The organism is Pedobacter kyonggii (genome assembly GCF_004310665.1).
GTDB classification, from domain to species: Bacteria; Bacteroidota; Bacteroidia; order Sphingobacteriales; family Sphingobacteriaceae; genus Pedobacter; species Pedobacter kyonggii.
This window is the reverse complement of record NZ_SIXF01000020.1, coordinates 56864-98316: the sequence shown is the minus strand read 5'-3', so window position 1 is coordinate 98316 and position 41453 is coordinate 56864. Positions and strand designations below refer to the sequence as shown.

The 41453-nt window shown below is 36.9% G+C and carries 29 protein-coding genes (1 of these 29 cut by a window edge); 17 read left to right on the top strand and 12 right to left on the bottom strand.

Annotation, left to right across the window (positions count from 1 at the left end; genetic code table 11):
• Positions 1-357: 357 nt before the first annotated feature.
• From EYS08_RS18050 to EYS08_RS18015, 8 genes are all read right to left on the bottom strand, one after another.
• Entirely contained in the window at positions 358-1191 is an 834-nt protein-coding gene (locus EYS08_RS18050) for a M57 family metalloprotease (protein WP_131031414.1), read from the bottom strand.
• Between the two features lie 161 nt (positions 1192-1352).
• On the bottom strand, positions 1353-1754 hold the full coding sequence (locus tag EYS08_RS18045; protein ID WP_131031413.1) for a cupin domain-containing protein: 402 nt from the start codon (positions 1752-1754) through the stop codon (positions 1353-1355).
• Between the two features lie 208 nt (positions 1755-1962).
• The gene (locus EYS08_RS18040; protein ID WP_131031412.1) at positions 1963-2394 is read right to left on the bottom strand and encodes an organic hydroperoxide resistance protein; all 432 of its coding nucleotides are present in this window, start codon (positions 2392-2394) and stop codon (positions 1963-1965) included.
• 518 nt (positions 2395-2912) lie between these two features.
• A complete protein-coding gene (locus tag EYS08_RS18035; RefSeq protein ID WP_131031411.1) occupies positions 2913-4082 on the bottom strand; it encodes a CehA/McbA family metallohydrolase in 1170 nt (389 codons plus the stop codon).
• A 47-nt stretch (positions 4083-4129) separates the two neighbouring features.
• Positions 4130-5533 carry an alkaline phosphatase gene (locus EYS08_RS18030; protein ID WP_131031410.1) on the bottom strand — a complete coding sequence of 468 codons (1404 nt, stop codon included), beginning with the start codon at positions 5531-5533 and terminating at the stop codon, positions 4130-4132.
• 3 nt (positions 5534-5536) lie between these two features.
• Complete coding sequence (locus EYS08_RS18025; RefSeq protein WP_131031409.1) at positions 5537-6604, bottom strand: phosphatidylinositol-specific phospholipase C1-like protein; 1068 nt, start codon at positions 6602-6604, stop codon at positions 5537-5539.
• 14 nt (positions 6605-6618) lie between these two features.
• Positions 6619-8214: a RagB/SusD family nutrient uptake outer membrane protein gene (locus EYS08_RS18020; protein ID WP_131031408.1), complete on the bottom strand. Its 1596-nt coding sequence runs from the start codon at positions 8212-8214 to the stop codon at positions 6619-6621.
• Between the two features lie 10 nt (positions 8215-8224).
• Positions 8225-11212: a SusC/RagA family TonB-linked outer membrane protein gene (locus tag EYS08_RS18015; RefSeq protein ID WP_131031407.1), complete on the bottom strand. Its 2988-nt coding sequence runs from the start codon at positions 11210-11212 to the stop codon at positions 8225-8227.
• Between the two features lie 635 nt (positions 11213-11847).
• Here EYS08_RS18015 and EYS08_RS18010 point away from each other — a divergent pair.
• The 6 genes from EYS08_RS18010 to EYS08_RS17985 all read left to right on the top strand — a co-directional run bounded on the left by EYS08_RS18010 (position 11848) and on the right by EYS08_RS17985 (position 18035).
• On the top strand, positions 11848-12411 hold the full coding sequence (locus EYS08_RS18010; protein WP_165456499.1) for a porin family protein: 564 nt from the start codon (positions 11848-11850) through the stop codon (positions 12409-12411).
• A gap of 273 nt (positions 12412-12684) precedes the next feature.
• Positions 12685-13392, top strand: coding sequence for an RNA ligase family protein (locus tag EYS08_RS18005; RefSeq protein ID WP_131031405.1), 708 nt, complete (start codon positions 12685-12687; stop codon positions 13390-13392).
• A complete protein-coding gene (locus EYS08_RS18000) occupies positions 13364-14485 on the top strand; it encodes an AAA family ATPase (RefSeq protein ID WP_244215991.1) in 1122 nt (373 codons plus the stop codon). The genes EYS08_RS18005 and EYS08_RS18000 overlap by 29 nt, the downstream gene beginning before the upstream one ends.
• A 222-nt stretch (positions 14486-14707) precedes the next feature.
• The gene (locus tag EYS08_RS17995; protein WP_131031404.1) at positions 14708-15634 is read left to right on the top strand and encodes a sugar phosphate isomerase/epimerase family protein; all 927 of its coding nucleotides are present in this window, start codon (positions 14708-14710) and stop codon (positions 15632-15634) included.
• Between the two features lie 159 nt (positions 15635-15793).
• Entirely contained in the window at positions 15794-16714 is a 921-nt protein-coding gene (locus EYS08_RS17990; RefSeq protein WP_208745895.1) for an alkaline phosphatase family protein, read from the top strand.
• Positions 16715-17069: 355 nt separating this feature from the next.
• On the top strand, positions 17070-18035 hold the full coding sequence (locus EYS08_RS17985) for an ROK family protein (RefSeq protein ID WP_244215990.1): 966 nt from the start codon (positions 17070-17072) through the stop codon (positions 18033-18035).
• 286 nt (positions 18036-18321) lie between these two features.
• On the opposite strand, the gene EYS08_RS17980 is transcribed toward EYS08_RS17985, so the two are convergent.
• The gene (locus EYS08_RS17980; RefSeq protein WP_131031403.1) at positions 18322-20508 is read right to left on the bottom strand and encodes an alpha-galactosidase; all 2187 of its coding nucleotides are present in this window, start codon (positions 20506-20508) and stop codon (positions 18322-18324) included.
• Between the two features lie 340 nt (positions 20509-20848).
• Between EYS08_RS17980 and EYS08_RS17975 the strand changes: the two genes are divergently transcribed.
• From EYS08_RS17975 to EYS08_RS17955, 5 genes are all read left to right on the top strand, one after another.
• Positions 20849-22063, top strand: coding sequence for a Pycsar system effector family protein (locus EYS08_RS17975; protein WP_131031402.1), 1215 nt, complete (start codon positions 20849-20851; stop codon positions 22061-22063).
• Entirely contained in the window at positions 22063-24102 is a 2040-nt protein-coding gene (gene ppk1, locus EYS08_RS17970) for a polyphosphate kinase 1 (protein WP_165456498.1), read from the top strand. Before EYS08_RS17975 ends, ppk1 begins: the two co-directional genes overlap by 1 nt.
• Before the next feature lie 126 nt (positions 24103-24228).
• Positions 24229-25134 carry an SdiA-regulated domain-containing protein gene (locus tag EYS08_RS17965; protein ID WP_131031401.1) on the top strand — a complete coding sequence of 302 codons (906 nt, stop codon included), beginning with the start codon at positions 24229-24231 and terminating at the stop codon, positions 25132-25134.
• A gap of 286 nt (positions 25135-25420) precedes the next feature.
• A complete protein-coding gene (locus EYS08_RS17960) occupies positions 25421-29023 on the top strand; it encodes a BamA/TamA family outer membrane protein (RefSeq protein ID WP_131031400.1) in 3603 nt (1200 codons plus the stop codon).
• A gap of 141 nt (positions 29024-29164) precedes the next feature.
• Entirely contained in the window at positions 29165-31591 is a 2427-nt protein-coding gene (locus EYS08_RS17955; protein WP_131031399.1) for a GAF domain-containing protein, read from the top strand.
• A 318-nt stretch (positions 31592-31909) separates the two neighbouring features.
• Here EYS08_RS17955 and EYS08_RS17950 read toward each other — a convergent pair whose 3' ends face one another.
• Positions 31910-32512, bottom strand: coding sequence for a GIN domain-containing protein (locus EYS08_RS17950; RefSeq protein ID WP_131031398.1), 603 nt, complete (start codon positions 32510-32512; stop codon positions 31910-31912).
• Between the two features lie 270 nt (positions 32513-32782).
• Between EYS08_RS17950 and EYS08_RS17945 the strand changes: the two genes are divergently transcribed.
• Positions 32783-33139: a response regulator gene (locus EYS08_RS17945; protein ID WP_165456497.1), complete on the top strand. Its 357-nt coding sequence runs from the start codon at positions 32783-32785 to the stop codon at positions 33137-33139.
• Positions 33140-33366: 227 nt separating this feature from the next.
• On the opposite strand, the gene EYS08_RS17940 is transcribed toward EYS08_RS17945, so the two are convergent.
• On the bottom strand, positions 33367-34671 hold the full coding sequence (locus EYS08_RS17940) for an ABC1 kinase family protein (protein WP_131031396.1): 1305 nt from the start codon (positions 34669-34671) through the stop codon (positions 33367-33369).
• 7 nt (positions 34672-34678) lie between these two features.
• Complete coding sequence (locus EYS08_RS17935) at positions 34679-35332, bottom strand: TetR family transcriptional regulator C-terminal domain-containing protein (protein ID WP_131031395.1); 654 nt, start codon at positions 35330-35332, stop codon at positions 34679-34681.
• 225 nt (positions 35333-35557) lie between these two features.
• On the opposite strand from EYS08_RS17935, the gene EYS08_RS17930 reads away from it, so the two are divergent.
• The 5 genes from EYS08_RS17930 to EYS08_RS17910 all read left to right on the top strand — a co-directional run.
• Complete coding sequence (locus EYS08_RS17930) at positions 35558-36412, top strand: HD domain-containing protein (RefSeq protein ID WP_131031394.1); 855 nt, start codon at positions 35558-35560, stop codon at positions 36410-36412.
• A 302-nt stretch (positions 36413-36714) separates the two neighbouring features.
• Positions 36715-36855, top strand: coding sequence for a Sec-independent protein translocase subunit TatA/TatB (locus tag EYS08_RS17925; RefSeq protein WP_083505447.1), 141 nt, complete (start codon positions 36715-36717; stop codon positions 36853-36855).
• A 58-nt stretch (positions 36856-36913) separates the two neighbouring features.
• The gene (locus EYS08_RS17920; protein ID WP_131031393.1) at positions 36914-37126 is read left to right on the top strand and encodes a hypothetical protein; all 213 of its coding nucleotides are present in this window, start codon (positions 36914-36916) and stop codon (positions 37124-37126) included.
• A 279-nt stretch (positions 37127-37405) separates the two neighbouring features.
• Positions 37406-40963, top strand: a complete 3558-nt coding sequence (locus EYS08_RS17915; protein WP_131031392.1) for a PKD domain-containing protein — start codon at positions 37406-37408, stop codon at positions 40961-40963.
• A gap of 1 nt (position 40964) precedes the next feature.
• Positions 40965-41453, top strand: the beginning of a protein-coding gene (locus EYS08_RS17910; RefSeq protein WP_131031391.1) for a PorP/SprF family type IX secretion system membrane protein. Its footprint extends 522 nt past the window's final position; only the first 489 of its 1011 coding nucleotides appear in the window; the start codon lies at positions 40965-40967; its stop codon lies off the right edge, out of view.

Genomic DNA, 41453 nt, shown 5'->3' with positions numbered 1-41453 from the left:
AAAAAACGTTCACGGATATGGACGGGCAATAGCCTATGGAATAGATGGTATGGAAATGCAGGGTGCACTTGCTATTTTCACTGTAAACCTGAAAAGAATCATCAAATTAGCTATCTAGAAGCCAAAATAGCGTCAAATAAAGACCCAAAACTTCATATTCCCATATCAGCACACAGAAGCAAACTTCCAGACTAGAAAATAAAAACCCTTAAATAAAAAATCGATCAAGTGAAAACATGTTTCACCTGATCGATTTTCAAAGTTAACCCACTAAAGGAGGTAACTTTTTCAGTGCCCTCCCAAAAAGGCACCCTCTTTTTTATCTGATCTGTATTTTATATCTGATCTGTATTTGGTTTATTTATAAAGGTAATTCACTGCAATCACGTCATTTGCATTAAAGGTGCGGTTACCACCATTTGAGCAAGCTAGCATGAACGATTCTGCATCGGCTTTTGATGGTGTGCCTGGTATTTGGATAGCACCAACTCCTGCTGATCCTTCGTTAGAACGTCTTCCTCCACAGCTATATGCTCTGTTCATATAGTCAGTATGGCGGAATCCTATACAATGTCCAACTTCATGTTGCAAAACAGAAGCCAGATACAATAAATCAGGATTTGTTCCATAAGCATTAACATTTGTATTCATTTTAACCTGATTAAATGGTTCGCCTGTTGAGGTAGGAAAACCAGCTGAACCTAAAGTGATATAGCCACCACTTGGTCCTTCGTTAAATCCAAATACATCAATGTTACCTGTAGCACCCGTACTTGTCCTTTGAAAAGTTATACGCAGGCCCAGTGAATTGTATCTTGAAATCATCAGGTCAACAGCATCACTATATACTTGTGGTAAGTTTGTAACAGAAATCGTAATCACGCGTGGCAATGATTTAACGAGATTTGTTGTTCGGTACTGCTCGGTTTCGGCAATGTTTAAATTCGGACTTAAAGATTTTTCACTTAAGTTGGCATCTGTTAAAAGGATGTCGCCTTCAACCAGGTAACCGTTATCTACTTTTCGCACGTCGTCGGTGCTAAATCCCAGGTTTTTGATTTGTTGTAATGTGCTTGCTGATATTTCGACTTTGTTATCAGTTTGTTCAGAAGTGTTGTTCTTTTTACAAGAGGATATGCAGAGAAATAAAGTGCATACCACGGCTAATGATAAAAAATTTGTGTTTTTCATGTTTAAGTTAGTTTAGGTTAATAGTACTGATCAGATAAATCTAATATATAAACAAAATATATGTAATCAAATAGTTACAATATTTTTTTGTTAAAATCTCTTCAAGCATTGTTCGAAATCTTAGATGACTGCGCTTAAACTAACTGATGCGATTTGTATGCTTATTGTTTTACCAAAATGGGTTTTCCTTTTTCAACAATATATGTTGCGAGTTCAATTGCCTTATTTTTTCCGATATTTTTTGCAGCATGAGCCACACCGGCAGGAATAAAGAGTGTATCACCTGCTTTAAGTTTTACTTGTCCCTTTCCCTCAACTTCATAAATAAATGTGCCTTTTAGTACATAAATAACTTCTTCGCCAGGATGGGTATGCATACCGAAAGCTGCCCCTTTGTCGAAATCTATTCTCACTTGTACGGCTTCCCAGCCAGGAATGCTGAGGTCGTGCCGCTGTAACGGTATGCGTGAGATACCTTGTTGTGCAAAGGCAGTGTCTGGTAAAAAAAATGCAGATAGGCTTAGTACTACTGCTATTGCAAGTATGCTGAAATTCGTTTTCATTTTGTTGTTCTCTTTAATTATGTTTTAATTTTTTATTATTCTGACAGGTGTTTTTCCTGATGAAAAGCTTGTTCATTACCTACCCTAAGCTCATGTACAGGTGATGCTGGCCTGCGGTCAATCTGAGTACATTATTAAAGTGCATTGGCTGATTAAAAAATAGCTTAGGTCTTTATTCAACTGGTCACTCCCTGATTGCCCTGTTTTTTTATAGAATTATAGTCTCAACTTTGATATTGCCCTTAATCGCTTTTGAATAAGGACACAAAGTATGTGCGTGTTCTGCAATGGCTAGCGCATCTTCACGATCGATACCTGGGAGACTGATGTTTAAGCGAACCTGTAATGAATATCCTTCGGTATCTGATAGTACCAGATCTACCTCTGCATCAATACGTGAGTCGGCCGGAAGTTTAATGTTTTTGATTGCTGCTGATTTACCCATGGCACCTAAAAAACAAGCTGACCAACCTGCTGCAAATAATTGCTCAGGGTTAGTGCCTTCGCCTCTTCCTCCTGGAGGGGTAAGGGTAATGTCTAGGCGACCATCTGAACTTTTAGAAGCGCCTTGGCGGCCACCAGTAGTTGTTGTTGTTCCTGTGTACACCACTTTGGATGTACTGTTGTTTGAATTTTCCATTTTTTGTTATTTTAAATTGTTTATTGTTCTGCGATGAAACTGTTTTTGTTTTATGCAGTAAAGGTATTGTGGTAATGGCTGGAGAACTATGACAGCGTAGTTGAAGTAGACAAAGTAGGGGATAGAATAGACAGAATTGGTTATGATCTTGTCTGGCTGGTTCGGAAGTTAATCTTGTAGAGCTCCGGAAACCTTTGGCTAGTTAATAAATTTGCCTTTTATTCTTTTTATAAATCAATCAAATGCCTGTACAATAGTGTATACAAAATACTGTGCTTATTAAACACTGTTTTTAAGGAGCCATCTCATTCTTTTGAATGTAGCGCAATGCCGATCGGAAATGAAAATTTATCAAAGTGTGAGTTCGATTTTGGATCTCGACCATCACTATCCGATTGAAACAGGAGATTAGATCAAGCTAGTCTAATATTCCCTATTGGAAAATAAAAAGCAGGGATTGAAAAATCCCTGCTTTTGACAGATTTTATATTACCTTTTTTAATGATTTTGAAGAAAATCTAAAATTTTGGGTCGAAGTTGAAATAAATCGGATTTGATAAAGCAACCTTATTTTCACTTAAAGCCATAGATTTAGGCACTTGTGGATAAGGTGTATTTATTCCTTCAACAGTTACCCGATAATAGGTTCTGCCTTTTGTTTCTGGTGCATCTTCAAATTGAACCATGGGCATTTCGCCTTTAGCATGGTAACTATTTAATTTCTTTCCGTTTTTAATGATGGTAATGGTGTAATCTACATCTGGCAAAGTATTACCACTTAACTGAACCAAAAATTTCACTGGTTTACCTTTAGAAATTGCATTATCGCCCATCATCATTTCAAATTTACCATCTTTATTTGCATCAGCATAAAATTCTATCCTTGGCGCAAAGGGGTTTGAACTCACTGAAACCTTTCCATGGGTTAGCGCATCAACAATTGCAGTTAAACTTTTTTCCTTTGCAAAAACCCATGTTGTTGGCGTACCAATATAATTATATTCAGCTTGGTAGGTGTTTGCACTTGGTTTTTCAGATCCTGTAGGTACTCCGTGATGCGCATCACTTCCTCCTCTTCCCGTCATCATCCTTCCTGATGAAAGCATATCATCCCAAATCATAATTGCATTTGCATTTTTTGGCCAAACTGACGAATTCCAAACTTCAATCGATTGAACCAAATCATAAGAAAAACCAAAATTGTCTTTTCCGCTTGGATGGTTGGCAGATAAGTGAATATTAAGAGATTTCTTCACTTTGCCAATATTAACATCACGTCCGTCGCGAATATCAAATAAGTGCTTATGATGATAGGGTTTATCAGAAAATACATTTCCATGCCCTCTGGTTGTCGTCCATTCTGCACCATATAACAATAGGAGCGAGTCTGATTTAAATTCTGGATCTGCCCAGGTATGGTGTTCCACATCACCATCTACATGATTATCGTGATCTGTAATACACACATAATCCATTTTAACAGATTTAGAAAAATTAATAATTTTTGCTATCGAATTATTCGATGATTCTGTGCTATGCCGTGAATGCACATGCAAGTCGCCTTTTAACCAAAATCCATGTGAGGGTAAAACAGGTTTAGCTGTATTTTGTTGAGCTTTTACAACACTTACATTCAAAAGTATAGCGATACATATAATCGGAATTCTTGTTTTACACTTTACTTTCATTTTTCATTTTTTTTAAAAAAAGTACCTGCATTGCTGTTTGAAATTATTTATGTCTTAACTAAAAATGATTCTGGCATTTCAGCCGCCTTTAACATAAAATTATGCAGCTCGTAGTTTTTAATGAAAGGCTTTAAGTTTTCTGAACCTGGGCCAAACATGGTTAGTTCCACGTAGTCACCGGTATGGTTCATACCAGCCCATTGCACATCGGTATATTTGCCCAATATTTTGCCATACTCGTAAAATGGTAGGTTCGATTCGTTATAGAGCTGACCTGGAACAATATCCTTGAAATGCACTAATAAAGATTTTACGTCTTCCGATTTCATTTCGAAACCTTGATTTTCTTTTATCAAATCAATTATTTTTTGTTCACTGAACGATTGATTTAACTGCGCTAAAAGCCAGGTATTGCTGTGTTTAAAATTTTGAAGGCTATCGAACTTTTTGTTGGCTTCATCAGCATAGAACAAACCGGGGTTAGAATTACCATGATCTGTGGTAATGATAACCAATGTTTCTCCGTCTTTTTCGGCAAATTCCAGTGCTTTTCCAACAGCTTCATCAAAAGCAAGCTGATCGAAAATTAAACCGCTTAGGTCATTCGAATGCGCAGCCCAATCCACTTTACCGCCTTCAACCTGTAATGCAAAACCATCTTTATGATCTTTCATCAGTTCGATTGCTTTCATGGTCATCTCTGCCAGCGTCGGCGTTGATTTTATGAGTTCCTGATCATGCAGTCTGTCGACCTCGTAAGGCATTCCATCCTCTGCAAATAAACCTAAAACTGGATTATACCTATTCAAAGCCAGCATTTCGTCTCTATTTTCAGCTACTTTATAACCTTGGGTTAAATATTTTGGAATCAGGTTTCCACCCTGCCGTTTCTCCCCGAAATATTTATGCCCGCCACCCATCATCACATCGAATTTCAGGCCTAAATACATTTCTGCAATAAGATCCTGTCCGCCACGGTTATCAATATTTACACAAAATCCTGCCGGCGTTGCATGTGTAATCGGCACCGTGGTTACGCAACCCACTTTTTTACCTTTTTCTTTAAATTTTTGAAGAATTGGCTGAGGTTTTTCACCATTCATTCCTACGTTTAATGAACCATTTCTAACACGGATACCGCCTCCCCACGATGAACTTGCCGCGGCAGAATCGGTAACCAATGAGCTTGCCGAAGCGGTGTCCATCAGTGCTCTTACCGCTTTGTTATCTCTGTAAAGCCCTAACCATTTACTGCTTCGGCCAAGTATGCGGTTTGAATATAAATCAGCCATATTCAGCGTTCCGATGCTCATACCATCACTTACCATCATAATGATGTTTTTAGCTTTCTTTGAACCGCCAATAGGTTTAGCGATAACATCACTTATACCTGTAAATGGAATAGCTAAACCTGCCAACAATCCACCTTTTAATAATGACCTTCTATTCATATTCTATTTGCTTTTAAATAAGGGATTAGCTCTGTAGTATTTGCCACCAGCAAAGCTGACAGCGTAATCGGAGTTAAAATGTGTACTTTTTAGATAATAATCTGTTGTGATAACCTGTGCGCCAGAATTACAAGCTGCATCGAAATCACCCTTGTCGTTTTTACGGGCCTGTTGAGTATCGTTATCGGCCCTGGTTCTAATGATGTAACCTTTTTTTACCATTTCGGGGATCTGTTTGTCTTTCGGATTATTTCTAATCATAAAAGCAGCTTCGGGTGTACCCGGGTCTGAATTCGTGAACATTACACGACCTTTTAGTGATGGATGATTTAGAATATAAACCGCTCTTTTTTTGCCGATAGCATCAAGCACAAAAATAAATTTGCCTTTCGTCTGGCTCAATTTTGGCCAATTCTGATGAAGTGCTGCATCTTGAAGCGAACTGTATTTACCTCTTACTTCATCAGGAAGAATGATATGTTCTTTACCTAAATTCTCTAAGATCACTTTATCCAATTCATCAAAAACCTTTGGCGTAAATAATTCTGGTGATGTGAATCCAGGTCTTTTTATCGAATCATCTTTAGCCTCAAGCGTAATAAAAACCGGTGTATGATCTGCATGTGTTTCTGACCAGGTACGCAACACTTTTAAAGCCCCTGCAAAAGTTGGTACAGAACTTCTAAAATCAAGTTCGGGGATGTGTAAAACCTTAAAACCAGGTTTTTTCATTTCTCCTGAAGCATCAAAAGCAGGCTGATCTTTCGCCCAATCTAAACCTTTTGGATGCGCATAACGACCACCAGCAGAATCAGCATAAACATCGATCTCCAGGTTTCTTAAGCCCAAATTCAACTGCGCTGGTAGAGGAATATGCTCATAATCAATCTTACTGGCAGATACTGAATCCGTTTTCTTGAATATGCTAAATAATGCCGGATCGATGGCTTGTTTGTAGCTGTTATGGGAACCTATAACCTGAATTTGATTTATAGGTAGATCTGGTTTTTTAGAATTTAAGTCTATTGCCGGCAGAGCTAGCAACAGACTTAAACAGGTAATGAGTTTCATATTTTTAGCTTATATTATTGAGGATAACCAGGGTTCTGCTTTAAATTTGTATTTAATTTTAACTCATTAGCAGGAATAGGATAAATTCTTCTGGTTACATCCTTATTCATTGTCAATACATCATTTGGTAGCGGATATTCAGTTTCAAATTGTCCAAAACGGATTAAATCGTTTCTTCTCCATGCTTCCCAGCTAAATTCACGTGCTCTTTCATCAAGTAAAGTGCTCAAATCTACCGAACTGGCTAAACTAGCACCAGCACGGGCTCTTATTTTATTTACAAGTACCAGTGGTGTTTGTAACTCGCCATTAACTGTAGTAGCAGTTGCTCCTCTTAATATCGCTTCTGCTTTCATGAGCATTACATCTGCCAAACGGAATAGGGGCATATCGTTGCCATTTAAACGTGTCGCCTGAATTGCGTTTATGTCTGGCCAGTATTTCACTGAACGAACACCTTTTGCCTGATCTGCAACAGTATTACCCAAATCCATCGGCTTACCTGGTTTCAGAATTAAATCTGGTGTAATTTCGATTTGTGTAGTTGTTCCTGCAACAAAAACAGGTTTAGTTAAATCAGGTTTGCGATTAGCATCTGGCGCATATTGTTTGCCAATTAACCAGAAACTGTTACGGATATCATTGTTTAAATTAAAACGGTTATAATATTCTGGCGTTGTGCTCATTGCAATACTAAAACCCACATTAATGCCATATGCTGCTGCTAGTGCAGGATAAAAACCAAATCTTGTCATCTGGTTGCCTGGAATCTGCTGATCGTAAGGAATAGCAAATATAGTTTCATTAATCTGAGGGCCATTGTTTACATCAAAAATATCTGAATATTTGTTATCCAAAGCGTAGTTGGTGTTTTTCAGGATATTATCAGCCATAATTACGGCATCTGCATATCTCGGTTTGCCAGTATATACCTCTGCATTAAGATACATTTTTTCTAATAAAGCATAAGCCATTGCCTGGGTTGGTCGGCCATAAACCAATACGCGGTTGTTATTATCTTTTATTGGTAATTGCGGAATAACGGCTAAAAGTTCTTTCTCAATAAATTCAAATACTTTATCTCTGGTTTGGTTTCCAGGAAGCGAACTTACCGGGAAAGTATCGATAATCGGCACATTACCATATAAATCCATCATAAAGTAATAATATAAGGCCCTCATTGCTTTTACTTCAGCTAAACTGCTGCTTTTCTGCGTAGCGGAAACTGATGATTCATTAGTCAGGTTGATTAAACGGTTGCAGTTATTGATACCGCCAAATCCCCACTGCCAGATATCTCTCACATTCGGATGATCAATTGTCCAGGTATGGTAATGAAGCTGGCGGTACTGACCGCCATCATCAAAGTTTCCATCGCGTGCCGGAATAATTGCTGCATCTGTAGAAAGCTCTTGCATTCTCCAATATGGAACGCCATATTGAGAAGAAAGGTTAGAATACATGGTGCCAAAAAGTGCCGCGTAATCTGAATTGGTAAAAGGAAAATTATCTTTAACGTATTGCGATTCTACATCGACATCTAACTTGCTGCATGATGCTAATACCATCAGGCAAGCAAGGATATTAAATAGGATTATAATCTTTTTCATCGTTATTTTTTTAAAATGATGCACTTGCACCGAAACTGAAGGTTCTTGTTTTTGGATAATAATTATTGTTATCAATTCCTGGCGTTAATCCACCGATGTTGATTTCTGGGTCTAAACCGCTATACTTTGTGATTACAAAAAGGTTATTTGCTGTAACATATAATCTAATGTTTTTGATAGCTGGTGTTTTAGGTTTTAGCGTATAGCCAAACGTAGCGTTATCCATGCGCATGTATGAGCCACTTTCAAGGAAACGGTCTGAAATCAGATAAGCATTAATATCATTGAAAGATTCGCCCAAGGTAAATGTTGGAATGTTTTGAAGTTTTGCATCGGCAGGATTATTTAAAGATGCCTTTGTAGCATTCAAAATCTTGTTACCCAAAACTCCTCTAACTAAAAAATTAAAATCCCAGTTTTTATAGCTGAAACTATTTCCCCATCCGTAAATTAATTTAGGCTGGGCGTTACCAGCAATTTTCGCATCAGTGGTTAAAGGCTGTGTAGCAATAGTTTGACCAGCAGCATTGATGTATGTACTTACACCTGCAGCATTTTTACCAGCATAATTCCAAAGATTAAAAGTACCCAATGCATAACCTGGCTGAACTAGCTGACTGAAATTGCCTGACTGACCTTTGCCACCAAGCTGAGCCGTTTGAATGGCTGCAATTTTATAGAAATCATCAGATAATGTTTCTACTACGTTTTTATTGTGCGCAATATTTGGGGACGTTGTCCATCTGAAACTATCTGTTTGGAAAACTGTAGCGTTTAATGAAAACTCCACACCTGTATTTTTTATTTTACCAACGTTGGCTGTAATGGTTGGTAAGAAAAACTGTGTTGTAGAAACTTCGTAACGGTCGTAAATCAAATCTGAAGTTTGTTTGACGTAAAAATCTAACGAACCCGTAATCCTGTTTTTAAATAAACCAAAATCTAAACCGATGTTGGTTGTTGCTGTACTTTCCCACTTTAAATCTGGGTTTTCGTTTCTAACTGGGCCAATCGCATTACTGATAGAGCCGTTGTTTAAAAATTTATTACTTCCAGAAAGTGTTCCATAAATCAATAACGAAGAGAAGGCATCAAAACCTAAACTGTTACCAGATACGCCGTAACCAGCACGAAGTTTTAAATCACTAATAACCGGAACCGACTGCATAAAGTCTTCACCAATAATTCTCCATCCAGCAGAAATAGCCGGGAATAAACCCCATCGATTATTTTTTCCGAAAGCTGAAGAACCATCGTTTCTTAACGATGCCTGGAATAAATATTTCTCATTGTAATTGTACTGAACCCTGCCGTAATATGAAATTAGCCTTAAAGTAGATATTGGCGCATTATTAAAGGCTATTTGAGAGAGTAAACTTGGATTAGACAAAAACAGGTTGTTATAACCTAAATTATCATTTGAAAAATTTTGTGTAGTTACGCCAAAACCATCATTCGTTCTATCTTCTTGCCATGAATAACCACCTAGCAATTTTAAACTATGTTTTCCAAAAGTTTTATCATAGTTAAAGTAGCCCTCTAAAACCTGGCTTTTGTTTAGAACATCAATTTTTTGCGCTTGTCCGTTTACGCCTCTTGCTAATCCCGATTGACTGTTTAAATAAGTGCTGTAGTTATTCTGGTCTCTCTGAGAAGAAACGCTGGCTGTAAACCTCAACCCATCAATGATATTTACCTGAGCCATACCATTAATCAACGTTTTATTATTCAGATTATCGATAACATTATTATCAACAATTGATAATGGATTTCTTGTTCCACTCCCGGTGCGGTTGTAGTTTTCTTTATATGTGCCATCTGTATTAAAAGGATTTACTGTTGGCAAATAGAAAAGCATATTGGGAAGCGCTTGTGATTGATATACATCAGAACTTTTTGAATTGCTATTGGTTATGGTTAAACCCAGTTTAAGCCTATCATTAAAAAACTTTTCGTTAAGGAAAGCACGTACAATTGTTCTTTTTAGCGATGTATTTTTAAGAATACCTTTATTATCGAGGTAATTCACACTTGCACCATAATCTGACGTTTGACCAGCGCCACCGTAAGAAAGATTGTGATTTTGAGAATAACCTGTTCTTTCCAAAAGTGATTGCCAGTTTGTATCCGAACCATCATCATCTACCGGGTTTAAAGTTTGCTTATTATCTGCAAGGTATTGTCTCAACTCAGGAGCTGAAAGCATATCATATTTTTTAGAAACTTTCTCTACGGCAGCATAACCGCTATAATTTAGGCGAGATTGGCCGCTTTTAGAACGTTTTGTGGTGACAATGATTACGCCGTTTGCGGCCCTTGAACCATAAATGGCAGTTGAAGATGCATCTTTTAAAATGTCGATATTCTCTATATCAGCCGGAGCTAATAAATCAATTGAAGCTCCAGGAACACCGTCGATAACGTAAAACGGCTCTTGCGCAGCACCTTCACGTAAAGTAGATGGACCACGTAAAATAGTAGATGGTTTAGCATTCGGATCGCCACTTTTAGTAACATTGAGACCAGCAACTTTACCTTGTAAAAGTTGTGCTGGGTTAACCAAAACGCCCTGATTAAATTCTTCTGACTTTACAGAAGTGACTGCACCTGTTAAATCTTTTTTATTAGCTGTACCATAACCAATAACCACAACATCTTTCAGGTTTTGATTATCCGAAACAAGGGTTATATTTATTTTAGCCTGGTTATTAACCGGAATTTCTTTGGTTAAACTTCCAAGTAGTGAAAATGTTAGTATATCAGATGGTTTTGCCTGAATGGTATAAATGCCATTTGTATCGGTTGATGTTCCTAAATTGCTGCCTTTTATTTTAACTGTTACGCCTGGTAATGGTTGATTAGTCTCATCAATAACTTTACCCGTTATTGTTTTACTGCCCTGAGCATGGATGTTTAATGAAAAGAAAAGCAGCATTGCAACAAGATATTGCCATCTGCCAATCAAAGACAAGGAGGTCTTTTTGTAGTTTTGTTTCATGAATGATTGGTTATGATTTTTGGATTATTCACAGAAACAAACGATTGTTCTATGCCCTGTGAATTTCCCACAAAGATGCCTTAACCCGATTAGGGATTTTGTCAGTTAGAATTAAGAAATTATTAAGAATTATAAGGTTAATTGAAAATAATGTTAAGGATTTTCAGGTTATTGATTCAGGATTAAGGGTTAAATTTAACACGATGACGTAAAAACAGGATTTTTTCTTTTTTTTTAGCGCTGCCTGTGTAACTTTTTTGCCCATTAACGAGAAGTCGGTAGAATATGTGGTAATGTTTCCGTCTATAAGTTCTTTTAGAACATCGTTATTAGGTGAGAGGTGCCCATATCTTTGATCTGTGAAGATAGATTATGCAATTATTAAGGCAAAAAGTTGCTTGTTTTCGTTAAAACCACCAAATGTTGTATTCGATTTTTTTCAAATCCAAAAATAAATTTTGCAATTCTAAAAGGTCTTAACTGTTTAATTAAGACTATTATTTAACCGTTAAGATATTTTTCACTACAAGTTCAATTCATATTTTTTAATGGCGTAGGGGTAAATCCAAATGTTGTTGTCATACTTTCAAAAACACAATAAATATTCAATTATTTAAAAAACAAAAAGTATGAAAATGAACAAGTTTTATTTATTAGTTGCTGTTATGGTAATTACCGCTGGAGTGGTAAAAGCACAAGATTCTGATCTGGTATTTGGTGTAAAAGCTGGTGTAAACTATGGAACATTGCCAACAAGTTTAAAGGCCATTACAGATAAAAAGGGAAAGGTAGGTTATAATTTTGGGGTATTTGCACGGGTTGGTACATCATTATATTTTCAACCAGAGTTGAACTATGTTAGCTTTAAGAGTTCATATGTTTATGCTGCTAACACTTATACACCAAAATTTAATCAACTTAATTTGCCCCTTATGGTGGGTTATAAGCTGATTGATACCGAAGCCTTAAATTTCAGGGTTTCTGCTGGGCTCGATGTTAATTATACCCTTAACGAAGCAAAAGGGCCAGTTGGCTTTGATTATAAAAAGCTTAATTTCGGTGGAGTGATCAATGCTGGGGTAGATATTGGCAATATCAGTATTGATGCCAGATACAGCAGGGGCCTTACAAAAATTAATAAAGGACTAGGTGAAAAAAGCGGTTTATTTAATCTATCTGTTGGATTTAAACTGTTTTAGGTACGTCTAAACTTCTTTATTCTTCTTACAGGTAAGCTTGAATACCGCAAAAACATAAATCCATTTTCCTTTAAAGAAAAATGGATTTTTTTTGTTAACTTCTTAAATAACATTCCGTTAATTGAAGAAATTAAATTAGTTTCATTACTTTTGTTGCTAAACGAACTATCAAGTCTTGTGTCATGTAATATCATTTGCATATAAATGTTGAATGACCTTTCCCACCCGGGGAGGGAGTAATTACTATTTATCTTTTATTTTACTTATTATAATATGGCTATTTCACAAAAATATGGTCGTACTTATCACTACCCGTTTTCGCCTGGAACAACTAGCGATGACAGAATACAGCACGACTATTGGGGATATTTACAAAAAATTCCGACACTTATACACACCGAAAAACTCGATGGCGAGAATAATTGCCTATCTAAATACGGTGTGTTTGCCCGCTCGCATGCGGCACCAACAACATCCCCATGGACAGAAAGTCTTAGGCGTTTTTGGCAACTTGCGAAACATGATTTAGGAGACTTGGAGATCTTCGTGGAAAATTTATACGCTATCCATTCTATTGAATACCGTAAGCTCGAACATCATTTTTATGTATTCGGTATCCGCGAATGCGGCCATTGGTTAAGCTGGGAAGAAACAGCGTTTTATGCAAATATGTTAGATCTGCCAACTGTTCCTGTAATTAAAATAGAACAAAAACCAGAAAATCAACTGCAATTCGAAAAAGAAATACTTGAGTTGGTGAAGGATCCAGGGAAATTTGATACTTATGATGTTTACGATAAAATCCAGGTCACTATGGAGGGAATCGTTAGCAGGAATGCCGATGGGTATACCGTTGATAATTTCGCTCAAAATGTGTTCAAATACGTACGTAAGGGGCATGTTAAAACTGATGAGCATTGGACAAGAAGCTGGAAACGTGCATCACTAATAAATGAAGGAGGGAAACATGTGGACCTTTAGTGAAAATAAGCAATGGGCAGATCTTGAAATTCGCTTTGACTGGGTAAAACGTATGGGAGATGTTGAACAAGACACACGCTATCATGCAGAAGGCAATGTGGCCATACATACGCAAATGGTTTTAACAGCCTTACAAAATGAACCTGCTTTTAAAGATTTATCTGAACAAGACCAGGAAATTTTATGGGCAGCTGCTTTATTGCATGATGTTGAAAAACACAGTACAACTGTTTTTGAAACAGATGGAAGCATTACCTCAAAAGGACATGCGCGTAAAGGAGCTCAATTTGCAAGACAATTACTATATCAGGATGAACCAGCGCCTTTTGCCATTCGTGAACAAATTGTAGGGTTGGTCAGGCATCATGGTTTGCCCATTTGGTTATTCGAAAAAGCTGATCCTGTTAAAGTTTTAGTTAAAGCAAGCATGGAAGTTAATTTGCAGTGGCTATGTTTATTGGCAAAAGCAGATATGTTTGGACGTATTTGTGATGATCAGGAAGAGATGTTATATCGTATAGCATGTTTTGAAGAATTTTGTAAGGAAAATGAATGTTGGGGAAATCCTTATCAATTTAAATCAGATGCTGCAAAAATGTATTTTATGCAGCATGAAGATGCTTATTTAGATTACATCCCATTTGATGAACCAGTAACAGAAGTTATTTTGATGAGTGGTTTGCCAGGTGCTGGAAAAGACACCTATATTAAAGCACATTATTCAGATTGGCCGATAATATCTTTAGATAGCATCCGTAAGGAAAAGGGAATATCTCCAACGGATAAGGCCGGCAATGGAAGGGTAATACAAGAAGCAAAAGAGCAAGCTAGAGTCTATTTGCGAAAACAGCAACCATTTGTTTGGAATGCGACTAATACGACGAGCCAGATGCGCATGCAATTAATTGATCTGTTTAGTATTTATAAGGCAAAAGTAAGTGTTGTTTATATTGAAGTGCCTTACCAACATTTGCATCTTCAGAATAAGAATAGATCTGCTATTGTACCTGCAGGAATACTTAATAAATTAGCGCGTAAACTCGAAGCACCTGCACAATGGGAAGCCCATCAAGTAGTTTATCAGATTCGATAACAGGTATTTTTAAGTTCTTAATTAAGCGAGCTAGACTAGAAATCATTGGAAACATCCTGTTATTAACACAGCCCTGCAGCGCATACTGAAGGGCTTTTTTGTACCGCTAACAGTATTTTGGATTTTTATTCCATTAATTTATAAATGAAATCACCTTTTAATATCAACTAAATTCTTTAAAAACTAAAAATGTGTAACTTGAATCCGTAATATTTATATCATATGAAATATAACCGACGCGATTTTATTGGCGGTAGCCTAGCACTCACATCTACTTTCTTTTTAACACCAATGGAAACATACAGTACAACTTCTTCCAGATCTGAAAAATGGACAAATGGTTTCGCACTAAAAATTATGGCGCCTTATTGGGGCTTTAATGGCTCAGTAACCGATTTTTGCAAAAAAGCAAAAGATTCAGGTTATGATGGAATAGAAATCCTATGGTCGCCAGAAATTGCTGAAGAGTTATTTAAAGCGTTAAAAAAATATCAATTAGACGTTGGTTTTCTTTGCCGCGGAGATGAAGCCCTTCCGGTACCACACTTTGCAACTTTTAAAAAGGTACTTAAAGAAGCTATTGAACATCGATATCAAAAACCTTTGTATATAAATGTTCACTCCGGGAAGGATTTTTTTCAATACCAAGACAACAAAAAATTCATTGATTTTACTGTTCAGTATGCTAAAGAAACAGGCGTTCCAATTTATCATGAAACCCATCGGTCGCGTATGCTTTATTCAGCTCCTGCATCATTACAATATTTAGCGGAAAACCCCGATTTAAGGCTAACCCTCGATATTTCACATTGGTGCAATGTGAGCGAAAGTTTACTCGAAGATCAATCAGAAACTGTGGCACTTGCCATTTCACGTACCGATCATGTTCACTCCAGGGTTGGCCATGCAGAAGGGCCACAAGTAAGCGATCCGAGAGCTCCGGAATGGAAGCAAGCAGTTGAAGCTCATTTTGCCTGGTGGGATAAAGTAGTTGCCATAAAAAAGCAACAAGGTGAAATCCTGACCATGTTAACCGAATTTGGGCCGCCCAGTTATATGCCAACCATTCCGTTTACCAACCTTCCAGTTGCCGATCAATGGGAAATAAATGTATACATGATGCAGGTTTGGAGAAAAAGATATTTGTAATTCATTGAAAATTAAAAAAAGCTGGTTCTCATAATTTCAAGTAAATTCATCGATAGGATATGTAACAATTATTTTACTTAATGTTTAATTTAGTTAAACAATTGTTTAGTAATTATGTGCTTTTATTTTAGTTTGAACTTTATACCAAGCGATTTATTTATGAGAAAAGTTTTTTTTAACATGATGGTGTTATCCCTGCTGTCTTTTTCAGTCATGGCTCAGCGTAAAGCTGTACACGTTTTAATTATTGGCCTTGATGGTTTAAGTGCCGAAGGATTTAAAACAGCAAAACACCCAAACTTGGATAAGCTATTTGCTGACGGTGTACTTTCTTTAACCACCAGGCCTGTAATGCCTTCTGTTACACTACCAAACTGGACCAGCCATATGACGGGTTCCGGACCAGAAGAACATGGCATTACGGCTAACGACTGGACATTACAAAAGCACGCCCTACAGTCTGTAGAAATAGATCAGGATGGCTACTATCCATCGATATTTAAAGTGTTGAAAGAAGCTGTACCAAATGTTAAAACCAGTTATTACTATAACTGGAAAGAACTGATTAATCCGATTAATCAAAAATACCTGGATGAGGTATCTTTTGAAGAAAAAGATCAATATAAAGATAACTACCAGAAAGCTTACGATTTCATGGTAAAAAACAAACTGAATCCTACACTTACCTTTTTATATAGCGTACATACTGATCATGCTGGCCATGGTTTTGGCTGGATGACACCCGAATATATTACAGCTATAGAGCAGGCAGATGTTGCAATAGGTGCTTTACTTGAGAAATTAAAGACTGCTGGTATTTACAAAGACACCCACTTTTTACTGATTACCGATCACGGAGGTATAAATAAAGGTCATGGCGGTGTCTCAATGGCAGAAATGCAGGTGCCTTGGGGCATTACTGGCCCGCAGATTAAAAAAAGTGGCCTAATTACTTCTTTTAACAGCAATAAAAATACTGGGGTAGTATTGGCTAAAATTTTTGGGGTGACGAAACTGCCTGGATCTTGGACAGGAACAGTACCAAAAAATGTATTTAAGAAGGTTTCTTTAACCAACTAAGATATTAAAGTGTTTATGTGTATTGCTTCATAGTTTAAATTTGATTGTTGATTTTTGGGGCGTGCCCCAAGCTGCGCAAGGGTCGGGCTATTCGCTGCAAGTCCAACGCTGTGGGCTTTGCGCTACTATCCCTCACGCTTAAAAGCATTATTTTTATGGCTGCCTTGCTTAAAAATGATAACTGTTAAATATTTATTTTCTTTTTTAATTAATATTGAAAGGTTTTTGGCTGAAATATAACGGTAGAGGATTATCGAATTCTATTTTTAGCCTATATTAGATTCGAATAATAAAATGATATTGAAAAATAGGTCCAATAAAGCAATGCAAATGAGATTTAAACTAGGTTCGGTATATGATTACTTTAAATAACTTCAACATGGAACAATCGTATGCTATCGGAATTGATGTTGGTGGGTCCGCACTCAAATGTGGAGTAGTAAACCAGAATGGCGAAATTTTATATTCCATTATTGTATCGCTAAAAAATGCGAAAACTCAGGGTGCAATTATTGCGCTTATTGTAGAAGCGATCCATACCTGTGCTAAAAAAATTAAAAAGCCTATTCTCGGGGTCGGTATTGGTTTTCCAGGGATTATTTACAACAACAAGATTATTGCCGGTGCCGATAATTTACCTGGCTTTAAACAATTGGCTTTAGGTGAAATCCTGCAAGATGTAACACGTTATAATATCGTAATGGATAATGATGCCAATTTAATGGGGCTAGGAGAAATGACTTATGGTGCGGCCAAAGATTGTAGCGACGTGGTTTTTCTTACCGTTGGCACGGGAATAGGTGGTGCTGTGATGATTGATAACAAGCTTTACGGAGGATTTAGAAATAGAGGTACGGAGTTAGGACACATCGTTGTACAACACAAAGGGGTTGCCTGTGCCTGCGGAGGTCGCGGTTGTTTAGAAGCTTACGCCTCAGTATCGGCCCTGCTTAACCATTATCAGTCTATTCACCCTAATCCACCAGAGGAGATTGATGGTAAATATATGGTCGAAAAATACCTGGCTAGAGAAGAATATGCAGTTGAAGCTATGGAATCGCATTTCGACTATCTGGCTACTGGCATTATTAGTTTTATAAATATATTTAGTCCGCAAAAGATCGTAATTGGTGGAGGTATAAGCGAGTCTGGCGCTTTCTATGTTCGGGAGGTAGAAAGAAGGATAAAAACTTTAGCTGTACCTATTGCACCCGGTAATGAGTTGGTGGTTGCTGCCAAGTTGGGCAACAAGGCCGGTTTGCTTGGCTGTGCAGCAAATGTTTTTCAAAAATTTAAGGCATTTGATTATGCAGTGAAATAATTCTTCAGGAAAATAACAGGTGACAGTTTAAACCTGCATCCTTTTCGGTAAATAAGCAAGAACAAAAAGTATTTAATTTTAAAAAAGAGGTTGTGTCATAAATATAGATTTGTCATCCTGTCCAAAGGACTCCTACGGAGAGCCTGTTGAAGGGCCCGTTTAAAAAATGCCCTTGAAGGTGTTTCGACAGGCTCAACATGACTGCATCTGAGTTGAAATCGACTTTTAATTAAAAAAAGGAGGCGAAAAGCCGCCCTTAATATCTTGAAGTTAAATTTTAAACAGTCTATATCGCCTGTATCTTTAAAACCACACTTGTTCTGTAAGCATTTGCTTCCGGGTTAAAGCCTACCTTCATTAAAAAGTCGCCAGAGTAAACTTTAGTACTGTCAATTGGCGATTTGGTGCCAGGGTACAGATTAATTTCTTCTATTTTATACTTTTTGGCGGGATTCAATCCTTTTAGTTTAATCGGTAATATTACACCATTGGTGAAAAGGGTGGCCACATAATAATTAAAAACGATAGCCTGGTCTTTTTCTTCGTTTACATAAGCAATTGAAGCTATTTTATTCCCGTACGGATCCTGTAAACGGTATTGCTGGCCATGCCAGATAATATCCTTAAAGCTATTGTATGTCTTAACGGCATTTTGGCTAAAAAGCAAATCATTTTTACTTAACTCATTTACACGTACATCATAACCGAGTTTTCCCATCATGGCTACATCTGTTTTAAATTTAATGGGTTGTTTACCCATATCGGTAATGTGGTTATCTACAGCAATTGAAGGGAAATAATATGAATATTCCCATTGAATAAAGATGCGGTCATAGGGATTGGTATTATCGCTAGGCCAGAATTCGGTGAAATGTTGTAACGCAGCATAATCTACCCTCGAACCACCTCCAGCACACAGCATCATTGGTGTTTTAGGATATTTCTTCCTGATCCGTTCTAAAACGCTATTTAATCCCCTGATGTATTCAAGATAAAAATGATCTTGATTTTTTAAGGTAGGAGAGTTTGCATTGTATATTAAGGAGTTACAATCCCATTTAATGAAAGCAACTTCCGGCACTTCCTTAAAAATATCATCTACGGTTTTGTAAATAAAATCCTGAACCTTAGGGTTGGTTAAATCCAGCACCAACTGGTTACGCATATAATATTCTTTTCTTTCAGGTTGTCTGATAATCCAATCGGGATGGTTTTCGTATAGTTCGCTTTTAGGATTAACCATTTCAGGTTCTATCCAGATACCAAATTTTACACCGCTTGCTGTGGCTTCTTTACCCAAAGCACTGATACCATTTTTTAATTTTTGTTTGTTATACTGCCAATCTCCCAGGCCAGAAGTAGATCCATTGCGTGGGTATTTATTTCCAAACCAGCCATCATCCAATAAAAAAACATCAACCCCTAATTTTTTGGTATCCTTGGTTAATTCGTTTAATTTTTCATCATTAAAATCGAAATAAGTAGTTTCCCAATTGTTTAATATGGTAGATCTTTCTCCCTTTCCATCTAATATCTGATAGTTTCTGGCCCAATCATGCAAATTTCTGCTGGCTAAACCCTTTCCTGCTGATGAATAAGTATAAATAAAGCGGGGGGTAACGAAATTTTCGCCAGCCTTTAAAGTATAATTTGACGAAAAATTATTAATCCCGGCAGTTACGCGGAGATAGTATTCGTCAAAAGTTTCAAAATCCAGCTTAAAGTTTCCTGTCCATGCTAACGATCCGGCAATTACTTCGCCCATATCCTCAGTTGCAGGCTGATCTATCGAAACCATAAACGAAGAAGAATGAAGCAGGTTTGTTCTGGTTCCTAATTTAGAATCGATAGTTTTTATGCCATGCAGCAATTGCTGTTCTTCCGATCGCATTTCGCGTGTAGCTCCACTATATTGGTTTTTAAGGAAGAATTTTTTTCCACTTAGGGTAAGATTTGCTGAAGCATATTTGTTTAGTACTACTGTACCTTTTTCTTTATGTTCAATTTCGGCCCATTGCTCAATTACATTTTCATTAAAATAGGCCAGGTATTTTAAAATAACCTGAAAATTGTATTTTAAATCTTTAAGGATAATACTGGTTAATTTTCTGTTCTGATCAAGTTGTTCGGTTTTTACATCCGAAAATGTTAAAACGGTAGATTTGTTTCCATCGGCATGGGTTACGGTTAATGCCGGTTCTAATAAATTGAGCGAGCCAGAGGCAATATAAGCTTCACGTTTATTTAAAAGATCATCAGAGCCAGGCTTGTATTTGTCTAATGCCTGTATGCCTGGGTATTCGCCTGCATTGTCTAGTTTTTTGCCAAGATAAGTCGATAATAAAGTGTTATCACGATCTGTTTCTAAGATCAGTACATTACTTTTTGTAGTAATTTCTATCGTTTTCTGCGCAAAGCTGTTTAAACCTATTGTCATATACAGTAAAAAACAAAGTGTGTTTTTTCTTCTCATTATTTATTCAGGTAAAAAGTTTAGGTGGTATTTCAACCATAAGCTAATAAGTGAAATTAGAACTTTATGGGGCTAATGAATGTGCTATTTATACCAGATTATTATCTTTTTTTAACAAGAATTAGTGCAATTGCATGAGATTATAGTGCTAAACCCTCACATTTCTAAATCTAATTGTAAAATAAACAAGGCATTATTATTGTTAAGGGGAGATCAGCGTTGTTTTTAAAAAATTAGCGTAATTTTATAATCATAAAAATAATACAGTTTTCAGCTTTAAACATTTTCAAGAAATGCATTTCCTTCGTCATAATAAATTACCGCAACCCCGAATACACTCATGAACTATAAACAATTGCAGGAAGATGTAGAAAAGCACGTTGGCGATTACTTCCATACCCACAATGATCCTCGCCTGGTTTATCATAACCTCGAACATACGCAAGAAGTGGTAAATGCTGCACAGCAAATTGCCAATCATTACCAGCTTAATGAGCAGGATTTTTTCTCCGTAACCGTTGCGGCCTATTTTCACGATACGGGATATTTTGAAGATGCACTAAATCACGAAGCAAAAGGAGCAGAACTGGCTGATGATTTTTTAGCGAAACATCAGGTCAATCAGGAAATCCGTGATCATGTTAAAAGCGCAATATTGGCCACTAAAATTCCTCAGAGCCCTAAAAATGAAATTGATAAAATCCTTTGCGATGCAGATCTGTTCCATTTAGGTTTGCCCGATTTCCGCGCAAAAGGTAAATTAATGCATAAGGAAAATGAACTCATCTATAAAAAAGATATCAGTAAGCTTGATTGGCGTAAAAAAGATATCCAGTTTATGGAATCTCATCACTATCATACCGATTATGCCAGTTTACTGCTGAGCGATCAGAAACAAAAAAATATCAGTAAACTGAAAAGTAAATTAACAACACAAGAGGAAATTAGTATCGAGCTGGATGAAGCTAAAAACTTCGCACCTAACGTGATACAGAACAAAAACAAAAAAGATAAAGACGATAGGCCAGATAAAGGGATCGAAACGATGTTTAGGATCACTTCTGCCAATAACCAACGTTTGAGCGATATGGCCGATAACAAAGCGCACATCCTGATCACCGTAAATTCGATCATGCTTTCCTTGATCGTGAGTTTGTTGTTAAGGCGATTGGAAGACCATGGCAACCTGATTATCCCTACATTTATTCTGTTAATAGTGAGTTTAACCTGTGTAGTGGTTTCCATTTTATCAACCCGTCCATCTATCCCAAAAGGAGAGTTTACGCAGGAAGATATGGATAAGAAAAAAGTAAACTTATTGTTTTTTGGTAACTTTTATAAAATGAGCTTACCCAGTTATACCGATGGTATGATTAAAGTGATGAATGATAAAGATTTTTTATATGGAACTCTAATTACTGATGTGTACTCGCAAGGCGTAGTTTTAGGCAGAAAGTATAAACTGATCCGCCTGGCTTACAATATTTTCATGTTTGGTTTAATTGCAGCAGTATTGGCATTTGTAATTGCTTATGCAGCTTACGGTAAACTTTAATGGAACAGATAGTAGAAACCTCTTTTTTTAATAGAGATTTAAGCTGGTTAAAGTTTAACGAGCGTATTTTAATGGAAGCCGAGCGAAGTACAGTTCCACTTTTAGAACGTATTAAGTTTTTGTCGATATTCTCTTCCAACCTCGACGAGTTTTATCGTGTAAGGATGCCGGTGTTACTCGCTTTAGAGAAATTGAGCAATAAGGAAGATAACGATATCCAGATTGACGATAATTTGCTGGATACTGCTAATCAACTTATTTCAGAACAGCAGCAGCGTTATGGTAAGGTACTTAAATCAGACCTTATTCCCTTGCTTAAAGAGAATAAGATAAACGTAATTTATGGGCAGCCATTCCCAGTAGAAATTCAGAAAAATATAACCCGATATTTTTTGGGTCAGGTAATGGCCTTTTTGCAGCCTGTTTACATTAATGCTGATACCAACTTCTTTCCTTCAAATAATGAACTTTACTTTCTGATTACGCTAAAAAAGAAAGAAGATGCTGAAGTTGTTATTTTAAATATCCCTTCCAACCAGTTACCCCGTTTTTATAAGGTAGAATCAGGTGATGAAACCTTTATTGTTTTTCTGGATGATATCGTTCGTTTTCATTTAGACCGTATTTTTCCCGAAGGGGAAATTACAGGCTGTTATAGTTTCAAGATTACAAGGGATGCTGAAATTGACCTGAAAGACGAATATTCGGGCAGTTTATCCGAACAATTAGAGAAGCAGTTGCTCAAACGCGATTCTGGTTTGGCTACACGTTTTCTTCACCAGCCTGGCATACCGGCCAACGTTTTCGAATTGCTCAAAAAGCTTTTCAACCTTAAAAAGGCCAATAGGATGGAAGGTGGACAATACCATAACCTGAAAGATTTTATGAGTTTCCCGGTTAATTCGCCAAAATTATCCAATCAAAACTGGCCAAAACTTTGTAATACCGATTTGATTGATGGATCTTTAACCGAAGCCATTTATAAAAACGATATTATAGTACATACGCCTTACCAGAGTTACGATAGTGTATTGCGGTTTTTTAACGAAGCGGCTATTGATGAAGATGTAAGGGAAATCTATGTTACGCTTTATCGTGTAGCCAGCGATTCGAAAATTGTTAATGCTTTAATCAGCGCGGCAAAAAATGGTAAAAAAGTTACCGTTTTGGTAGAGCTTAAAGCCCGTTTTGATGAGGCCAATAACATCAAATGGGCCAAGAAAATGAAGGAGGTTGGTGTTGATATTATTTACAGTGTAACCGCTTTAAAAGTTCATGCCAAAGTGGCCTTGGTAAAACGCCAGATAGGTAACCGCATGCGTTATTCTGGTTTGTTTTCTACCGGAAACTTTAACGAAAGTACAGCAGCTTTTTATACCGATCATATTTTAATGACGGCCAATAAAGAAATGCTTCGTGAGGTAGAGCTGCTTTTTATCTTTCTGGCCAAAAGGGTTAAACCTACTTCTGCAGATCTGATTAAATTTAACCATTTATTGGTAGCACAGTTTAATTTACAGCAGGTTTTTCTTAACTTGATAGATCGCGAAATTGAACATGCCAAACAGGGTAAGCCATCGGGTATTACCATTAAAATGAATAATCTCGAAGAAAAAGTATTGATCAATAAACTTTACGAGGCTTCGCAGGCAGGGGTAAAGATCGAACTGATTGTCCGGAGTATTTGTCGCTTAATTCCAGGTGTGCACGGAATGAGCGAAAATATTAAGGTTACCCGCATTGTTGATCGTTATTTAGAGCACGGACGTGTTTTTATTTTTCACAATTTAGGTAAGAACGATGTATACCTCGGCTCTGCCGATTGGATGAACCGGAATATTTATAGAAGAATTGAAGTTTGCTTCCCGATTTATAATGAGCAGATTAAGCAGGAAATGATAGCTATTATCGAAATCCAAAAACAAGATAACGTACAGGCGGTTTGTATAGATGAAAACATGAACAATATTCCTGTTAAAAGTAGCAGGACTCCTGTCGAGTCTCAACGCGATATTTATCAATTGTTAAAAAAAGATTAATTATGGCTTAGTACGGTCGTCATTCAACTTGAGTGGGAATCTTAAGCCTATTGCATTACGATTCCCGCCTGCGTGGGAATGACGGCCGATAAATAAAAACAGTTATTAAAGATTAAATTTTACCTTATGAAATACAATAAAACTTTCCTCGCCTCTAGCTTGCTAATTTCAGTTGCCTTTTTGGGCATTTCATGCGTAAATGGTAATCGCGATGATAAAAAGAACGATTCAACAGAAACTGTTTCCAATAGCGGAGCAGAAAAATCAAACCTTCCTTACGATTTAGCAAACCCGGTAAAATATAACATGCCACAAAATCTCTTCGAAATTTCTGGAATTGTATTTCATAATGGCGATCCTAAAGAAGTATTTGCAATTCAGGACGAAGACGGCGATTTGTTTCATTTGGGTTTAACCGATAAAGAATCGAAGTTCACCAAATTTGGTGGTAAAGGCGATTATGAAGATCTGGCTATCTTAAATAACACCGTAATTGTGTTAAAAAGTAATGGCGAACTGCATAGCTTTCCCATTAGCGAGATCAATAAACCTGAAGTTGCTGATGTGGTTAAAACTAAGGATCTGGTTCCCAAAGCCGAATACGAAGGACTAGCTGCTGACGAAAAAACAGGCCAGGTGTATGTTTTAACTAAAGAAATTAAGAAAAATAAAAGTGATCAGACGGATATTTATGCCTTTAAATATGCTGATGGTAAATTTACTGCAAGCGGAACCTTTGCTTTGTCTCATCAAGAAATAGCTGACTTATCTGGCGAAGCCAAAATTAAGTTCCGTCCTTCTGCTCTAGCTAAAAATCCATCAACCAACGAGTGGTATGTGCTTTCATCAGTGAATAAACTATTGGTCGTTACTGATGCAAACTTCAAAATTAAAGCAAGCTATCCGCTAAAAGGAGATTTCTTTAACCAACCAGAAGGTATCGCATTCGATCGAGATCAGAACCTTTATATTTCTAATGAGGGCGGTGCTTTATCGGCAGGGAACATTTTGATGTTTAAATTGAAAAAATAGGTTTTGGTAGTAGTGTTTTAATGCGATCGTCCTTCAATAAATTAATCGTCATCTCGACTGAAGCGTAGCGAAATGGAGAGATCTATAATAAATTTCTCAACTGTGTTGCACTCCGTTCGAAATGACGACTTATTATGATAAAAACTTAATGTCCTTAACTTCTTAAGTATTAGTTTACTATTAAGGAGTTAAGGATGTAACGCTTAACGATAAGAGATTCTTAACTGGATAACACGCAAGAATAAAATAAATTTTAAAATAACTATATTTATACAAACGCTGGAATATGATTAAAAGATTTACCCTTTTTACCATCTTATTTTTAATCAACCTCATTGCCTTTGCGCAAGATGATGTAAAATATCGTGTAATTCTTTTTGGCGATGCAGGCGAGATGAATCCAGCGCAGATGCAGGATTTAAAAAACGCAGCCAAACAAATACTTCCTAAAAAAACAACCGTGGTATATCTGGGCGATAATATTTACCCCACCGGAATGGGGCTGCCGGGTAGTGTAGAAGAGGAAGAAACGAAGAGGATCCTGCGTTCACAGTTCGAGCCTATGCGTAAAATGGGTGCTGCAGTTTATTTTGTTCCCGGCAACCACGATTGGGATAAATCTGGCCCCAAAGGTTTAGCCAAAATCAAGGCACAAGATGACTTTCTTAAAGCTCAGAACGATCCATTGTTGAAATTAATACCAGAAAACGGATGTCCTGATCCTGTCGCCATTAAATTAACTGATAAATTAACCATTATTGCTTACGATAGCGAATGGTGGGTCTTTCCATACAATAAATCGAACCCCAACGGCGAATGCGAATGCCGTACCAAAGATGAGATTTTAGTGAAAATGGAACAGTTACTTGAAGAGAACAAAGACAAGGTTATTCTACTAGCTTCCCACCATCCATTTCAGAGTTACGGGCCACATGGCGGTTATTTTAATTTAAGAAACCATCTTTTTCCATTAACATCTTTAAATAAAAATCTATATATCCCTTTGCCTGTTTTGGGCTCGGTATATCCCTTACTCCGTTCCACTTTGTTAAGTCCTGAAGATTTAAACCATCCGGCCTATAAGGATATGATTAAATCAGTAACCGGCGTATTCGGCGATTATCCTAATGTAACTTATGTTGCAGGGCATGAACACGGCCTTCAGTTAATTAAAGGAAAACAATTGCAGATTATTAGTGGTTCAGGATCAAAAGTATCGCCAAATAAGGAAGGCAAAACTTCTTTGTTTCACGAAATGCAGCAGGGCTATGTGATTGCCGATCAGTTGAAAAACAATGATATGCGTTACGAATATTATGTTTATTCGGATACGAGCGTTAAAAGAGTTTACAGTTACATTAAAAAGTTCGAAAGCATCCCTCAAAAAGTAAGGAAAAGAGATAAACCAATTACCGCGGATAGTATTTTTGTACGTATTAAGCCCGAATATGATAGTGTTGGCCATTTTCACCGCACTATTTTTGGCGAAAACTACCGTAAGGAATATGCTGCAAGAACAAAAGTTCCTGTGTTACGGGTTTCTCAAATGATGGGTGGTTTAAAAGCAACTCAGCGAGGTGGTGGCAATCAATCGCGTTCTTTACGATTAGAAGATAAAAACGGTAAAGAATATGTACTGCGTAGTGTAGAGAAATACCCTGAAGTGCTTTTGCCTGCCGCACTGCGCGAAACTTTTGCCAAAGATATTATAAAGGATAACATGTCTGCGCAGCATCCGTTTTCAGCACTGGTAGTTCCCGAACTTGCTAAGGCTGGCGGTATCCCGCATAGCAACCCGATTATTGGCTGGGTTTCTCCTGACGATAATCTTGGGGAATTTGAATCAGTTTTTGCCAATACCCTGTGTTTGTTTGAAGAAAGAGAACCCACAGGAGAATCAGACAGTTCTCCGAAAATGGATAAAAAACTAACCGATGATAACGATAATAGATTAGATGGACCAGCTTGGGTAAAAGCCAGGGCATTTGATGTGTTATTGGGTGATTGGGACAGGCATGAAGACCAATGGCGTTGGAAAGAAACCAAAACTAAAGATGGTTCGCTTTATTCGCCGGTACCAAGAGATCGCGATCAGGTATTTTTTAGATCTGATGGTCTTTTACAGCGTTACACACAATCTTCGTCATTATTACCTATGATGCAGGGGTATGAACGCGGTATAAAAGATATCAATTGGTTTTTATGGGAAGGAAGAGAAATAAGCAGCCGTTGGACCGCCAATATTGATGAAAAGGAGTTTGATAAAATTGTGAAAGATTTCTGCGCAAACTATGACGATGCCGTTTTCGAAAAAGCACTAAAAAAACTCCCAGAACCAGGTTACTCATTACATCACGATGTCTTTTTGGCACAGATGCGCAACAGGATAGCCACTTTGCCAAAGTTAATGAACCAGTATTATCATTTCTTTAACAGGATTGTAGATATCGAGGTGACCAATAAAAATGAACTGATTCAGATTACCGATGCTGAAAACGATGGGTTACGTGTAAAAATCAATAAAATTTCTAAAGAGGGTAATATCAAAGACGAACTTTTCGATCGGAAATTCGATCCCAAAGTAACCAAAGAAATCAGGGTTTACATGCACAACGGTAACGACAGCTTGATCCTGAACAATAAAAATTCGAATATTAAATTGCGGATTATCGGTGGCAAGGGCACTAAAGTTTACGATTTTGCAAACAGCAACGGATCTGTAAAGTTATATGGTAGAACCGATAAAGCAACTTACAATGGAGAGGATGCCAATAAAATCAGGAAAATTGTTTCTAATGATACCTCGAATTTCAGTTACATACCAAAAGATATGTACCGCCGTAATTCGTGGCTATTAAATGCAGGTTACAATCAGGATGATGGCCTTTTATTAGGGTTGATATATAAACAAACTAATCCAGGTTTCAGGAAACAGCCTTATGGCAATTCGCAGACCATTTCTTTTTTACATTCATTCTCCACAAAAGCTTTTAGGTTTAACTATAAAGGCGAATGGTTAAAAGCTTTAGGCAAGGGCGATTTTGTTTTAAAAGCCGATGCTTTCGCGCCAAATAACACACAGAATTTCTTTGGCCTGGGCAACGAAACACCTTTCAATGATGGAGACAATATTAGGTACTACCGTGCACGTTTCAACCTTTATCAGGTTGATGCTTCAATCAGGTGGCGCCGTCCAAAATCTACCTTCAGCGTTGGTCCGTCATATCAGTATTATAAATATAATCAGGAAGATAATGATGGTCGTTTTATCGAAAATCCATCACGCTTACATTCATCTGATTCAATAACGGTACGCAACGAAAAGATGTTTGCAGGTGCATTTGTAAATTTCACCAATAATACCCGCGATAATGATCTGTTACCAACCTTGGGCAGTTATGTTGATTTTAAACTTTTAGGTTACAAAGGCGCTAACCAATATTCTAACTCTTACGGACAGTTTACGGCCAGTATAGCTCTTTACAAAAACCTCGATGGCAGGAAAAACTTCATTTTGGCAGATCGTTTTGGTGGAGGGGTAACCATTGGTAAACCAGCTTTTTATCAGGCTTTATATCTGGGCGGGCAAGGAAATCTCTTAGGTTACCGCCAGTTTAGGTTTGCCGGCGAACATACTTTTTATAACAACTTAGAGCTTAGGGCCAAACTTGGTGATCTGGTTAGTTACGTTTTACCCGGACAAATTGGCTTATTGGGCTTTTATGATGTAGGAAGGGTTTGGAAACGTGACGAAACTTCTACATTGTGGCACCACGGTGTAGGAGGGGGTGTTTACTTCGCTCCGGCATCACTTACAGTTGTGCGTTTTGTAATGGGGCACTCGTCTGATGGCTGGTATCCCTATGTATCGCTTAATTTTAGGTACTAAATTTGTGTAACATATTTATAGATGTAATATCCAACTATTACGTTCAGCAGACGAACATTGCTTTTAGGAGTATGTATCTTTGCAATGAATTAGTAATTAAATAGATAACTATAATTTTTACACTATAGCAAAACTTATACAATGAATACCAATGTAATACAACTACATAAAAACGAATGTATACATTGCCAGGTAGAATCATCTCTGTCTTTCCGCCCACTTGTGGAATATTTAAAAGGCAGATTGAAAACAGAAAAATCGGTGAAATCTGAATTTTACAGGTTTTTACTCCAAAAAATTGAAAAAGACGATGTGCTGCTTGGCAACATCAGTGCCGAAGATTTATCCCAATATAAAGATACTCTAGAATTAATTTTCACTATTCTAACGCCTTTAATGGATAATGAAGATGATTTGTTTTGGGCATTAAGCACCCCAATTCCAGATCAGATTTTTTTTAGCACCAATGCATTCTATAAATTTTTTAAGGATCATGATCCAAAAAATAAGGTAACTAAAGACAACGAGTCTATTGAGAAAAAACAGCTCAAGTTTATTTACAATATTATTTTAGGTCGTTTTTATAATTTTACTTCGGTACTGAAAAATGAGATCATTTATGCTCATATTAATCAGGAAACAAAACTGACACAATACTATAATATCCAAACAGATACGAAGTTTGTAGATATTATGCATAAGGGCGATTTGCCTGAGCTTAATTTTGAAGAACTGGGCAAGCATTTTCAAGACGAAACCGAACTGGAATACCTGGTAAACCACCTGCCTTTACAAGATTTTCACTTTGAAGGATTCAGCATCATCTCGATTACAGATGTGACCTTGCAACATGCTATAGATGGTATCCGCGATGCACTTGTTAATCACAATTATCAAACCGAAGCCTATACACATGTTATCCACGCTTTAAAAACGCTTAGCGGAAACGGAAAACTCGAATTTGGCTTAATGCCTTTTTTAACCGTTAACAATAAGCTCGTTTTCGATAATCAGGAGTTTTCACAAAGTATGCTGATTAATTCGGCAAAATCATCCAATCTGGAAGAAGAAGTTTTCTATTCGTTGGTTGATAAATATAAAGAAAACCCAAGGGCCATTTTTGTAAGCTCGATTAACGACGATCAGATTAATAAAGATCCTTTTTTGAGGGTTTTAAAAGCTGCGGGAGTTTGTTCTTATTCAGTATTGCCTGTGTATTACAATACGCAGTTGGCTGGTGTTTTAGAGGTTTATTCGAGCGAGGAAGTATTGGTTGATGATAAGCTTTTATCGAGGTTACGTCCGGCAATGCCCTTAATCGGTCAGCTTTTCCAATACAGTATCGAAGAATTTGATGCTAAAATGGACGAAGTATTGATGGATAAGTTTACCGCTTTACAACCATCGGTACAATGGAAGTTTAACGAAGCTGTTTGGCATTTTCTTCAGCAAAATAACAGTTACCATAAATTAAAGGAAATCGAAACAATCACCTTTAAACATATGTATCCGCTGTTTGGCGCAATTGATATCCGTAATTCTACCATAGAGCGGAATAAAGCTTTAAAAGATGACATGGAAGTACAATTAAACAGTTTAATTGATACTTTAAAAGCCATCCGTAAGCATGTGTCTTTGGAACTTACCGATAAACTATTGTTCAATTGTAAAGACTGGATTAAACGCATCGGCGATTTTGCTTCATCAAACGAAGAAAATAAACTGAACGAGTTTTTAGAAATAGAGGTTTATCCTTTCTTATCGATTATAAAAGGAAACTACCCGGTAACAGCTGAGTTTGTAGATCGTTATTTCGAAGTTATTGTTCCAGAAACCGGTGCTGCATTTGCAAATCGCAGGCAGTTGGAAATTTCGATGCAGCTGATCAATACCGAAGTGAGTCAGTACCTGGAGAAATCGCAGGCTAATTTACAGGCTTCATACCCTTGTTATTTTGCCAAATTCAGAACTGATGGAGTGGAGTATGATATTTACATCGGACAGGAAATTGCACCAGATCGCCCATTTGATTTGTTGTATCTTAAAAATATTCGTCTTTGGCAGTTAACTTCAATGGTCGATATCGCACGTTTATCGAAAGGATTAATTGGTGAAATGCCTCGTGCATTAGAAACCACACAGCTGATCTTTATCCACTCAAATGCAATTGATATTAGCTTTAGGAACGATGAACGCCGTTTTGATGTAGAAGGTGCTTACAACATCCGTTACGAAGTAGTTAAAAAACGTATTGATAAAGTATTGGTTAAAGGTACAACCGAGCGTTTAACGCAGCCCCATAAAATTGCAATGGTTTATTTCAATCCTGAAGAAGCCAAAGAATATATGGAGTACATTAAATATATGCAGGTTCAAGGCTATTTAAACGACGATTTAGAGCAACTTGAATTAGATGAACTTCAGGGGGTTTCCGGCTTAAAAGCTTTAAGGGTAGGCGTAAAATATCTGGAAAGTAAAGTAGCAGGTAAAACAGATGCAGCTAAAAAACTTAAACCTAAGGAGATCAAATCCATCGAGAAGGAAATCGCGAAAGTGCTACAGCACTAAAACTACAGGTCAGTGATGCTACAAGTTAAAGGCTGTATCATAAATTTTGATTCCACTCGAACTTGTCACGTTGTCCAAAGGACTCCTACGGAGAGCTTGTCGAAACGCTTTGTGGAGCATTTGAACAAGTCCTTCGACAGGCTCAGGATGACAATCTATATTTATGATATAGCCTCCTTTTTAATTTAAAGATTCTTTGCTGCCCTTTCTAAATCAGAAGAATGGATTTGAACTGAAGAAGTTTGGAATATAATCACATTTAAAAACAAAAGGCTTTCTGATCTGATCAGAAAGCCTTATTTCATTTGTGTGTTTTTATTATTTGATTGCGGCAATTTCTTTTTCAACGGCAACAGTTTCTACAGAACTGATGTTCGTTTTCAAAGCTGCAAATCTATCAATGGTTAATTTTTGTGATTTACCCATAACCAAAGTATGTTGATCAGTTGAACCGCTTAATTTTAAATCTGCATTATCGGCAATTACAGTATATAAACCTTCTGAGCTGGTATTGATTTCGGCATGTGCATTTCCTTTTAAAAAGATCTGAAGATATTTAGTTCTTAGTTTTCCTTCAGTTTTAACAATTGCATTTTCTGATGCTTCTATTCTGTAAAAATCGTTTACATAAACAGTTAGTTTTGCTTTGTCGGTACTGATAGAAGTGATTTTTAAATTATCACCATCCTGCATCACTTTAGCTGTTCCTGTGTTATCATCAGTATAAGAAATGCCTGGGTTACTCCGCTGGATAATGGTTACTTCTACATTTCCTTTTACAGAAATCCTTTTAAAAGCCGATATTTTTAAAATTGCATCTGGCTCTTTTTCTGTTGCAGAAACGCTTGTGGTAAATACAGCTGATGATAAAACGATTGCTGTTAATGAAGTGGCGATTAAGGTTTTGATTGAGGTTTTCATAATATTTTTATTTAATAATTAAATGTTAATTAATTGTTATTTAAATGTTTAAGTCTTTTTGTTGTAGTTTTGATGATAAGACGCCGTGAAATGAAAAACGTTGCAGGCAATGTTGCGTTTTTATACAATCGATAGTTAATACTCGACGAACAGGCATTAATTCAAGACGAAAACTTGAAACTTTTACCAAGCATTTGTAAAATATTTTAAGATCTTTTATTGATCTATTCTTTTTCTTTATCTTTAATGAGAATTTTAGTCTATTTATTTATGAAGAAAAAGGTTGTACTTGTTCAGGATAATAAAGATATCCTTGATATAATGGACCACGTATTGGAAGAGGAGGGATTTGATGTTACGGCATCATTAACAACCGAGCCTATAGATAAAATAGACCAAATTGAACCCGATGTGGTGATTGTGGATGATCACATTAAGGGAAAAAAGAGAGGATCACAGGTGATTAAAGAACTTAAATCTGCCCCAGAAACAGAAGATGTATCGGCTGTGTTAACTTCAACATCAAATAACTTACCTCAACAGGCAGAAGAATGCAAAGCAGATGACTATATCGAAAAACCGTTTGATATCGATCATCTGGTTGAAGTAGTGAAGAAAAACAGCTAGATTTTTATTGAAATGACGACCTTTCGGGAGTGAAATCTATAAGTTACATTATTTATGATTTTAGCCAATAGATTTCTCACTACGCTATCAATGATAGATTCTATTAGGGCAGTCGTCATTCCCGCGCAGGCGGGAACCACGAAGTGCTCAGCGAAGCTAATCTTAAAGCTTATTGTATTAAGATTCCGAATTAGGTTGTGAATGACGATTTATCGAAATGAATTTCTCTAGGCAGTTACATTAGGCTTGAACGTATCCGTTTTAACCGTTGCTTTTAATTCATGTAATATCGTATACAACCCAAAATTAGTCCGGTTAACATAAATAAAATGTTTTACGCCACGGGCCTGTTTAAATTCTGGCATTTTAGAAATTTTTTCGCCATAGATATATAGTTGCTCGAAAAAATCAGGTTTACTAAAATCGAAAGATTTACTGGTATAGGGTTTGGCAAACAGGCTGATCATCTCCTTATACGATTTATAGTAAAACTCAATCTGCTCAGGAGAATCGTCGGCATGGATCATATCCAGTTTTCTAAATGCATCTATTGTTTTATTTTTATCATGAATTACATCAGTAGAAATTAAGGAGAAAAACGGGTAATAGAAATCATCAGGCATCTCTTTAATACAGCCAAAATCAATTACTCCAAGGTTTTCATCAGGCGTAATCATAAAATTTCCAGGATGTGGATCCGCATGCACAGCCCTTAGTTCATGCTGTTGAAAATTATAGAAATCCCACAGCGCCTGTCCGATTTTATTACGTAAATCCTGAGAAGGATTCGTTTGTAAAAATTCTTTTAAATGTAAACCATCAATCCAGTCCATGGTAATGATCCGCTTTCCTGATAATTCTGGATAGTATTTTGGAAATACAACATGATCGAGGTTTTTACAGGCTTCTGAAAACTCAATAGAACGTTTAACTTCCAGTTCGTAATCTGTTTCTTCGAGCAAACGTTCTTCAACTTCTTTAATATAGATATTCAATTCCCTTTCAGACATGCCCAATAAACGGAAAGCGAAAGGTTTTACCAGTTTCAGATCAGAAGAAATGCTGTCTCCAACACCAGGGTATTGAATTTTAATGGCGAGTTTTTTACCATTAAGCATTGCTTGATGTACCTGTCCAATAGAAGCTGCATTGCTGGAGCTAAGGTTAAAACTATCGAAAATGTTTTCAGGTGTTTTACCGAAATTCTTGGTGAAAGTTCGCACAATTAATGGGCCCGAAAGGGGCGGGGCATTGTATTGCGATTGGGTAAATTTATCGACGTAAGATTTCGGTAGGATATTTTTATCCATACTCAACATCTGTGCTATTTTTAAGGCGCTTCCCTTTAATTCGCTCAGCGATTTATATATGTCGGTTGCATTGTCCTCGTTAAGCTGTTCTCGGTCCATTTCGGGGTTAAACAGTTTTTTAGAATAATGTTTAATATAATTGCCTCCGATCTGAATACCTGTTTTGACAAACTTTGCCGAACGCTCTACCTTGGTTGTTGGAATACTTTTTTGTGTCTTCATATGGTATTTAAAAGCCCATTTTTTCTGCAAACTTCCCATTCCTGCTTAGAAACTTCCCGTATTCCAATAAATTATCAATTGGCGAATGCTGAAAAAGATCGAAAGTTACATTAATGCCTTTTTCAATGGCTTCATCGCTTTTTTCGAAACCTTCACTATCATCGTTGATCCAAAAATTAACAATGAATGCAAACTGGATCCATAAAGCATCTTTGTACCTTTTACTTAGAAAGCGACGTTCGGCAAGTTCGCCACTATCTAAACCTTCTTCAATAATTTCCTGTGCAAAGTTTTCGAAAATAGGTTTTACGCCAGTCAGAACATCGGGAGTAGAAAATTTACCACGTTGATTCTTTAAACTGTAAATCACAAAACTGCGTTCGTTCTTCAGGTTTTCGAGGTAACTGTAAAAGAAAGAAAGCATTTTTTCTCTGGCTGTATATTGGAGCCAAACTTCCTGTTCTTTGATTTTGGTAATGGTTTCGAAAGTAAGTTCGAACCAGATTGTTTTTTCAATGCTTTCAAAAGAAGAGAAAAACTGATAAAAATCGGCCTCGGTAATTTTAAGCTTTTTCACAAAAACATAAACCGATTTTGGTTTTTCATTGTTTGTTAAAACATAATCTAAATATGCTTTTCTAATTTGCTGAGCAGTTGCCATATACCTGTTTTTTACAAGTATAACGTTTAATTTATGGGCTTGTTTTTGCAGTTGGTTTTTTGTTGATCATGAAATTGTAATAATAGCTTTCAAAATATTTGAAAGTTGGTTTTTTGACTATTTATTTTAGTTTTTAAAGTTTTTAATGTTGATAATTTTTTACGATAAAGCTAAAATAATTAGTATTTTTGTTTCTGATTATTCCTTTTAACTAAATAAAGCAAGATGATCCAGGTAAACGATTTTTTATATGGCAAAATGGAACTGCCAATGGTATTTTCTGATCTGTTAAATACTGATGCTTTAAAAAGGTTAGGTGGGATTCATCAAAGTGGGGCTATATTTTTAGTCAATCCAGATATCTGCCACTCACGTTTGGAGCATGCCATAGGAGTTACCATGTTGATCAGGATGCTCGGTGGTTCGGAGTTGGAGCAAATTGCCGGATTACTGCACGATATTTCGCATACCGCGTTTTCTCATGTGGGCGATTATGTTTTCGACAATACAGACGAAGATTATCATGAAAAGGTTTTCGCAGAAGTTTTATGCAGATCGGAAGTGCCTGATGTGTTGTTAAATTATGGATACAATATTAACCAGATTCTGTATGGTACGTTTGATATTTTAGAACAGCCATTGCCGGCGCTCTGTGCCGATCGTTTGGATTATACTTTGCGTGACGGTATTCATGGTGGGGTAATTTCCCGTCAGCGTGCCCGCGAATTTTTGACTTCCATTGTGTTGAAGGATGGAAAAATAGCGGTGAATGCAGAAACTGAAGTGGCTTGGATTAATGAAGCTTTTGAAAAACTGAATAATGAAGTATTTAAACTACCACTTCACCTTTATGCCAACGGCAAAATGGCCGAATTAATTAAGAAATTTCTGAATAAAGGAGTATTGGTTGAAAGTGATATGTTTAAAACAGACACTATGCTGCTAAACAAAATCAGAACTTCTTATGAAGGATATGAAGCCATTAAATCAATCAAACAGTTAAAAGGTTTCGCCGAATTTATGCGCCATGGCGCGGTGCCAAAGATAAAAACAAGAACATTGGATGCTTTGTTGGTTTAGTGTTTGATGTTTAGCGTCGATTATCCTCTTCGTTTCATCCTCCTTACTTGTTTCTGGATTTTTCTTGTAATTGAACCGATGAACTAGTTTTCCACGGAGACCCAGAAACAAGTATCGTTTAGTCATCCTGAGCGGAGTCGAAGGATCTTTTCTAGATAAATGTCATCCTGATCCGATAGTTATCGGATTTGTTTCAGGATCTTTCCTGTATAACGAGAATAAAACCAATAGCTAATGAGCCAGTGATTAATCAACCAATCCATTTCAGAAGAATTAACGTATATTGTGAAAAATATAAAGATATGTCTGCAATAGAAATTATTTTAATAGGAGTGGTTATCCTGCTTATTTTTGGTGGCAAAAAATTGCCGGAATTAATGAGAGGAATAGGGAGAAGTGTGAAAGAATTTAAGGATGCCAAAGATGAACCTCCGGTAAAATAATTGCCACAAACAAAACTTTCTGTTTGTGGCACTGTTTTTAAGTAAAATAAACGCCAATATGGAAAATAAAAAAGAAGATCTGGCCAAATCAAAATCCGATTTTACAGCTGAAAATGCGAAACATCCTGAAAAGGGATTAAATGATTGGAACGACCGCTTAGATGAAAACCTGGAGCCTGAAGATCATAACGATATCGAAGCAGATGAGAAAGCCAAAGATTTCTCCGCAAAATACGGTAGCGGCGATCAGTCCGATCAAGGTAATAAATGAATATTTATCATATAGCCACTCTTTTATAGGTGGCTTTTTTGTTTTGCATGATTTATTTTTTTTTTTTTTTTTTTTTTTTCAATTTCGCTTTTCTTAGGGCATTACATTCATATGTGAAACTTTTTTACACCACTTCTTTAGTTTATTACACGAAAGGTGATTTTTCTGCTTAAAAATTGTTAAAATTCTAATAATTTTTTTTCTTGTGATCTGATTAATGGTATATTGCATATCTAATCAAACAACATGCATAACGTTTTCAAATTAAACTGATAGGTAATGAGCAGGCATTGGTTATTGGTTTTGTTTTTCTTGCTTTTTACAACAACCCTGTCTTTTGCTCAAAACACATCAAATAAGGGGAAAGATTTTTATGTTCCTTATGCAGGGCATATTGATGGTGATAGGTCGAGGTTAACCTTATTTTTATCTGCAGATCAAGCTACCGGATATGAAGTTTACGTTGGGGGTACTTTAGTGTCTGCTGCTGGTGCTATTATACCTGCCAATACCTGTTTGCCATTTGTAATCGATCCAACTGCCTACACAGTATTAATGAGCAGTTCCAATTTAATAGAGTCCAATAAAGCCATTCATGTTGTTACCACAAAAGCCATATCATTGTATAGTATTATTTCTAATAACGCTCGTACGGGTGGTACTTTAGTGTTGCCAACAAACACACTTGGACAAGAATACTATGCCTTTAGTTATGAAAACCGTGGAAATCAACAAGGTTTTTCACAATTTACTATTGTAGGAACAGTTGATAATACAGATGTCGAAATTACACCTAAACAAAACGAAAGATATGGAGGAAGAACCGCCAATACAACTTTTATCATTAAGTTAAATAGAGGCGATGTTTATCAATATCAATCAGTTGGTGATTTAACAGGAAGCCACATTAAAGCCTTAAACTGTAATCCTGTAGCCGTATTTACAGGTAATACCTGGGCAGCATTTTGTAATGAAGGTAATAGCCGCAATCCGAGTGGTGGCGATAACCTTTATCAGCAGGTTTTTCCAGTTTCTGCATGGGGGAGGAATTTCGTAACCGCACCTTTTTATAATACCCTTCATGGTAATACCGATATTATGAGGATCATTGTAGCAGACGATAATACGGTTTTAACCGTTAACGGAAGTACTACAGATGCCAATGGAACTCCTCTTTCTAATCCATATATTAAAGGATCGGTAGTTACCTTTTTTTCCACTTCAGCAAATGTAATTTCTGGTTCCAAACCAATTGCTGTAGCACAATACCAAACTTCTCAAACTTGCAATCTAAACAATGGCAGCAATACCAACCAATATCAATTTCCAGGCGATCCTGAAATAACCGTGCTTAATCCTGTTGAGCAAACGTTAAATAATATTACGGTTTTTTCAGATCTGGGATCGGTAGGAGTTCCCACCCAGATCACTAGATACTATCTGAATGTAATTATTAAAACAGCAGATATAGCTTCGTTTAGGCTAGATGGTAACCCGGTGAATAATTTTACAGCGATTGATAACGTATTTAGTTATGCTGTAATTGATGTGACCAATACACAACCTCAACACCGGTTATCTGCAGCTGGTGGTTTTTCTGCAATTTCATACGGTTATGGACCAGTAGAATCTTATGCATACTTAGCTGGGGCAAATATTCAGAACTTTACGTTTCAGCCTGCCAGCACTGTTACAAGGCAGCCTATTAGTAGCGGTTGTTTAGGAGAGCCCATCAGTTTAACTATAAATTTACCTTACCAGGCTATTAAATTAGATTGGGAGATTGAGGGAGCGGCAAACTTTACTGATGATAGCCCAGTGGTAATAAACACCTTTACGAGGCCAAATGATAATAATACTTATTATACCTATAAGTACCCTAACGACCTGAATTATCCAAATCCTGGTGATTACCAGTTTAAAGTAATAGCAACTAAACCCAATGCCGATAATTGTGGTAATACAGAAGAATTGATTATCGATTTTTCAGTTGATAATCAACCTACAGCAGCCTTCGAATTACCCGCTACTGGTTGCCAATCTACTGGTGTTCAATTTACCGATAAAAGTGAATCCAATTCAAATTCGAGAAGCATAACACAATGGTTATGGGATTTTGGTGACGGAAAAACATCTTCTGAACAGCACCCTGTTCATGTTTATGATCGTCCGGGAACTTATAATGTAGTTTTAACGGCTACAACAGATTCGAAATGTTCAGAAACATCTTCGGCATTTCCAATTGTAATTAATCCTCAACCCAAATCTGATTTTGACGTGAAAGGCTTATGTGTAGGCAGACCAGTTATTTTAACAGAAAAATCGACGATAGAAAGCCCTGGTATCATTGTGAAGTGGAGCTGGGATTTTGGCGATGGAAGCACCCCATCTACTGAACAGCAACCCACTCATCAATACAGTGCTGTTGGTTCTTATACTATTGCGCTAACCACCGAAAGTGATAAAGGATGTGTAAGTTTAGTGAAAAGTAAAATGGTAACCGTAATTGACCCACAATCTGCTGATTTCGAACTGCCTGATTTTTGTCTGAATGATGGTGTAGCTAGATTTAAGAATACCTCCAAAAATGCAGATGGAACTATAACAGGCTTAAATTTCGAATGGAAATATACTGATCAAAACAATAATGTAGTGGCTACTTCAACAGGTGTTGATGGGGTTTTTACGCCTGCTTCCACAGGTAATTATAATGTGATCTTGATTGTAAAGAATCAGGATGGTTGTGAGATGTCAACTTCAAAACCATTTACAGTTAACGGTGATGTTAAAGCAGCTGATTTTGAGGTTATGAATGATAATAGCTGTGTGAGTGAGGATATCATGATTAAAAATACATCTACTGTATTTACAGGCAAGATTACTAAGATTGAGATTTATAGAGATTTTGGTAGAGAAACTTCCATTTATAAAACAATCTCTTATCCGGATGATAACGAAATTTTTATGATTAAGTACGATACTTTTGGTGGGACTACCGACCGAACATTTAACATCAGACTTGTTGCTTATTCTGGAGAAAATTGTTTTAAATTTTTAGATCAAACACTAACCTTAAAACCAGTTCCACAATTGATGTTTGATGATATGGCTCCAGTTTGCGAGGCCGATGGTACCGTTTTAATTACGCAAGCTAAACAGAAAGTTGGAGAAGAAATGAATGGAACACCAGGCGTATATAGTGGCGACGGCATAAAAGCAGATGGTACCTTTAATCCGAAAATTGCAGGGCTTGGGTCACACATTATCACTTATACATTTACAGGAGATAATGGTTGTCCTAGCGCTATCACCAATACAATCGAGGTATACAAATCGCCAGTTGTTAACGCAGGTACATTGGTTTACATTTTAGCAGGCGGACAGATCGAAATCCCTGCAGCTGCTGAAGGCACTAATTTGAAATATAAATGGTCGCCTGCAACAGGTTTGAACAAAACGGATGTGTTAAATCCGATTGCATCGCCAGATAACGATACCGAGTATACGCTTACAGCAACCACACAGCCAGATGGATGTGCTACAACATCTACGGTGCAGGTTAAAGTTTTGCAAGGTTTAAATCCACCCAATACCTTTACACCAAATGGTGATAATGTGAACGATACCTGGGTTATTAAATATTTAGAATCTTATCCAAATGCTACCGTCGAAATTTTTAACAGAAACGGGAACAAGGTGTTTTTTAGCACTGGATATAAAATTCCTTTTGATGGGAATTACCAAAATGAACCGCTTCCGGTAGGTGTTTATTATTATATGATCAACCCGCGTAACGGACGAAAAACAATAACTGGACCGCTCACCATAATCAGATAAATTGAAGAAGCTCATCATCATATTTGCACTTTTTGCAACATTTAAGGTTTTTTCCCAACAAAAGCCACAGTATACCCAATACATTTTTAACCAGTATCTGCTAAATCCGGCGCTCTCAGGAATTGAAAATTATCTTGATTTTAAAGCCGGTTACCGTAAACAATGGTCGGGTATTACCGATGCACCTCAAACTTCATTTGTATCTGCACATTGGGCCTTGGGCGACAATCAATTGTGGAGTAATGCGTTAACCTCTTTCCCTGAGCAAACAGGTAATCCGATGGACCGTAATTATATGCAGAACTACATGTCGTCGCCATCGCATCATGGAATGGGGGTAACTGCTGTTTTAGATAAAACTGGTCCGATTAAAAGATTGGATGCGAATGTTACCTATGCTTATCATTTGCAGCTAAGTAATAATTTTAATCTTTCTGCAGGTGTTGCTGCGGGTATTTCGAGTATTTCCTTAGATGTAAATGCACTTACT

What these genes read in the sequence shown, in the direction of transcription:
- EYS08_RS18050 (WP_131031414.1), bottom strand. Translation starts at nt 1,191, where the DNA reads ATGAAAAACACAAATTTTTTATCATTAGCCGTGGTATGCACTTTATTT.
- EYS08_RS18045 (WP_131031413.1), bottom strand. Translation starts at nt 1,754, where the DNA reads ATGAAAACGAATTTCAGCATACTTGCAATAGCAGTAGTACTAAGCCTA.
- EYS08_RS18040 (WP_131031412.1), bottom strand. Translation starts at nt 2,394, where the DNA reads ATGGAAAATTCAAACAACAGTACATCCAAAGTGGTGTACACAGGAACA.
- EYS08_RS18035 (WP_131031411.1), bottom strand. Translation starts at nt 4,082, where the DNA reads ATGAAAGTAAAGTGTAAAACAAGAATTCCGATTATATGTATCGCTATA.
- EYS08_RS18030 (WP_131031410.1), bottom strand. Translation starts at nt 5,533, where the DNA reads ATGAATAGAAGGTCATTATTAAAAGGTGGATTGTTGGCAGGTTTAGCT.
- EYS08_RS18025 (WP_131031409.1), bottom strand. Translation starts at nt 6,604, where the DNA reads ATGAAACTCATTACCTGTTTAAGTCTGTTGCTAGCTCTGCCGGCAATA.
- EYS08_RS18020 (WP_131031408.1), bottom strand. Translation starts at nt 8,214, where the DNA reads ATGAAAAAGATTATAATCCTATTTAATATCCTTGCTTGCCTGATGGTA.
- EYS08_RS18015 (WP_131031407.1), bottom strand. Translation starts at nt 11,212, where the DNA reads ATGAAACAAAACTACAAAAAGACCTCCTTGTCTTTGATTGGCAGATGG.
- EYS08_RS18010 (WP_165456499.1), top strand. Translation starts at nt 11,848, where the DNA reads ATGAACAAGTTTTATTTATTAGTTGCTGTTATGGTAATTACCGCTGGA.
- EYS08_RS18005 (WP_131031405.1), top strand. Translation starts at nt 12,685, where the DNA reads ATGGCTATTTCACAAAAATATGGTCGTACTTATCACTACCCGTTTTCG.
- EYS08_RS18000 (WP_244215991.1), top strand. Translation starts at nt 13,364, where the DNA reads ATGAAGGAGGGAAACATGTGGACCTTTAGTGAAAATAAGCAATGGGCA.
- EYS08_RS17995 (WP_131031404.1), top strand. Translation starts at nt 14,708, where the DNA reads ATGAAATATAACCGACGCGATTTTATTGGCGGTAGCCTAGCACTCACA.
- EYS08_RS17990 (WP_208745895.1), top strand. Translation starts at nt 15,794, where the DNA reads ATGAGAAAAGTTTTTTTTAACATGATGGTGTTATCCCTGCTGTCTTTT.
- EYS08_RS17985 (WP_244215990.1), top strand. Translation starts at nt 17,070, where the DNA reads ATGATTACTTTAAATAACTTCAACATGGAACAATCGTATGCTATCGGA.
- EYS08_RS17980 (WP_131031403.1), bottom strand. Translation starts at nt 20,508, where the DNA reads ATGAGAAGAAAAAACACACTTTGTTTTTTACTGTATATGACAATAGGT.
- EYS08_RS17975 (WP_131031402.1), top strand. Translation starts at nt 20,849, where the DNA reads ATGAACTATAAACAATTGCAGGAAGATGTAGAAAAGCACGTTGGCGAT.
- ppk1 (WP_165456498.1), top strand. Translation starts at nt 22,063, where the DNA reads ATGGAACAGATAGTAGAAACCTCTTTTTTTAATAGAGATTTAAGCTGG.
- EYS08_RS17965 (WP_131031401.1), top strand. Translation starts at nt 24,229, where the DNA reads ATGAAATACAATAAAACTTTCCTCGCCTCTAGCTTGCTAATTTCAGTT.
- EYS08_RS17960 (WP_131031400.1), top strand. Translation starts at nt 25,421, where the DNA reads ATGATTAAAAGATTTACCCTTTTTACCATCTTATTTTTAATCAACCTC.
- EYS08_RS17955 (WP_131031399.1), top strand. Translation starts at nt 29,165, where the DNA reads ATGAATACCAATGTAATACAACTACATAAAAACGAATGTATACATTGC.
- EYS08_RS17950 (WP_131031398.1), bottom strand. Translation starts at nt 32,512, where the DNA reads ATGAAAACCTCAATCAAAACCTTAATCGCCACTTCATTAACAGCAATC.
- EYS08_RS17945 (WP_165456497.1), top strand. Translation starts at nt 32,783, where the DNA reads ATGAAGAAAAAGGTTGTACTTGTTCAGGATAATAAAGATATCCTTGAT.
- EYS08_RS17940 (WP_131031396.1), bottom strand. Translation starts at nt 34,671, where the DNA reads ATGAAGACACAAAAAAGTATTCCAACAACCAAGGTAGAGCGTTCGGCA.
- EYS08_RS17935 (WP_131031395.1), bottom strand. Translation starts at nt 35,332, where the DNA reads ATGGCAACTGCTCAGCAAATTAGAAAAGCATATTTAGATTATGTTTTA.
- EYS08_RS17930 (WP_131031394.1), top strand. Translation starts at nt 35,558, where the DNA reads ATGATCCAGGTAAACGATTTTTTATATGGCAAAATGGAACTGCCAATG.
- EYS08_RS17925 (WP_083505447.1), top strand. Translation starts at nt 36,715, where the DNA reads ATGTCTGCAATAGAAATTATTTTAATAGGAGTGGTTATCCTGCTTATT.
- EYS08_RS17920 (WP_131031393.1), top strand. Translation starts at nt 36,914, where the DNA reads ATGGAAAATAAAAAAGAAGATCTGGCCAAATCAAAATCCGATTTTACA.
- EYS08_RS17915 (WP_131031392.1), top strand. Translation starts at nt 37,406, where the DNA reads ATGAGCAGGCATTGGTTATTGGTTTTGTTTTTCTTGCTTTTTACAACA.